The sequence below is a fragment of the Vibrio ichthyoenteri ATCC 700023 genome, assembly GCF_000222605.1.
Classification (GTDB): Bacteria; Pseudomonadota; Gammaproteobacteria; order Enterobacterales; family Vibrionaceae; genus Vibrio; species Vibrio ichthyoenteri.
The window spans coordinates 1-57671 of record NZ_AFWF01000007.1 but is presented as its reverse complement, the minus strand read 5'-3'; the positions used below and the strand labels follow the sequence as shown (position 1 = coordinate 57671).

General features: G+C 45.8%; 49 protein-coding genes, 1 other RNA gene, 1 pseudogene and 1 riboswitch. Of the genes and pseudogenes, 12 read left to right on the top strand and 39 right to left on the bottom strand.

Annotated elements, in window-relative coordinates:
- Positions 1–173: 173 nt before the first annotated feature.
- The 3 genes from RH85_RS01260 to nfo form a co-directional block, all read right to left on the bottom strand.
- The gene (locus RH85_RS01260; RefSeq protein WP_006710365.1) at positions 174–725 is read right to left on the bottom strand and encodes a hemerythrin domain-containing protein; all 552 of its coding nucleotides are present in this window, start codon (positions 723–725) and stop codon (positions 174–176) included.
- A 166-nt stretch (positions 726–891) separates the two neighbouring features.
- Positions 892–1575, bottom strand: a complete 684-nt coding sequence (gene ung / locus RH85_RS01255) for a uracil-DNA glycosylase (RefSeq protein ID WP_039948351.1) — start codon at positions 1573–1575, stop codon at positions 892–894.
- Positions 1576–1655: 80 nt separating this feature from the next.
- Positions 1656–2522 carry a deoxyribonuclease IV gene (gene nfo / locus RH85_RS01250; protein WP_006710363.1) on the bottom strand — a complete coding sequence of 289 codons (867 nt, stop codon included), beginning with the start codon at positions 2520–2522 and terminating at the stop codon, positions 1656–1658.
- Positions 2523–2858: 336 nt separating this feature from the next.
- Here nfo and grcA point away from each other — a divergent pair, with 336 nt between their 5' ends.
- The 3 genes from grcA (at position 2859) to RH85_RS01235 (ending at position 6113) form a co-directional block, all read left to right on the top strand.
- A complete protein-coding gene (gene grcA / locus RH85_RS01245) occupies positions 2859–3236 on the top strand; it encodes an autonomous glycyl radical cofactor GrcA (protein ID WP_005594091.1) in 378 nt (125 codons plus the stop codon).
- A gap of 243 nt (positions 3237–3479) precedes the next feature.
- Positions 3480–3567, top strand: a riboswitch (cyclic di-GMP riboswitch).
- 88 nt (positions 3568–3655) lie between these two features.
- Entirely contained in the window at positions 3656–5116 is a 1461-nt protein-coding gene (gene gbpA, locus RH85_RS01240; RefSeq protein ID WP_006710362.1) for an N-acetylglucosamine-binding protein GbpA, read from the top strand.
- Between the two features lie 136 nt (positions 5117–5252).
- Complete coding sequence (locus tag RH85_RS01235; protein WP_006710361.1) at positions 5253–6113, top strand: LysR family transcriptional regulator; 861 nt, start codon at positions 5253–5255, stop codon at positions 6111–6113.
- Here the strand turns inward: RH85_RS01235 and RH85_RS01230 are convergent.
- From RH85_RS01230 to secA, 6 genes are all read right to left on the bottom strand, one after another.
- Entirely contained in the window at positions 6049–6828 is a 780-nt protein-coding gene (locus RH85_RS01230; protein WP_006710360.1) for a TSUP family transporter, read from the bottom strand. The genes RH85_RS01235 and RH85_RS01230 overlap by 65 nt on opposite strands.
- A gap of 193 nt (positions 6829–7021) precedes the next feature.
- A complete protein-coding gene (carB, locus tag RH85_RS01225) occupies positions 7022–10252 on the bottom strand; it encodes a carbamoyl-phosphate synthase large subunit (protein ID WP_006710359.1) in 3231 nt (1076 codons plus the stop codon).
- A gap of 16 nt (positions 10253–10268) precedes the next feature.
- Complete coding sequence (carA, locus tag RH85_RS01220) at positions 10269–11423, bottom strand: glutamine-hydrolyzing carbamoyl-phosphate synthase small subunit (protein ID WP_006710358.1); 1155 nt, start codon at positions 11421–11423, stop codon at positions 10269–10271.
- 518 nt (positions 11424–11941) lie between these two features.
- A complete protein-coding gene (dapB, locus tag RH85_RS01215) occupies positions 11942–12751 on the bottom strand; it encodes a 4-hydroxy-tetrahydrodipicolinate reductase (RefSeq protein ID WP_039948345.1) in 810 nt (269 codons plus the stop codon).
- 116 nt (positions 12752–12867) lie between these two features.
- Complete coding sequence (gene mutT, locus RH85_RS01210) at positions 12868–13266, bottom strand: 8-oxo-dGTP diphosphatase MutT (protein ID WP_006710356.1); 399 nt, start codon at positions 13264–13266, stop codon at positions 12868–12870.
- 347 nt (positions 13267–13613) lie between these two features.
- Entirely contained in the window at positions 13614–16343 is a 2730-nt protein-coding gene (secA, locus tag RH85_RS01205; RefSeq protein WP_006710355.1) for a preprotein translocase subunit SecA, read from the bottom strand.
- Between the two features lie 320 nt (positions 16344–16663).
- Here secA and RH85_RS01200 point away from each other — a divergent pair, with 320 nt between their 5' ends.
- Complete coding sequence (locus RH85_RS01200) at positions 16664–17128, top strand: DUF721 domain-containing protein (RefSeq protein WP_006710354.1); 465 nt, start codon at positions 16664–16666, stop codon at positions 17126–17128.
- 78 nt (positions 17129–17206) lie between these two features.
- On the opposite strand, the gene lpxC is transcribed toward RH85_RS01200, so the two are convergent.
- The 16 genes from lpxC to rsmI form a co-directional block, all read right to left on the bottom strand.
- The gene (gene lpxC, locus RH85_RS01195) at positions 17207–18124 is read right to left on the bottom strand and encodes a UDP-3-O-acyl-N-acetylglucosamine deacetylase (RefSeq protein ID WP_006710353.1); all 918 of its coding nucleotides are present in this window, start codon (positions 18122–18124) and stop codon (positions 17207–17209) included.
- Positions 18125–18222: 98 nt separating this feature from the next.
- On the bottom strand, positions 18223–19446 hold the full coding sequence (gene ftsZ, locus RH85_RS01190) for a cell division protein FtsZ (protein ID WP_006710352.1): 1224 nt from the start codon (positions 19444–19446) through the stop codon (positions 18223–18225).
- A gap of 30 nt (positions 19447–19476) precedes the next feature.
- The gene (ftsA, locus tag RH85_RS01185; protein WP_006710351.1) at positions 19477–20739 is read right to left on the bottom strand and encodes a cell division protein FtsA; all 1263 of its coding nucleotides are present in this window, start codon (positions 20737–20739) and stop codon (positions 19477–19479) included.
- The gene (locus tag RH85_RS01180) at positions 20732–21514 is read right to left on the bottom strand and encodes a cell division protein FtsQ/DivIB (RefSeq protein WP_006710350.1); all 783 of its coding nucleotides are present in this window, start codon (positions 21512–21514) and stop codon (positions 20732–20734) included. Before RH85_RS01180 ends, ftsA begins: the two co-directional genes overlap by 8 nt.
- A gap of 170 nt (positions 21515–21684) precedes the next feature.
- Positions 21685–23145, bottom strand: a complete 1461-nt coding sequence (gene murC / locus RH85_RS01175; protein WP_006710349.1) for a UDP-N-acetylmuramate--L-alanine ligase — start codon at positions 23143–23145, stop codon at positions 21685–21687.
- Positions 23146–23156: 11 nt separating this feature from the next.
- Positions 23157–24218 (bottom strand): undecaprenyldiphospho-muramoylpentapeptide beta-N-acetylglucosaminyltransferase, encoded by a 1062-nt coding sequence (murG, locus tag RH85_RS01170; protein ID WP_006710348.1) that lies wholly within the window; start codon positions 24216–24218, stop codon positions 23157–23159.
- The gene (gene ftsW / locus RH85_RS01165) at positions 24211–25401 is read right to left on the bottom strand and encodes a cell division protein FtsW (RefSeq protein WP_006710347.1); all 1191 of its coding nucleotides are present in this window, start codon (positions 25399–25401) and stop codon (positions 24211–24213) included. The genes murG and ftsW overlap by 8 nt, the downstream gene beginning before the upstream one ends.
- Positions 25402–25439: 38 nt before the next feature.
- A complete protein-coding gene (murD, locus tag RH85_RS01160) occupies positions 25440–26756 on the bottom strand; it encodes a UDP-N-acetylmuramoyl-L-alanine--D-glutamate ligase (RefSeq protein ID WP_006710346.1) in 1317 nt (438 codons plus the stop codon).
- Positions 26757–26774: 18 nt separating this feature from the next.
- Entirely contained in the window at positions 26775–27857 is a 1083-nt protein-coding gene (gene mraY, locus RH85_RS01155; RefSeq protein WP_006710345.1) for a phospho-N-acetylmuramoyl-pentapeptide-transferase, read from the bottom strand.
- On the bottom strand, positions 27854–29212 hold the full coding sequence (locus RH85_RS01150) for a UDP-N-acetylmuramoyl-tripeptide--D-alanyl-D-alanine ligase (protein WP_006710344.1): 1359 nt from the start codon (positions 29210–29212) through the stop codon (positions 27854–27856). Before RH85_RS01150 ends, mraY begins: the two co-directional genes overlap by 4 nt.
- Entirely contained in the window at positions 29209–30699 is a 1491-nt protein-coding gene (murE, locus tag RH85_RS01145) for a UDP-N-acetylmuramoyl-L-alanyl-D-glutamate--2,6-diaminopimelate ligase (protein ID WP_006710343.1), read from the bottom strand. Before murE ends, RH85_RS01150 begins: the two co-directional genes overlap by 4 nt.
- Before the next feature lie 15 nt (positions 30700–30714).
- Positions 30715–32442, bottom strand: coding sequence for a peptidoglycan glycosyltransferase FtsI (locus RH85_RS01140; RefSeq protein WP_006710342.1), 1728 nt, complete (start codon positions 32440–32442; stop codon positions 30715–30717).
- A complete protein-coding gene (gene ftsL / locus RH85_RS01135; RefSeq protein WP_006710341.1) occupies positions 32439–32756 on the bottom strand; it encodes a cell division protein FtsL in 318 nt (105 codons plus the stop codon). The genes RH85_RS01140 and ftsL overlap by 4 nt, the downstream gene beginning before the upstream one ends.
- 7 nt (positions 32757–32763) lie before the next feature.
- Positions 32764–33714, bottom strand: a complete 951-nt coding sequence (rsmH, locus tag RH85_RS01130; protein WP_006710340.1) for a 16S rRNA (cytosine(1402)-N(4))-methyltransferase RsmH — start codon at positions 33712–33714, stop codon at positions 32764–32766.
- A 360-nt stretch (positions 33715–34074) separates the two neighbouring features.
- Positions 34075–34506, bottom strand: an RNA gene (gene rnpB / locus RH85_RS22010) — RNase P RNA component class A.
- 381 nt (positions 34507–34887) lie between these two features.
- On the bottom strand, positions 34888–35751 hold the full coding sequence (rsmI, locus tag RH85_RS01125; RefSeq protein ID WP_006710339.1) for a 16S rRNA (cytidine(1402)-2'-O)-methyltransferase: 864 nt from the start codon (positions 35749–35751) through the stop codon (positions 34888–34890).
- A gap of 63 nt (positions 35752–35814) precedes the next feature.
- Between rsmI and RH85_RS01120 the strand changes: the two genes are divergently transcribed.
- The 4 genes from RH85_RS01120 to RH85_RS01105 are packed head-to-tail and all read left to right on the top strand — an operon-like array spanning position 35815 to position 39221.
- Complete coding sequence (locus tag RH85_RS01120; protein ID WP_006710338.1) at positions 35815–37710, top strand: penicillin-binding protein activator; 1896 nt, start codon at positions 35815–35817, stop codon at positions 37708–37710.
- Entirely contained in the window at positions 37691–38053 is a 363-nt protein-coding gene (locus tag RH85_RS01115; protein ID WP_006710337.1) for a YraN family protein, read from the top strand. Before RH85_RS01120 ends, RH85_RS01115 begins: the two co-directional genes overlap by 20 nt.
- A gap of 3 nt (positions 38054–38056) precedes the next feature.
- A complete protein-coding gene (locus RH85_RS01110) occupies positions 38057–38647 on the top strand; it encodes a phosphoheptose isomerase (protein ID WP_005594056.1) in 591 nt (196 codons plus the stop codon).
- A 4-nt stretch (positions 38648–38651) separates the two neighbouring features.
- Complete coding sequence (locus tag RH85_RS01105) at positions 38652–39221, top strand: BON domain-containing protein (protein ID WP_006710336.1); 570 nt, start codon at positions 38652–38654, stop codon at positions 39219–39221.
- An 81-nt stretch (positions 39222–39302) separates the two neighbouring features.
- Here RH85_RS01105 and sspB read toward each other — a convergent pair whose 3' ends face one another.
- The 8 genes from sspB to zapE form a co-directional block, all read right to left on the bottom strand.
- Positions 39303–39791 (bottom strand): ClpXP protease specificity-enhancing factor, encoded by a 489-nt coding sequence (gene sspB / locus RH85_RS01100; protein WP_006710335.1) that lies wholly within the window; start codon positions 39789–39791, stop codon positions 39303–39305.
- Positions 39792–39801: 10 nt separating this feature from the next.
- A complete protein-coding gene (gene sspA, locus RH85_RS01095; RefSeq protein ID WP_005594053.1) occupies positions 39802–40437 on the bottom strand; it encodes a stringent starvation protein SspA in 636 nt (211 codons plus the stop codon).
- Between the two features lie 100 nt (positions 40438–40537).
- Positions 40538–41275: a cytochrome c1 gene (locus tag RH85_RS01090; RefSeq protein ID WP_006710334.1), complete on the bottom strand. Its 738-nt coding sequence runs from the start codon at positions 41273–41275 to the stop codon at positions 40538–40540.
- Complete coding sequence (locus RH85_RS01085; protein WP_006710333.1) at positions 41272–42537, bottom strand: cytochrome b; 1266 nt, start codon at positions 42535–42537, stop codon at positions 41272–41274. The genes RH85_RS01090 and RH85_RS01085 overlap by 4 nt, the downstream gene beginning before the upstream one ends.
- Positions 42537–43130 carry a ubiquinol-cytochrome c reductase iron-sulfur subunit gene (gene petA / locus RH85_RS01080; RefSeq protein WP_006710332.1) on the bottom strand — a complete coding sequence of 198 codons (594 nt, stop codon included), beginning with the start codon at positions 43128–43130 and terminating at the stop codon, positions 42537–42539. The genes RH85_RS01085 and petA overlap by 1 nt, the downstream gene beginning before the upstream one ends.
- 321 nt (positions 43131–43451) lie before the next feature.
- Complete coding sequence (gene rpsI / locus RH85_RS01075) at positions 43452–43844, bottom strand: 30S ribosomal protein S9 (RefSeq protein WP_005594049.1); 393 nt, start codon at positions 43842–43844, stop codon at positions 43452–43454.
- A gap of 14 nt (positions 43845–43858) precedes the next feature.
- Entirely contained in the window at positions 43859–44287 is a 429-nt protein-coding gene (rplM, locus tag RH85_RS01070) for a 50S ribosomal protein L13 (RefSeq protein ID WP_005594047.1), read from the bottom strand.
- 240 nt (positions 44288–44527) lie between these two features.
- Positions 44528–45631 (bottom strand): cell division protein ZapE, encoded by a 1104-nt coding sequence (gene zapE, locus RH85_RS01065; RefSeq protein ID WP_006710331.1) that lies wholly within the window; start codon positions 45629–45631, stop codon positions 44528–44530.
- A 187-nt stretch (positions 45632–45818) separates the two neighbouring features.
- Between zapE and zapG the strand changes: the two genes are divergently transcribed.
- The 3 genes from zapG (at position 45819) to degS (ending at position 49042) form a co-directional block, all read left to right on the top strand.
- Positions 45819–46268, top strand: a complete 450-nt coding sequence (zapG, locus tag RH85_RS01060; RefSeq protein WP_006710330.1) for a Z-ring associated protein ZapG — start codon at positions 45819–45821, stop codon at positions 46266–46268.
- Between the two features lie 150 nt (positions 46269–46418).
- Entirely contained in the window at positions 46419–47786 is a 1368-nt protein-coding gene (locus RH85_RS01055; protein ID WP_006710329.1) for a DegQ family serine endoprotease, read from the top strand.
- A gap of 191 nt (positions 47787–47977) precedes the next feature.
- Positions 47978–49042, top strand: a complete 1065-nt coding sequence (degS, locus tag RH85_RS01050; RefSeq protein ID WP_006710328.1) for an outer membrane-stress sensor serine endopeptidase DegS — start codon at positions 47978–47980, stop codon at positions 49040–49042.
- A gap of 118 nt (positions 49043–49160) precedes the next feature.
- Here degS and parC read toward each other — a convergent pair whose 3' ends face one another.
- From parC to nudF, 6 genes and pseudogenes are all read right to left on the bottom strand, one after another.
- A complete protein-coding gene (parC, locus tag RH85_RS01045) occupies positions 49161–51446 on the bottom strand; it encodes a DNA topoisomerase IV subunit A (protein WP_006710327.1) in 2286 nt (761 codons plus the stop codon).
- Positions 51447–51449: 3 nt separating this feature from the next.
- Positions 51450–53330 carry a DNA topoisomerase IV subunit B gene (gene parE / locus RH85_RS01040; protein ID WP_006710326.1) on the bottom strand — a complete coding sequence of 627 codons (1881 nt, stop codon included), beginning with the start codon at positions 53328–53330 and terminating at the stop codon, positions 51450–51452.
- 261 nt (positions 53331–53591) lie between these two features.
- Positions 53592–54173: an esterase YqiA gene (gene yqiA, locus RH85_RS01035; protein ID WP_006710325.1), complete on the bottom strand. Its 582-nt coding sequence runs from the start codon at positions 54171–54173 to the stop codon at positions 53592–53594.
- Between the two features lie 39 nt (positions 54174–54212).
- A pseudogene (cpdA, locus tag RH85_RS01030) lies at positions 54213–55034 on the bottom strand (3',5'-cyclic-AMP phosphodiesterase).
- A 9-nt stretch (positions 55035–55043) separates the two neighbouring features.
- The gene (locus RH85_RS01025) at positions 55044–55484 is read right to left on the bottom strand and encodes a DUF1249 family protein (RefSeq protein WP_006710323.1); all 441 of its coding nucleotides are present in this window, start codon (positions 55482–55484) and stop codon (positions 55044–55046) included.
- A complete protein-coding gene (gene nudF / locus RH85_RS01020; protein ID WP_006710322.1) occupies positions 55472–56101 on the bottom strand; it encodes an ADP-ribose diphosphatase in 630 nt (209 codons plus the stop codon). The genes RH85_RS01025 and nudF overlap by 13 nt, the downstream gene beginning before the upstream one ends.
- Positions 56102–56331: 230 nt before the next feature.
- On the opposite strand from nudF, the gene tolC reads away from it, so the two are divergent.
- A complete protein-coding gene (tolC, locus tag RH85_RS01015) occupies positions 56332–57639 on the top strand; it encodes an outer membrane channel protein TolC (protein ID WP_006710321.1) in 1308 nt (435 codons plus the stop codon).
- Positions 57640–57671: the final 32 nt, after the last annotated feature.

The following is a 57671-nucleotide window of genomic DNA, read 5'->3' as shown; positions in this document are numbered from 1 at the left end:
CGAGAATAACGGATCATTTTTCCATGCTATAGACGAGAATTATCGTTGCCTTTGCGTCGGCAAGGGCCATTTCTCAACAAACGATTTGAACTGACTAAACGATATAGAGGCACTAAAACGCCTCTATATTAATTCATACATGACTTTGCTGTTTATCGCTAAAGCGGCTCTAACTAGATGCATTCTTTATCCGTTGCCCGAACTCGCTGCGCAAGTTGTGCGTATTGCTCGGCAATGGTATCACCAAAAACAGGATCGTCATCTTTACCACTATAAAGCATCTCAACTTGCTGCCAATCTTCAACGCTAAAGTGATCGCAAATCATGGGTAAAATGCTTTGCTCTTCGAGCTCTAGATGTGATTTCTGCGCATTCATAAATGCTTCTAGCTGCTCTATAAACAAATGATGCGGAACAACAGCATCTTGCAAAATCATCTCCACAATATTATCGAACGCATGCGTTTTGCACTCGAGTAATTTGTGCTCAAAGGCTAAGTTATCCATATCATCATGAGCGCCATAGTGCTCACGGTAATAATGATAAAGAATATCCTCTTTCGGGTGATGATGTTTCTCTGAATATTCAGACAAGTAGTCAACCACCTCTTTGATCAAACTGTAATTAACTGGCTGTTCTTGCTTAAGTAACTCTACTTTATTCGCAAGAATGGCAAGCAAGCGCACCATGTAGCCATGTTCACGCCTGATCTGTTCAATCATCATAGCGTTTCTCCTTAAACACACAATCTTTGTAAGTGTATAAGAAAACGCCAATAAAGGTTTAGATGCTGTTCAAAAAAAGATCATGACACAGCGTGAAATCAATGCGACTGACTGAAAAATAAAGGGAAGCGTTGTTCGCTTCCCTCTAGGATCAATTGATGCGTCTTTAAATTTGCTCTGGAAGCGTCCAATCAATTGGCGTTAAGCCTTGCGTCATCAAATGCTGATTGGCGAGAGAGAAGTGCTGACAACCAAAAAAACCACGATGAGCAGAAAGTGGTGATGGATGCGGGGCTTCAAGTACATGATGCTTTGAACGATCAATAAAGCGCCCTTTCTTCTGCGCGTGCGCGCCCCACAAAAGAAATACAATGCCACTGCCATGCAGATTCAAGGCTTCTATTACTTTGTCAGTATAAGCTTCCCAGCCTGTGGTTTTGGCGTGTGAATGCGCTTTACCTTGTTCAACCGTCAACACAGTATTAAGCAATAACACCCCTTGCTCAGCCCAAGATTGTAAATAGCCATGTTGAGGAATAGTAAATCCATCCACATCTTGCGCGAGTTCTTTATACATATTAACCAGCGATGGCGGCGTTTTTATTCCCGGTAATACCGAGAAGCATAAACCATGCGCTTGGTTTGGGCCGTGATAAGGATCTTGGCCTAAAATCACCACTTTTACCTGATCAAATGGCGTTGCCTCAAAGGCATTGAAGACGGTATCTTCCGCAGGAAAAATTACCTTTCCTTCGGCACGCTGTGCGGCGATATAGCTCAGCGTTTGCTGAAAATAAGGTTGCTGCTGCTCGTCACCGATCACATCATCCCAAGTTGATAGCTGAGTCATCATGATTGTCCTCTATATAGATGCGCATTATTGTCGCAAAAAATAAGGTAAAAACGAATCAGCAAGATACACGTTTGCAATTACGCTTGATTATGCCATTCACGCAACTGCTTGATCTCTGCAGACCACAACTCAGGTTCAATCGTTTCGAGAATCAAAGGAATAGCGTCAAAGCGACTGTCTTTGGCAATGTACTCAAAACAAGCCCAACCGATCGCCCCTTTACCTAGCGCATGGTGCCTATCAACCTTACTGCCTAAGGTCGATTTAGAGTCGTTAATATGCATCGCTCGTAAATACTGCATACCGACCACTTGCTCAAACTCAGCAAACGTTGCTTCACACGCTTCATGACTCGAAAGATCATAGCCCGCGGCAAACGTGTGGCAAGTATCCAAACAAACACCAACGCGAGACTTATCTTCAACTTGCTCGATAATCGCTGCAAGATGTTCAAATTTCCAACCAAGATTAGAGCCTTGCCCTGCGGTGTTTTCGATTACGGCAATCACCTCAGGTACCGCTTGATGGGCTAAGTTGATCGATTCTGCAATCTTAGCCAAGCACTCGGCTTCAGAGATCTTATTAAGGTGGCTACCTGGATGGAAATTCAACAGCGTTAAACCGAGTTGATGGCAACGCTCCATTTCATCAATAAAAGCGGCACGCGATTTTTCTAACTTTTCTTGTTCCGGAGCCCCCAAATTAATCAGGTATGAGTCATGAGGCAGAATATGCTCAGCGTTAAAACCGAGCATTTTACAGTTCGCTTTGAAGGCGCTAATGGTTTTAGCTTCAAGTGGTTTTGCCACCCATTGACGTTGATTTTTGGTAAACAATGCAAACGCATTGGCACCAATTTCGCGCGCGCGCATCGGTGCTTGGTCAACACCACCGGCCGCAGACACATGCGCACCGATATACTTAGTTCCGAAGTTTTTGTTCATGTTATTTAATCACTTTGCTCTTTCAGTTTGGCTACCACCTAACAAGTAGTTAACCCGCATAGTTGACTTAAAAACAGTCATTTTGTAGTAAAATTACAACAAAATGACCATTGTAACTATTTTTTATATTATAAAATAAAATGTAATCTACTAGTTTTAAAGAGTTTTGTTGATTTAACTCAATAAAATCACCTTCAAAAAAATAAGGTTTTTAGTTGTTTTTTGACCTAAATCAATATTATTATAATGGATATTAGCTATATAATACTTAGCTCAACAAAAATATTGAAAATTAACACCAATAACACCACAGAAAATGTGGATTAGGAGACAGTAATGATTCAAGGTATTCAGATTACTAAAGCGGCTAACGACGATCTACTAAACTCTATCTGGCTACTAGACAGCGAAAAGAACGAAGCACGTTGTGTTGCGGCATCTGCTGGCTACCAAGCTGACCAAGTTATTGCTATTAACGATCTAGGTGAATACGAAAGCCGCGAAGTGGCAATCGAAACTGCACCACGCATTGAAGGTGGTCAACACCTAAACGTAAACGTTCTACGTCGCGAAACTCTTGAAGACGCAGTTGCTCACCCAGAGAACTACCCACAGCTAACTATCCGTGTATCGGGTTACGCTGTACGTTTCAACTCTCTAACAACAGAGCAGCAACGCGACGTTATCGCACGTACGTTCACTGAATCTCTATAATTTAGCTCGTCACTGACGAAGGTAAATCTTTAGACACACATTTGAAAAGCAGGCCTTGGCCTGCTTTTCTTTTCTGCGTACTCCAAACGCGGTGAGGCTACCGTAAATAGACCACAAAACAATCTATCCCGGAGTCATAAAATAAAGTGTAAAAAAAAGCATACCAAAGGAGATTTTCATTCCATCTTCTGCTGGATTTTATCGCTGTAAATCCACTTTGTAAGCTAAATTACCCGCGCTAAAACACACTGTCGGCAAACCATTTGAAAAAATGGGACGCAAAGCTTCCGGTCTAACGATAATTCTTATCTACGATAGCGGAGCCGCCACTTGATCGCTCAATCAAGTGTTGAGGGTATATCGCCCTTTTCACATGCCGAGGTGTGGCAATTTTTTGTCAACCTAAAAAGGAACATGTGATGAAATCACGTCCAAATAAAACCTTATTGGCACTCGCTCTTACCGCTCTAAGTGGGCAAGTAGCCGCACATGGCTACGTCTCTGCGTTTAATGATGGCATTGCGGCAGGCCGTGTTGCACTATGTAAATATCCAACTTCCGATACCAATGAGAAAAATAGCAACTGTGGTGCGATTCAATATGAACCACAAAGTGTTGAAGGACCAGAAGGTTTCCCAGAAGCTGGCCCAGCAGATGGCAAAATTGCCAGCGCACAATCAGTACTCGCAACTGCGTTAGACGAGCAGACAGCCGATCGTTGGGTTAAGCGCCCAATCACTGCTGGCCAGCAAAACTTTGAGTGGACCTTTACTGCCAACCACGTCACCCGCGATTGGAAATACTACATCACTAACGCAGACTGGAATCCAAATGCTCAACTATCCAGAGCATCATTCGATCTCAATCCATTCTGTGTCGTTGAAGGCAATATGGTGCAACCGCCAAAGCAAGTTAGCCACGCGTGTAACGTCCCTGAACGTAAGGGCTACCATGTCATTTTAGCGGTTTGGGATGTGGGTGATACTGCCGCTGCATTCTACAATGTGATTGACGTGCAATTCGATGGTCAAGGTCCTGTTCTTCCAGAATGGAATCAAGCAGGCCAGATCTCACCAACACTCGATCTAAATATTGGTGATCGCGTCTTTACCCGCGTATTTGATCACGCTGGAGAGAATAACAGCTACCGCACTGAACTCACGATTGACAGTGAAGCGCTGACACAAGCTAAAAACTGGTCTTATGCTCTCGCAAGCAAAATTAACCAAGAGCAAAGCAGCATTAAGGCAGGCCAGCACAAACAAGGCAGCTTTACACCAATCTATGGCACAAACCCAGTTTACTTACAGGCAGATAGCCAGCTAACTCGCGTAGAAATTGGTTACGACATCGAAACCGTCGTACCAGATTACGCACTCACTGTAGCTGGTTTGCAGTCTGAATACACGATTACAGAGCAACCAACTGAGCTGGCATTGACGCTAAGCGCAACTGGCGATCTACAAGCTGAATTAACCGTCTATAACCATGATCGTGAACCTCTTGCAAGCTGGAGTGGCGAACTAACAGATGGCCAATCTCAAGCGGTTGATCTCGCGCTAACCAAATCGCAAGCGGGCCACCACATGTTGATTAGCCGCATCAAAGATCAAGCCGGCAACTTAATCAATCAAGAAACATTGGATTTCCATCTTGTGGCTGAGGTAACACCACCACCAGCGGGCGACTATGATTTTGTCTTCCCTAACGGCCTTGATAACTACACTGCTGACACAAAAGTGTTAGCGAGCGATGGTCAAGTTTATCAATGTAAACCTTTCCCATACTCAGGCTACTGCTCACAGTGGACTGAAAACGCAACCCAATACCAACCAGCAACCGGTTCTCATTGGACAATGGCATGGGATAAAGTGAATTAAAGCTCACCACTGCCGAGCTTGAATTCCTATCCGATCACAGAAATACCACGGCACTCTTAGTAGTGCCGTTTTTTATGTGCGCTCTACGTAAACTTGCGTTACATTGCCATTCATTCCTCTTATTCATAAGTACCTCATGTTACTTGAAGGCATAGAAACACTGGTCACGCTCAGCAAAGCGAAAACCATGAGTCGCACGGGTAGTTTGCTCTACATTAGCCAGTCGGCGGTCAGTAAGCGCATTGCAAACTTGGAAAAAAAACTGGGTAAAAAGTTGATTGTGCCTGATGGAAGAAATGTGCGCTTAACTCGTGAAGCGATCAACCTAATTGAAAGCATCAGCCCAACCTTTAATGAATTACGAGGGTTGATTTATGAACAGCAAAACGTCATTGAAAACAGTACGCTCACGCTTGATTGCTCAGAAACGTTAGTGGCGGGTTACTTAGCGGCGGTTTTGGGTGAGTGTTTCAACCACGATCCTTACTTAACCATCACCACCAACCATACCCCTCGAATTGTTGAACACGTTCAATCGGGTAAAGCGCACATCGGTATTTGTGCAGGTAACCTACCCTCTCATCACCAATTGAAGGTATTTCATTTATTTGATGAGCCTTTTTACATTGTCTTTGATCGTCACTTGCCATCGCTACCAGCGACCATCATTACCAATGATCTCTCGAATCCGGCCAATTCATATCAGCAAGCCATTTTAAGCCAACTGAACATGCACCCAATCATGCAAATGGACTCTTACGCTGCCGCAGCCACACTTGCACTCTCGGGAATCGCACCCGCATTAGTGCCGTTATCAGTCATTCAATCACTCAAAATTGAACGCCATCATTGCCATCACTTTGCGCCGTTACAGTCACTCTCACGTTCAATCAATATCTGTCTTCGCCCTTCATCGTACCGCAACAAACGCATTAAAACATTGATAGCAACCATTGCTGATGCTGCTGCCAAAGTAACTTTGCAGCCATCAACATAGACATCACAATGACCAAGGGCCTGATCCATTTTTGACCTTTGGTTACCACCACTCGCGCGCCAAGTTGCGCCCCCATAAAACCACCGATCGCCATCACGAAGCCAAGCTCCCACACCGGCAAGCCAGCCAGAATAAAAAACAACAACGCGGCAATGTTCGAAGTAAAATTGAGCACCTTAGTTCGCGCGGTTGCATCCACTAAAGAGAAATGCCCCAGCGCGACGAAACAAACAGTAAAAATCGATCCCGTTCCTGGACCGAAGAACCCATCATAAAAACCGACTCCGCCGCCAACACAAAAGGCAAACATCGCTTCAGATATCTTGGCTTGGCCTTGTTGCTCACGAGTCTTGGGCATTAACAAGAAATAGAGTGAGATCACCACCAGCAAAATAGGGATCAAACTGGTTAACACCCCAGCATCGATATGCTGCACAGATTCAGCACCGACCGCAGAACCAATAAAGGTGCAGGCAATCGCCAATCTCATCTCTTTAATACTAACTATGCCATTGCGCACAAAGTACCAAGTGGCGGAAAAGCTACCAAACGAGCTTTGCAACTTATTAGTAGCTAAGGCTTGAGTGGGCGGAACACCCGCGGCAAGTAACGCTGGCAGGGTTAATAAACCGCCCCCACCAGCCATCGCATCGATGAAGCCAGCCAAAGTCGCAACCAAAAAAAGTAGAGAAAGTATTTCGAAAGAGAGTTCCATTTTATTCACACCAATAAATCCAATGGCGCTACGTTATCACTAGTAAAACAATTGAGTTAACGAAAGATTCGATTACAACCTATTCCCTATTTTCATCATTTCCTGTTCCAACTTTCTACACCAACCTGCGATAAACATTCGCCCAAAAAAAAGCCCGCTCAACTGAGCGGGCTTAATGTAGCTAATCGTACTGTTATGCTTGAGATGCTTTTACTTTCGCATGCAATTCTTGGACTGAAGTTACCGAACTCTTCGCGTCTGCAGTCTGTGCCATACAAGTAGCAAACGCTGCGTTTAGCGTAGTGGTGTAGTTCACCTTCTCAGCCAGAGCACCACGACGAAGAACTTTAGAGTCTTCAATCGCTTGACGGCCTGCAGCGGTATTGACGATGTAGGTGTATTCATTGTTCTTGATACGGTCAAGAATATGAGGACGACCTTCATGAACCTTGTTTACCAAGCGAGGGTTAATGCCCGCTTCACCAAGGATAACCGCCGTACCATGCGTTGCATCCAGTTGGTAACCAAGCTTAACCAGCTTAGAAGCTAAATCCACCACTCGTTGCTTATCGCCTTCACGAACTGACAGTAGCGCACGGCCACCTTCAGGGTAAACGCTGCCACAACCAAGTTCTGCTTTTGCATACGCTTCAGCAAACGTCGCGCCAACACCCATAACCTCACCCGTTGAGCGCATTTCTGGGCCTAACAATGGGTCAACACCTGGGAACTTGTTGAACGGCAACACCACTTCTTTTACTGAGTAGTACGGTGGGATGATCTCTTTAGTAAAGCCTTGCTTTTCAAGAGATTGACCCGCCATTACGCGCGCAGCAATTTTCGCTAGTGGTGCACCTGTCGCTTTCGAAACAAACGGTACGGTACGTGCCGCACGTGGGTTCACTTCGATAAGGTAAACTTCATTGTCTTTAACCGCAAACTGCGTATTCATCAGGCCACGAACACCCAATTCAAACGCTAGCTTTTCTACTTGCTCACGCATCACATCTTGGATTTCTTGGCTTAACGTGTAAGCAGGAAGAGAACATGCTGAGTCACCTGAGTGAACACCCGCTTGTTCGATATGCTCCATGATGCCGCCGATAACAACGCGCTCACCGTCACAAATCGCATCAACGTCAACTTCAACCGCGTCGTCTAAGAAGCTATCAAGTAATACTGGGGATTCGTTCGATACGCTCACCGCTTCGTTGAAGTAGCGACGTAGGTCTTGCTCATCGTAAACGATTTCCATCGCACGACCACCCAGAACATATGATGGGCGAACCACTAATGGGAAGCCAATTTCACGCGATTTTTCTACCGCTTGCTCCATGGTGGTTACCGTTACGTTTTGTGGCTGAAGTAAACCTAAACGGTCTACGGCAACTTGGAAGCGCTCACGGTCTTCTGCACGGTCAATCGCATCAGGGCTAGTACCAATGATTGGCACACCTGCCGCTTCTAACGCACGTGCCAGTTTCAGTGGCGTTTGACCGCCGTACTGAACGATAACGCCTTTTGGCTTTTCAACACGCGCAATCGCTAATACATCTTCCAGAGTTACTGGTTCGAAGTACAGACGGTCTGAAGTGTCGTAATCTGTCGACACAGTCTCAGGGTTACAGTTGACCATAATGGTTTCGTAACCATCTTCACGTAGCGCTAGTGATGCGTGTACACAACAGTAGTCAAATTCAATACCTTGGCCGATACGGTTAGGACCGCCACCCAAAATCATGATCTTGTCTTTGTCGGTTGGGTTCGCTTCACACTCGTCATCGTATGAAGAGTACATGTATGCGGTATCTGAAGAGAATTCCGCCGCACAAGTATCAACACGCTTGTAAACAGGATGAATATCGAACTGGTCACGCAAGCGACGAATTTCGCTTTCCGCTACACCAAGCAGTTTTGATAAACGCGTATCCGCGAAACCTTTACGTTTCAGCTTACGCAGTAGATCTTCGGTCAAACCAGCAAAGCCGCCCGCTTTAACCACTTCTTCCGTTTTCACTAGGTCTTCAATTTGAACTAGGAACCAACGGTCGATTTGCGTTAGGTTGAACACGCCATCAACGGATAGACCTGCACGGAATGCATCGGCGATATACCAAATACGCTCTGCGCCTGCTTCTTTTAGCTCATGACGGATTTTTGATAGTGCGTCAGGTGAATCTAAGTCCACCATCTCATCAAAACCGTTCGCGCCTACTTCTAGGCCGCGTAGTGCTTTTTGCAATGACTCTTGTTGGTTACGGCCGATAGCCATCACTTCACCAACTGACTTCATTTGCGTGGTCAGACGGTCATTTGCACCAGCAAATTTCTCGAAGTTAAAACGAGGAATCTTAGTCACAACGTAATCGATTGTCGGTTCAAATGATGCTGGCGTTGCGCCACCTGTGATGTCGTTCATCAACTCATCAAGCGTGAAGCCAACCGCCAATTTCGCTGCTACTTTTGCAATCGGGAAGCCAGTTGCTTTTGAAGCCAATGCAGAAGAGCGAGATACACGTGGGTTCATCTCGATGATAACCATACGGCCATCTTTCGGGTTAATACCAAACTGAACGTTCGAACCACCGGTTTCCACACCAATCTCACGCAGTACCGCTAGAGAAGCGTTACGCATCAGTTGGTATTCTTTATCGGTTAGTGTCTGTGCCGGAGCCACGGTGATTGAGTCACCAGTGTGGATACCCATTGGGTCGAAGTTTTCAATCGCACACACGATGATGCAGTTGTCGTTTTTGTCACGAACCACTTCCATCTCGTACTCTTTCCAACCAATCAATGATTCATCGATTAGTAGCTCGTTGGTTGGTGATAGATCCAGACCACGACGACAGATTTCTTCAAACTCTTCTTTGTTGTATGCAATACCGCCACCCGTGCCACCCATGGTGAACGAAGGACGAATGATACAAGGGAAGCCAACCATATCGAGAACTTTGTAAGCTTCTTCCATGGTCTTCGCTGTATCCGCCGTTGGACACTCAAGGCCAATCGACTTCATTGCTTTATCAAAGCGAGAACGGTCTTCTGCTTTATCAATTGCATCCGCCGTTGCACCGATCATCTCTACGCCAAACTCAGCAAGAACACCGTGTTTCTCTAAGTCTAGTGCACAGTTAAGCGCCGTTTGGCCGCCCATCGTAGGCAGTACCGCATCTGGACGCTCTTTTTCAATGATCTTGCGTACCACTTCCCACTGGATAGGTTCGATGTAAGTTGCATCGGCCATATCAGGGTCAGTCATGATGGTTGCAGGGTTTGAGTTTACTAGGATAACTCGGTAACCCTCTTCACGCAGTGCTTTACACGCTTGTGCGCCAGAGTAGTCAAACTCACATGCCTGACCGATTACAATCGGACCAGCACCAAGAATTAGAATACTTTGAATGTCAGTACGTTTTGGCATTATCTACTACTCCGAATTAAGCGCTGTGTTTTTTGATGAGTTCGATGAAATGGTCAAATAGTGGAGCCGCGTCTTCAGGACCTGGGCTCGCTTCTGGGTGACCTTGGAAGCTGAATGCTGGTTTATCAGTGCGGTGGATACCTTGCAAAGAACCGTCAAACAGAGAAACGTGAGTAGCACGTAGATTGTCTGGTAGCGTCGCTTCGTCCGCAGCAAAACCGTGGTTTTGCGAAGTAATCATCACCACACCGCGATCCAAATCTTTTACTGGGTGGTTCGCACCATGGTGACCAAATTTCATCTTCACCGTTTGTGCGCCAGACGCGAGTGCTAGGATTTGGTGGCCAAGACAGATACCAAATAGTGGTAGGTTTTTCTCTAGGAATACTTTGGTCGCTTCAATCGCGTAAGTACATGGTGCCGGGTCACCAGGGCCGTTAGAGAGGAACACACCATCAGGCTTAAGGGCCAACACTTCTTCTGCTGACGTTTCAGCCGGTACCACCGTTAAGCGGCAACCGCGGTCAACCAACATGCGCAAGATGTTTCGCTTGGCACCGAAGTCGTAAGCGACAACGTGGTATGGCAACTCACTGTCGTCTTTCGCTTCAGGAAGTCCACCCGTGAGCGTCCACGAACCTTGTTTCCATTGATACGCTTCTTTTGTTGTAACTTCTTTCGCAAGGTCCATACCTTTCAAGCCAGGGAATTCTTTAGCTTTCGCAAGCGCCAACGCTTCGTCAAGGTTTTCTCCATTTACAGAAGAGCCTGCGACGATACAGCCGTTTTGGGCACCTTTTTCACGAAGAATACGAGTAAGTTTGCGAGTATCAATATCTGCGATGCCGACAATGTTTTGCGACTTGAGATAATCAGAAAGGGATTGTTCGTTACGGAAATTAGAAGCGATAAGAGGGAGATCGCGAATCACAAGGCCTTGAGCATGAATTGAAGAAGATTCTTCGTCTTCGGAATTGGTTCCGGTATTGCCAATGTGAGGATAAGTAAGAGTGACGATTTGTTGTGAATAGGAAGGATCAGTGAGAATTTCTTGGTACCCCGTCATCGAGGTATTAAAAACGACTTCCCCAACGGAAATACCATCTGCGCCGATGGACACTCCGCTGAACACTGTCCCATCTTCCAGGACTAACAGTGCTAATTTACTCAAGGCAACCTCCAGAATAAAAATGCATAAAAAATAAATTAATTTGCAACATTGCCTTCCATTTTGCCATAAAAAATCATTTTTAGGTCTGACAGACAAATTGGCGTTATTCTAATAACGGTTGTGACCAGTGTCAACATTCATAGTAAAATAAAATGCATATTTACGACGCTTTATAATAAAAAGTTGTTAAAACAGACCAAAAAAACAAGTTAACTATCTCTTAATAGGAGGAATGATAGAAAGTCATCGTTATGACCTTCAATTTGGTGTGAGAACATCATGGTTATAAAAAAACAATCAAAGCAAACGTTACTCCAACCAGAAAAACCAGAGAAATAAAGCATCTAATACTTAAAAAGTAGTGAAACACCCATAATGACAACTATAACTAGCCTATATCAAACAATTTGATCGAGTTAACTTTTCTTCTCATATCGTACGGATACAAAAAGCGCCAGCCGAGGCTGACGCATAAATATGTTTAATGAGTTTTTATCTGATTTGCTATTACGAAGCTGCTAAAGATCGTTCAAACCCAGCACATCCGTCATGGTGTAGAAACCAGCTGGCTTACCATTTAGCCAAACCGCCGCTTTTACTGCACCATTGGCGAAGGTCATACGGTCTGTCGCTTTGTGAGTAATTTCAACACGCTCACCAATATCGGCAAACATGGCAGTATGTTCACCAACAATATCGCCGGCACGAATAGTGGCAAAACCAATCTCATCTTTAGTGCGCTCGCCGGTAATGCCTTCTCGCGCATATACCGCAACATCATTGAGCTTATTGCCCATTGCGCCTGCAATGGCTTCGCCCATACCAATCGCCGTACCTGATGGAGCATCGACTTTATGACGGTGGTGCGCTTCGACAATTTCAATATCGCAATAGTCACCCATGACTTTGGCGGCTTTTTCGAGCAATTTGAATACTAGGTTAACGCCCACCGAATAGTTGGGAGCCATGACAACCGGAATCTCCGTTGCTACCGCATCAATTTGTTCGCGTTCTTGATCGCTAAAACCAGTCGTACCGATAACGATACTCTTACCGTGGGCACGGCAAAGGTCTAGATTGGTTAATGTGCTGCTTGGTGCAGTAAAATCGATAATGACATCAAAGCTGTCAATTTGAGAGGCGAGATCATTGGTTAAGACAACTTCAAATTTGCCTTCACCACATAGTTCACCAACATCTACCCCAACCAATGAGGACTCAGGGCGCTCTGATGCAGCTCCAACTTGAGACTCAGGATTAAGATGCGTTGCTTTAACTAAGTTTCGGCCCATACGGCCTGCCGCTCCTGCGATTGCAATTCTGACCATTGCACTCATTCTCCATTTTGGTATTGCGAGATGAAAAGATCCTCACCTCGTGAAAACGATCTTGTGCACTAAAGTACCAATAAACGGCTGTACTGGCTAGCTTTTTGAGACATAGATCATGAAAACTCTTTGATCACGCGCTGTAAAATCGGCACGTTAGCCTCAGGAAAGGCATAGTTTTCCAACTGTTTGATCTTTACCCATTCACCTTGCTGGCCTTCGCGCCCATAAGGATCTCCGGCAAACTTGGTGACTAAGATAAAATCAAATTTAAGCGACTTATCCGGGTAATCATATTCAAGATGCTCAAATAGACTTTGCTCTGTCACTTGAATGCCGATCTCTTCATCTAGCTCACGGGTCATCGCTTGTTCTGTCGTTTCCCCTAGCTCAACTTTGCCACCGGGAAACTCCCAAAAGCCGCCCTTATGTTTATCATCTGGACGCTTAGTGATAAAAATCTGCGATTTGTCTTGGTTGAAGATCACCGCCGCAACGATATGGATTCTTTTCATATGATGGTATTCCTAACGAAAGCTCTTAACAGACCTCGCTTATATTGCGTCATCCTCAAGAGGGAGCAACGACCGAGTTGGGGATCTGATCCCACAACAAACCTAAGCTAAGCGGTCAAACTAGATTCCCTACTATGCTCATTCTTCGCTCTAGGGAATGACGTAAATAGACGGGCATACAAATTTTATTAAAAAAAAGAGCCGCCTAAGCGACTCTCTATTTATTTAGTAAGCTTTATGAATCAAAGCTGTAACTCGCGAGTGCGAGGCGGTGGCATGGCGCTTATGCTAGTAAGTGAGTACCACCGACACTGCAATCATCAATTACAACCACGATTCAAGCAACGTTAGCCAATTTGACCGTGGCATTGCTTGTATTTTTTGCCGCTACCACATGGGCAAGGCTCATTACGGCCAACTTTACGCTCATCGCGAACCACGGTTTGTGGCTGGGCTTCTGCCGCCTCTTCGCCATCCGCAAGTGGGTTTTCTGCGCTCGCGTGCTGTGCTTGAGCAAGACGAGCTGCCGCTTCAGCTTGTGCTTGGCGTTGCTCTTCCATGCGCTCAACTTCTTCTTGTTGCTGAACACGTACGCGTGACAACACCATGATAACGTCGGTTTTCAGTGAATCTAGCAAACCTTCAAACAGTTCAAACGATTCACGTTTGTACTCTTGTTTAGGGTTTTTCTGTGCATAACCACGTAGGTGGATACCCTGACGTAGGTGATCCATCGCTGCTAGGTGCTCTTTCCACAGTGTATCTAGTGTTTGTAGCATCACTGATTTTTCAAAGTTACGCAGCACTTGCTCGCCAACGACTTCTTCTTTCTTACGGTAAACTTCAACCGAAAGCTCGATGATTTTTTCACGTAACGCTTCTTCGTAAAGCTTATCATCAGATGCTAACCATTGTTGTACCGGTGCATCGATATCGAAATCATTTTTCAGGCGGTGTTCTAGACCTTCAACATCCCACATCTCTTCAAGAGATTGCGGTGGAATGTATTCGTCGATCATTGCAGTCAATACATCAGCGCGGTTTTGCTCAATCATCTCACTGATATCTTCAGCGATCATTAGCTCATCACGTAGTTCGTAAACCACTTTACGTTGATCGTTTGCCACGTCATCGTATTCTAGTAGCTGTTTACGAATATCGAAGTTACGACCTTCTACTTTACGTTGCGCTTTTTCAATTGAACGAGATAACAGCTTCGACTCAATCGCTTCACCTTCTTCCATACCGCTTTGGATCATGCTCGCCATGCGATCAGAAGTGAAAATGCGTAGCAGTGAATCTTCCATTGATAGGTAGAAACGAGAAGAACCTGCATCACCTTGACGACCTGAACGGCCACGTAGCTGGTTATCGATACGGCGTGATTCGTGACGCTCAGTACCAATAATGTGCAGACCACCAGCAGCAAGAACTTGATCGTGGATCACTTTCCATTCCGCTTTAATTGCGTCAATCTGCTCTTTGCTTGGGTTGTTTAGCTGCTCAACCTTAGACTGCCAGCTACCACCTAACACGATATCAGTACCACGACCTGCCATGTTGGTTGCAATCGTAACGGCACCAGGCGTACCCGCTTCAGCAACGATTTCCGCTTCGCGTTCGTGGAATTTAGCATTTAGAACGTTGTGCTTAATCTTAGCTTTTTGTAGTGCATTGGACAGTAGCTCCGATTTCTCAATAGAAACTGTACCCACCAATGATGGCTGACCTTTCGCTACGCGCTCTTTGATATCTTCAATGATTGCGTTGAACTTATCTGCTTCGGTACGGTAAACCATATCTGGCATATCGTTACGAATCATTGGCTTGTTGGTTGGAACAACTACAGTCTCCAAACCATAAATTGATTGGAATTCGAATGCTTCAGTATCTGCCGTACCCGTCATGCCTGACAGCTTGTCATACAAACGGAAGAAGTTCTGGAAGGTGATCGATGCGAGTGTTTGGTTCTCGTTTTGGATCTTAACGCCTTCTTTTGCTTCGACAGCTTGGTGTAGACCTTCAGACCAACGACGACCTGGCATTGTACGGCCAGTATGTTCGTCAACGATAACGACTTCACCATCTTCGTTAACGATGTAATCGACGTTCTTCTCAAACAATACATGAGCACGTAGCGCTGCGTTAACATGGTGCAATAGGCTGATGTTGGTTGGAGAGTAAAGCGTGTCTCCCTCTTCCATCATGCTATTTTTGACCATCAACTCTTCAACAAACTCTTGGCCTGTTTCTGTCAGATAAACCTGTTTGGTTTTCTCATCCACGGTGTAGTGGCCATCACCGCGGTACTCTTCTGAATCTTCTTGATCTTGCTTTTGCAGTTGAGGGATCAGCGTATTAATACGTGTGTATAGATCCGAGCTGTCTTCTGCAGGGCCAGAAATGATGAGAGGGGTACGTGCTTCATCGATTAAGATCGAGTCCACTTCATCGACAACGGCAAAGAAACGTGAGCGCTGAACGCGGTCTTCCGCACGGAAAGCCATGTTGTCACGTAGATAGTCGAAACCAAATTCGTTGTTTGTGCCGTAAAGGATATCGGCAAGGTAAGCTTCTTTTTTCGCTTGAGGAGGCATGTTTGGCACGTTAACGCCAACCGTCATACCTAAGAATTCGAATAGTGGGCGGTTTGTTTCCGCATCACGAGCTGCAAGGTAGTCGTTCACGGTTACGATGTGAACGCCATGGCCAGGAAGCGCGTTGAGGTAAGCTGGTAAGGTTGCCGTTAGCGTTTTACCTTCACCAGTACGCATCTCTGCAATTTGACCTGCGTTAAGCACCATGCCGCCAACCAGCTGCATATCGAAGTGACGCATGCCGTAAACACGTTTAGACGCTTCGCGTACCGTAGCAAATGCTTCAGGTAGTAATTTATCAAGTTCTTCACCTTGCTCTAAGCGTAGGCGGAACTCTACCGTTTTAGCCTTTAATTCTTCATCAGAGAGAGCTTCAAATGTTGGCTCGTAATTATTGATCTCTTTTACAATTTTCTTAAGGCGACGCAAGGTACGGTCATTGCGACTGCCAATTACCTTTGTCAGTAGCTTAGTTATCATCTTGTATGAATCTCTCTATCATTCGATCGGGCAGATCGTATCTTAATGCCTTCAGTCTCTACCAGTTTTAAACTAAGAATACTGAGTTAAATCATTAATCCCAAATATTGTGTCGAGAACTCAAATTTTCAAGGCTTAAGTGATTTTTAAGTGGGGAGTAGTTTAAGGAATTTTATCACGAACAACCAATCTGTTAGCGATTTGTTTGAAGCACTTGTGATTTTTTCCCATTGAACGGCGTAACTTTATCCGTTATTAGGGCTATTCGCTAGTGGCTTGGTTGGTTAAACTAGCACTATCACGTTTGATAAGGGCATCTAATGCGCGACCATCGTCCTACGCTCAGTAACGATATTATCTCCGACTCACGCTTTGCTGATCTGCAAAAGCACGCAAAAGAGATCATAACTATTAACGAGTTGCTTAAAGATATTTTACCCAAACAAACGGTTGAACATTGCCGCGCGGCAAACGTGCGTGATGGTCAACTGGTGATCGAAGTGGCCAGTGCTGCGATGAAAATGAAGCTGAGTTATGATCGGTTACATATTTTGAGCCAACTGCGCAGCCAAGGTTTTGCTCGTTTGATTGCGATTGATGTACAGATCAATCCTGAGTTGTATCGCAGCCGCAAAGACTATAAACCACAAGCGTTAAAACCTCGTGAGCCTATATCAGATACGGCGGCAGAATACCTTCAAGGTATTGCTGAAAATGCACCACCAAAAATCAAAGCACGATTAGAAAGCTTGGCTAAACTAGCCCAACGCAAACAAGAGCCATAATCGCTGTTCGCATACCATTAACTAAATTTAGACGTAAAAAAACCAGTCATTCGACTGGTTTTTTTTATTCTTTCGCGCTTACGCAAGAACCATGCTTGGGTCAGCAAAAGCAACCGGAGAGGTTTGCTCTTGTTCAAAGGTTACCCATTCCCAAGCTTCTTGATCAGCTAACACTGAACGTAAAAGTTGGTTGTTTAAGCCGTGGCCCGATTTGAATGCACGGAATTCACCGATGATTGGGTGGCCACACATGTAAAGGTCACCAATCGCATCTAACACTTTATGAGTTACGAATTCGTTCTCAAAGCGCAGACCTTCTTCATTCAGAATGCGGTATTCATCCAGTACGATAGCGTTATCAAAGCTGCCGCCTAAAACAAGGTTTTGTGATTGAAGGTATTCAATATCACGCATGAAACCAAAGGTACGAGCTCGTGAAATCTGCTTCACAAAATCTTGTGATGAGAAATCAAACACTAGGTGTTGCTCGTCAGCATCAATGGCTGGGTGGTTGAATTCAATCTCAAAGTCCATACGGAAACCATTGTAAGGCTTAAATTCAGCCCACTTGTCGCCATCTTCAAAGCGAACAGGTTTCTTAATACGGATGAAGCGTTTTGCTGCGTTTTGCTCTTCGATGCCTGCTTGTTGTAGCAAGAATACAAATGGGCTCGCACTGCCATCCATAATTGGAATTTCAGGTGCATCCACTTCAATAATGACGTTATCGATACCCATGCCAGCTAATGCCGCATTCAAGTGCTCAACCGTAGAGATACGAATACCTTGGTCGTTCACAAGTGCAGTACATAGCATGGTGTCACGAACTGATTCTGGGTCCGCTGGAAAATCAACAGGTGGATTTACATCAGTACGACGATAAATGATACCTGTGTTTGCAGCTGCTGGGCGAAGAGTTAAAGCGACTTTACGGCCGGAGTGTAAACCAACACCGATCGTTTTCACTATTTCTTTCAGAGTACGTTGTCTGATCATCTGCTTGCCTCAGGGTTTAGTGCTACAAATCACGGACGATGAAAATCATCGGCCGCGAATCATAACACATTTTAGAACCATGTCAAAAATTGACGCGATTAGTCAGCTTGACGACGTAGAAACGCTGGAATATCTAGATAACCATCTTTTTCTACTTTTGGTGCCGTGCTTTGGCCTGAGCCATTACTTGCTGACGCAGAAGTTGCCGGCTGTGAAGCGACTTGAGGTTTTTCCTGCAATGTCTGTGCCGGTTTCTCTTCTACTTTTACCGCTGCTGGTTGCTGAGTTGCTACTTGTGACTGAGGTTGTGCAACCGGAGCCACTTTTGCTTTGCCGCCTGCCACTAACGTGATATCAGGCTTTTTCTCGTTACCAATACCCGTTGCTACCACAGTAACGCGAATTTCATCCGCCATATCTGGGTCAAGCGAAGTACCAATAACAACTGTTGCGTTATCTGATGCAAAAGCTTTCACTGTGTTACCCACAGTTTCAAACTCGTCTAGACGCATGTCTAGGCCAGCCGTAATGTTAACAAGAACACCACGCGCACCAGCAAGATCGATATCTTCTAGAAGTGGACTTGAGATAGCCATCTCTGCCGCTTCTTCTGCACGATCTTCGCCTTTCGCTACGCCGCTACCCATCATGGCATGACCCATTTCTGACATCACGGTACGAACGTCCGCAAAGTCGACGTTGATCATACCTGGGCGAGTAATCAGCTCTGCAATACCTTGAACTGCATTTTTAAGTACGTCGTTCGCACTAGCAAAAGCTTCAAGAAGAGTGATTCCGCGACCTAGTACTTTCAGTAGTTTTTCGTTCGGGATAGTGATCAAAGAATCGACGTGCTTAGACAGCTCTTCGATACCTTGCTCAGCAAACGCCAAACGCTTCTTACCTTCAAAGCTAAAAGGCTTAGTGACTACAGCAACCGTTAGAATACCTAACTCTTTAGCAACCTCAGCAATAACAGGTGCAGCACCAGTACCGGTACCACCGCCCATTCCCGCTGCGATAAATACCATATCGGCACCGGTCAGCTCTTCTTTAATTCTATCTCGATCTTCGAGAGCAGCGTCACGTCCTACTTGAGGGTTCGCTCCAGCGCCAAGACCTTTCGTCATGTCACCGCCAATCTGAATGACGCTGTTTACGCTAGTTTTACGAAGTGCTTGTGCATCAGTATTAATACTGATGAATTCCACACCTTCAATGGATTCACGTACCATGTGCTCAACGGCGTTACCGCCACCGCCACCAACCCCAACGACTTTGATTACCGCATCGTCAGACATTTCCATCATCGGTTCAAACATGTGTTATCTCCGTTTTTCCTGCTGCTCAGGTTAAAACTCTTTTTGTATCCAGTTACGTAAGCGATCGAACATTGAAGTCACTGGTTGGCGTTTAGGTTCGCTGTATTCAGTGTCATCATTAATCTGACTGTCTCTTGCGTAATGAAGTAAACCAACTGCCGTAGAATGATACGGCTCTTTTACGTAATCTGTTAAGCCGCTCACCTCAATAGGTTTGCCGACTCGAACTTGGTTGCGGAACACGCGCTCCGCACATTCTACCAAACCTTCAATCTGCGCGGCACCACCCGTTAGCACCACACCGGCTGCTAAATGATGCTTAATGCCATCTTCGCGCAACTTATCTTGAACGGTATCGATAGTTTGATTAACCAATCCCATAAGTTCAGTATATCTCGGCTCAATCACTTCCGACAAAGTTTGTCGTTGTAAACTTCGTGATGGTCGCCCACCGACACTTGGAACGTTAACCGTGTCGTCTTTACTGACTAGCTCACTAAGAGCACAGCCATATTTTACTTTTATCTCTTCTGCATCACTCACAGGAGTGCCAAAGGCAAAAGCGATATCACTGGTCACCGCATTACCTGCGTATGAAAACACTTCAGTATGACGCAGTGCGCCGCCGGTCCAAATGGAAACATCCATTGTACCAGCGCCGATATCAACCACACACACACCAAGTTCGCGTTCATCTTCAGTAATCACAGCGTTACTTGCTGCAAGGCCTGAATAAACCAAGTGCTCAACTGTCAAACCACAACGCTCAACAGCTTTAATTATGTTTCTTGCCATATCATTGTGACAAGAAATTAAGTGCACGCTAACTTCCATACGTACACCTGATAAACCTAGTGGGTTTTTAATCCCTTCTTGGTAATCAATGGTAAATTCTTGTGGGATAACATGAAGAATGCGCTGTTCATCACCAATTTTTATTGATTTAGCAGTATGAATCGCACGATCCATATCTTCTTGTGAGACCTCTTCATCTGAAATAGTTCCCATCCCTTTTTCTATACGGCTCGCAATATGGCGACCTGATATAGAAATGAATACATTACGGATTTGGCATTCAGCCATCAGCTCCGCTTGATCAACTGCACGTTGAACGGACTTCACCACTGACTCAAGATCGTTAACGCCGCCTTTATCCATGCCACGAGATGGGCTGGTGCCTGCGCCAATGATATTGATTTGACCATCCGGTAAAATCTCGCCAACTAGAGCCGATACGGTCGCAGTGCCTATATCAAGACCAACAATAATGTTGTCATCAGCGGTCTTAGTCATCTGTACTCTCTTGTTCTAACTCTTGTTCAGGGAACCAACCTACTGCGGCTCCCGTATCATACCTAAGATCAATGTAGCTGACTCTCAGAGCATCACTACCTAGATTTTGGTATAGCGAAATAAAACGGTCTATACGTTCGTCCAGTGATTCTTTGCCTAATTCTAAACGGATGCCGTTATCGAGAATAATTTGCCATGCTCGACGATCATTAAGAACCAACGAGGTAATCGTTAGATTTAACGGCGCAAATTGTTGACTCAGTTTACGCCAAGTCGCCAACACGTCTTCACTTGTGCCCTCTGGGCCATACAGCTTAACGCGTTCTCCGTGAAGCTTACCAATATCACCGTCAAACACTTTACCAGCATCATTTAATAGCGCATTACCATTCCAGATAGCTTCTGCGTGATGCTCGGTAAGAAAAACTTTTACTGTGTCTGGCCACTGTTTACGAATAGAGGCATTTGCCACCCAAGGAAGTGATTCAATAGAGTCTTGTAATACATCCACATCTTGCGACATAAACGTACCGACATGATCCAGCTTGGAAAATGCGCGCTGCACATCCAATGCTGTGACGTATTCTAAATCACCTTGCAGAACCAGCTTAGATAGCGGAAGGCGTTGATCATCCCACATCCACGAAATAGTGGAATAAAGCAGAGAACCAATCAATACAACCACCACCAGCAAAAAACTTGCACCGACGGCATGTTTTTTTACCAGTGGAAAATCTATGAAACGACGTCCTTGGTTAAAAATATTCCTAATCAAAGTCCGTTGTCCTTAGCTAATGCTCGCAATTGTTATTCCTATCTCTTCGTATAGGCCAAAGCACTTACTTTAACCCTCGGATTATACTGGGGTTATTAAAAGTATCAAACCTTGAAAGTGAGAAATCATAGCTTTAACGCGAGAAATGCGCTAAATATTCAAAAAAAGGCTTAGATTGCCAGCATTTGATCTATGTTTAACTCCAATGAGGCTAGCTGTTTTGCCACTTTGCCCACATCGCCCGCACCTTGAGTTAGCACTAAGTCACCATCTTGTAAAACATTCGCCAAAATAGCAGGTAATGCTTCTGTTTCAGGAACAAAGATAGGATCGATCTTACCGCGGCTACGAATAGTACGACAAAGCGATCGACCGTCAGCGCCTGCAATGGCTTTTTCGCCCGCGGCATAAACATCCAGCATGATCAATACATCGACTTGTTCCAGCACATTAGCAAAGTCATCATACAAGTCACGAGTGCGGCTGTAACGGTGCGGTTGGAAGATCATCACCAAACGCTTATCTTCCCAGCCACTGCGTGCCGCTTGAATCGTTACATCTACTTCTGTTGGATGGTGGCCATAATCATCGACCAACATGGCAATACCATTACCAGTTTCAAATTCACCTAGGTGATCAAAGCGTCGACCTGTTCCTTGCGTCCCTAGCATGGCATTTAGGATTGCCTCATCACCAATATCATCTTCGGTGGCCACAGCAATCGCAGCCGAAGCATTAAGTGCATTGTGGCGACCTGGAATATTCAGCGTAATATCGAGATTTGCTCGGCCTTGGCGCACCACGGTAAATTTGCCTTGTTGGCCATTTTGACGGTAGTTCTCAATACGCACATCGGCATCGGCTGAGAAACCGTAAGTGATCACTTGACGGCTGATACGCGGAATCAATTCACGAACCACAGGATCGTCAATACAAACAATTGCCTGGCCATAGAACGGTAGGTTGTGCAGGAAATCGATAAAAGTCTGCTTCAGCGTTTCAAAATCACCACCGTAGGTATCCATATGATCCGCTTCGATGTTAGTCACGATGCTCACCATTGGTTGCAAGTGCAAGAATGACGCGTCACTCTCGTCCGCTTCTGCAATCAAGATGCGGCTTGAACCTAGACGAGCATTGGTACCTGCGCTTTTAACTAAACCACCGTTAACAAACGTTGGATCAAGACCCGCTTCTGAATAAATCTGGGTGACCAATGCGGTCGTGGTGGTTTTGCCATGCGTGCCTGCCACAGCAATACCATGACGGAAGCGCATCAGTTCTGCTAACATTTCTGCGCGACGAACCACAGGAATACGCGCTTCACGCGCAGCTTTAATTTCTGGGTTCTGTTCATTAATCGCAGTAGAGACAACCACCACACTCGCGTGAGCGACGTTTTCTGCCTGATGGCCGATATAAACGGTCGCCCCTTTTTGCGTTAATCGCTGTGTCACTGGGTTTTCAGCGATATCTGAACCGGTAATTTGATAGCCTTCGTTAAGCAGCACTTCTGCGATGCCGCTCATGCCTGCGCCACCAATACCAATAAAGTGAATCGACTTTACGCGGCGCATCTCTGGCACCATTGCTCTAATCTGAGCCAAATCTTGTGTATGTTTAATCGTCATTGTTTTTCTCGTTATTTGGTCAGGTCGATAATCGCTTGCGCCACAACATTGTCAGCGTCTAATTGAGCTGCACTTCTGGCCTTAACAGCCATTGTTTGTAATTGGCTACGATCGAGAGAGCGAATTTCGTCGACTAACTTATCTACTGTTAGATCAGGCTGTTCAATCATTTTGGCGGCGCCACACGCGACCAAATGATCGGCGTTGAGTGCCTGCTGGCGATCTTTGTGCATAAACGGAATGAAAATAGCACCGACACCTGCTGCCGATACTTCTGATACGGTCAACGCACCTGAACGGCAAACTAATAAGTCAGCTTGCGCATAGGCTGCCGCGACATCATCGATAAACTCGACCGTTTCGGCCTGTGTCACCTGCTCAGCTTGATAAGCGGCGCTGACTTCTTGTTGGCTATTCTTACCCGCCTGATGGACAACTTGATAGCCTTCACCCAATGCCGCCATCACTTTAGGCATAGTTTGATTCAAAATGCGCGCACCTTGACTGCCACCCATGACTAAAATTCGGATCGGCCCTGTACGGTTAGTAAAGCGTTGTTGTGGATCGGCTAACGCCACCACATCTTCACGTACTGGGTTACCCACAACTTGCGCCGTAGGAAAAGCGCCCGGAAACGCTTGAAATACTTTTTTAGCGATCTTGGATAGCCATTGGTTGGTTAAACCCGCCACCGCATTTTGCTCATGCAGAACAACCGGGATACCAAGTAACCACGCGGCGATACCGCCAGGGCCACTGACATAACCGCCCATTCCAAGCACCGCATCTGGTTGCCATGCTTTCATATGCGCTCTGGCTTGGATAATGGCATTGATAATTTGGAACGGCGCTTTGATTAATCGCGCCACGCCTTGACCGCGTAAGCCTTTCACTTTTATAAAATCAATCTCAATGCCATGTTTTGGCACCAATTCAGCTTCCATACGATCCGCGGTGCCAAGCCAGCGAATTTCCCAGCCTTGTTGCTGCAATTTTTTTGCCACCGCTAAACCTGGAAAAACGTGACCGCCAGTACCACCAGCCATCACCATTAAACGTTTATTTTTATTCATCTTCTGTATTCTGTGTCGTTTGTTGCTGCGCTTTGAAGCGGCATTCGTGGTCGATACGCAGCAAAATTGAAACGGCTACCGCCATCACAATCAAACTCGAACCACCATAACTGATCAGCGGCAAGGTCAAGCCCTTGGTTGGAACAATCCCGGCCGCAGCCCCCACATTTACCAAGGTTTGAAATGCAAACCAAATACCAATACCAAAAGCGAGATAGCCGCCAAAAAAATCATCACTTTCGAAAGCACGACGACCTATAAATATCGCTTTTAGCACCAAACTGAAGATCAGCATCAAAACCAATACAACGCCGACAAAACCCAATTCTTCGGCTAATACAGCAAAAACAAAGTCGGTGTGTGCCTCTGGTAAATAGGCTAATTTTTGAATTGAATTTCCAAGACCTTGACCAAACCACTCTCCACGGCCAAAAGCCATTAGTGATTGAGTTAACTGGTAACCACTACCAAATGGATTTTCCCACGGGTCAAGGAATGAAGTGACGCGTTTCATTCGGTAAGGCTCGGCTAAAATCAAGCCGATAATCGCTGCAATACCTACAACTACGAGCGCCAAAAACTGGGTGAGTTTCGCTCCGGCAATAAACAGCATGCCAAATAAGGTGACCAACATGACGATCACCGTACCAAGGTCTGGTTGGAACAGCAATAATCCGGCTAGCGTACCAAAGACGACAATGGGCTTAATAAAGCCACCGACGAATGTTGCTCGCACTTCATCTTGTTTACGAACCAGATAACCGGCCATAAAGATAAACAGAGACAACTTTGCCACTTCGGCAGGTTGCAGGTTAAATAGGCCGAGCGGAATCCAACGAGAGGCACCGTTGACCGACTTACCGCCAATCAACACCACAATCAAAAGGAAAATAGACAAACCCAATAGCAGTGAACTGTATTGCAACCAGCGCTTCATCGGCACTTGTACAATCACCGCTGCGGTTGATAACGCCAAGAATAAAAAGATCGCATGGCGAAACATAAAGTGGAAGGGCTGACCTGTTAAGCGGGTACTGATAGGAAAAGACGCCGATGTTACCATCACTAACCCGGTCAACATCAAGCCGAGCGAAATCCACACCAATTGGCGATCAAAAAGCGCATCGGGTGCTGAGTGAGTAAACCACTGTTTTACATTAGCGAACGTCTTTCGCAACGGCATCTTCTCGTTTATCTCATTTCAATTAAAACAACGGGCATCTAAGCATACTGCTGTGCTAAATGAGCAAAAGCATCACCACGCGCCATAAAATTACTAAATTGATCAAAGCTTGCGCACGCAGGGGACAACATGACCATATCGCCACTTTGCAGTTGTGGCGCAGCCCACTCAACAATGTCTTGCATGGTGTAAAAACGCTGCGCTGATGCATGCAAAGGCATAAATTGATCGCCATCGGCTCCAAAGCAGCACAGTTGTACATTCAAAGGCGCCAGCACTGGTGCTAAATCACTAAAATCAGCCCCTTTACCATTACCACCAACCAGCAAAAACAGTTTGCCTGATAAATTCAAACCAGACAGTGCCGCCAGTGTGCTTGCAACATTGGTTGCCTTAGAATCATTGACCCACTTAATACCACGATTATCGGCAACAACCTGGCATCGGTGTGTCAGGCCGTTGTAAGACTTCATGGCCTCAAGACCTGCACTAACATCTACACCTGCGGCATTAAGCAGCGCAATCACTACTAGACTGTTCGCCACGTTATGACGACCAACCAGACTGAGTTCATCAACGGCGAGAATTGCCTCTCCGTTATAGGCTAAGAACTCAACGCCATCTTGCTCAATTACGCTCGCGCTACTTGGCTGTTCCAACGAAAATTCAACCAAGTTTTTATCAGTGTCAGGATAGGTTTGCTTATCATCAGCATTAACCACGCACACCTTGGCATGATCAAAAATACGCAGTTTGGCTTGACGGTAATCGGCCATACCTTGGTAGCGATCCATATGATCTTCAGAAAGATTCAAAAAGGCGGCAGCCACCAGAGGTAAGCTTGAAGTCGTTTCGAGTTGGAAACTCGATAACTCAAGCACATAGAGATCGGCCGGTTGTTCAAACAGATCAAGCGCCGGTACACCAATATTGCCACCAACACCCACATTCCAGCCTGCCGCTTTCGCCACCACGCCAGTCATATCCGTTACCGTACTCTTACCGTTAGAACCGGTAATGGCAATCACAGGCTTATCGACGTGCCATGCAAATAGCTCGATATCACCGACAACCGGGATACCAGCGGCAATAATTTGTTGGATCTCAGGAGTCGCTAACGCAATCCCCGGATTAGTCACCACTAAATCGGCCTCTAATAGCCAATCGGTGCGCCAACCTCCGGTATGCAGCTCAACATCTTCAGGCAGTGATTCTTGACCGGGTGGCGTCACACGGGTATCAATCACCTTCACCTGCAGTTCAAGCGGTAAACGCTTAAGATGCTTAACGACAGAGAGCCCGGTAATACCGAGCCCTACAACCACAACTTTTTCGATACCTTGCCAATGCTGCATGGTCATGCTGTGTTTTCCTTAACGTACTTTCAGAGTCGCTAGACCGATAAGAACCAAAACAATTGAAATAATCCAGAAACGTACAATAACGCGAGGCTCTGGCCAGCCTTTTAGCTCATAGTGATGGTGAATCGGTGCCATACGGAAGATGCGTTGACCACGCAGTTTGTAAGACCCCACTTGCAAGATAACCGAGAGTGTTTCCATAACGAACACACCACCCATGATCACCAACACAAATTCTTGACGAACCAGAACGGCAATTGTACCCAGCGCGCCACCTAGAGCTAATGAACCTACATCGCCCATGAAGACTTGAGCTGGGTAAGTGTTAAACCACAAGAAGCCTAAGCCAGCCCCGACAATCGCGGTACACACTACAACGAGCTCTGAAGCGTAAGGCACGTGCGGAATGTGTAAATATTCAGAGAACTGCACATTACCCGTTGCCCATGCAATTGCTGCAAAACCTGCCGCCACCAGCACGGTTGGCATGATAGCCAAACCATCTAAACCGTCGGTTAAGTTCACCGCATTGCTGGTACCCACAATAACAAAATAGGTCAACACAATGTACATCAAGCCCAATTGCGGCATGATGTCTTTAAAGAAAGGAACCACCAATTGAGTCGCCGCAGTGTCTTTGCCGTGTGCATAAAGTGCAAAGGCAACCACTAAGGCTATCGCTGACTGCCAAAAATACTTCCAGCGAGCAATCAGGCCATCAGTGTTTTTACGTACCACTTTGCGATAATCATCGACAAAGCCGACAGCGCCGTAACCACCGAGCACAAAAATAACCGCCCAAACATATGGGTTACTGAGATCTGACCACAACAAGACCGTAATAATGATCGCAGCAAGGATCATTAGACCGCCCATGGTTGGCGTACCACGTTTACTAAAGTGAGATTCAGGACCTTCATTACGCACGACTTGGCCAATCTGCAACATTTGCAAACGACGGATCAAGCGTGGCCCCATCCACAATGAAAGACCTAAAGCCGTTAACACGCTCAAAATGGCGCGAAATGACAGGTATTCAAATAGACGGAAGAATGAGAAATATGGCTGTAGCAGCTCTGCAAGCCAAATAATCATGAATAAATCTCCTTCAACGCAGTTGCAACCTTACTCATTCCAGCGCTGTTTGCGCCTTTAACAAGTAATGTGTGGGGACCAGTATGATGCGGCAACTGCTGTTTTATAAACTCAATCATGCTGTCGTGTGATGCAAAATGTTGACCATGGCAGACGTCACTGATCGCTCGTGTATCAGCGCCAAAAGTCAGTACCTGTTCAAAATTAAACGGGGCTGCATGTTCCCCGACTTGTCGGTGAAGTGCAAGACTTTCATCGCCTAACTCTGCCATATTGCCCAAAATAAGCCAGCGAGTGCCGCTAAATCCAGCTAAAAGATCGGCGGCCGCTTTCATTGCTGGCACGCTGGCATTATAGCTGTCATCAATCAAGCGAATACCATTGCTCAGTTCAACCAACTCCACTCGCCCTTTAACTTTAGCAAGCTGAGATAAACCTGATGAAATTGCGGCTAAATCAGCTCCAAGCTCAATCGCAAGAGCCGTCGCAGCCAAAGCGTTAGAAACGTTATGTTGACCAATAATACCTAACTGAATCGCTTGGCTACCTAGTGAACAATGCAGTAAGAAGCTCGCTTCACCCATCGCATTTAAAGCAATATTGTCGGCATAGTAGTCCGCACTAGGGTTCGCAACAGAAATGGTTTTCACTTGTTTATCCGCCAACGCTTGTTGCCAGAAGTGATCGCCATGACTCTCCAAGTTTACAATCGCCACCCCACCTGACTTCAAGCCTTGGTAGATCTCGCCTTTGGCCTGTTTGACACCATCAATCGAGCCAAAACCCTCTAAATGCGCCGCGGCGACATTATTTACCAACGCGACATCTGGTTGCACTAATTGCGAAGTGTAAGCAATTTCACCGATGTGATTAGCACCTAGTTCAATCACCGCAAAATCATCTTCTGGGGTCGAACGCAACAAGGTCAATGGCACACCGATATCGTTGTTGAAGTTACCGGCGGTAAATAGCACCTGGCCCTTTTGCGCCATAATACTGGCGACCATCTCTTTCACTGTGGTTTTGCCACAGCTGCCCGTAATCGCCACGGTCGGTGTCGCACACAATTGATGAACATAAGCCCCCAACTGGCCTAAGGCTAGCTTAGTATCGTTCACGATCAACTGAGGTATTGCTAGATCAAGAGGACGCGAGACTAATAAGGCTGAAGCTCCCGCCTCAAGCGCTTGCTGAGCAAAATCATGCGCGTCGAAACGCTCACCAATTAAAGCGACAAACAATGCCCCTATTTGTAATTGACGAGTGTCAGTAGAGACGAGCGTGATGGTACAATCATCACCTATTATCTCGCCGTTTAGTACCTTGCTAATCTGGCTTAGACTCAAACTTATCATGATAGTAACCCTAACAACTGCTGAGCCGATTCACGGTCAGAGTAGTGCACCGTTTGGTCTGCCAAGACTTGGTAATCTTCATGGCCTTTGCCAGCAAGCAAAATAATGTCTTGCTCACCCGCTTCATTAAGCGCGCGTTGCAGAGCGGTAAAACGCTGATGCTCAACAATCGCCTGCTGAGGTTTATTCATCCCCGCCAGCATATCTTGTACAATTTCGGCGGGATTTTCACTGCGTGGGTTGTCGTCAGACAAAATAACTCTATCGGCCAAACGCTCACCAATTTCGGCCATCATTGGTCGCTTACCTTTGTCACGATCACCGCCGCAACCAAAGATAGCCCAAAGTTGACCTTCGCAATGCACACGTAACGCTAACAAAGCTTTTTCTAAGGCGTCGGGAGTATGAGCATAATCAACCACCACTTTTGCTTTACCTTGAGTTGCAAACAACTCCATGCGGCCAAGCACTGGCTCAAGTTTTTCCGCAGTGTTGATTAGCGCTTGCTTATCAATACCCAATGCCAACAAGGTCGTCATTGCTAACATCACATTTGACGCATTGAACTCACCAATTAATGGTGCTGAAATGTGGCCGGCACCAAAATGCCCATCAAATTCAATATCAATACCTTGCTCTGAATAGCAAACTTGATTCGCCCACACCATTGGCGCCCCATCTACCGCAACTTGAGGTAATAGAGAAACCGCGATCGCGTTATCAAGTCTAGCAACCCAACGCTTCCCTACTTCATCATCTGCATTAATAATTGCATGCTGGCATTGGTGCTGGCTGAAGAGCGCAAATTTAGCTTCTGCGTACTCTTCCATCGTACCGTGGTAATCAAGGTGATCACGACTTAAATTGGTAAACACGCCGGCAACAAAAGAGAGCGCCTTCACTCGTCCTTGTACTAAGCCGTGAGAAGAGACTTCAAGTGCAGTGTAATTGGCACCAAGTTGAGCAAGCTCTGCAATAGTGCGTTGCACTTCCACTGCATTACCCGTGGTATTGGCTGCGGGTTGTAGATTATCAAGAAAACCGTTTCCGGTTGTCCCCATTACCGCGGCACGTTGCTCAACCAACTCTAACCATTGCGCGATCAACTGAGTGATAGTGGTTTTCCCATTGGTGCCTGTCACTGCAATTAACTGATTGTCGTGATGTGCATACAAACGGCCAGCTAACAAAGAAAGATGCGAACTAAGATCAGCAATATAGACAATCGCGACCTTGCCTTGCCTCTCAATCAAACCGTGAGGTTTTTCATGGCAAGCTTCAGCAATGACGGAGGTTGCGCCATTATTTAATGCCGCATCGATAAATTGGCGACCATCAACGGCATGGCCTTTAATGGCAACAAACGTCGTTCCTTGAACAACTTTGCGACTATCAAGCTCAAGTTGCTTGATTGCAATACTAGCGGCAAAGTCAGCCAGTGGTAGCCAAGGTGCGACCAACTGCTGCAATGTGAGACTTAAAGACATACAAAAGGTCTCTCTTTATTCCTGATTTGATTTATTTTCGTCTGGTGCGACGTTCAAGATCTGTAGGCTGCCTTTCATGATTTCAGCGAAAACCGGACCCGCTACAGAACCACCATAATAATTGTCACCTTGTGGTTCATTCACAATCACCACCAAGGCTACGCGCGGATCACTGGCTGGAGCCACACCCGCGGTATAAGCAAAATATTCGTCACCATAACCACCAGCAATCGCTTTTCGTGATGTGCCGGTCTTTGCGGCAACACGATAGCCAGGCACCGCCGCTTTTGTCGCGGTACCGCCAGGTTGGGTAACGGTTTCCAGCATACCTAGCACCATGCGGGCATATTTCTCACTGATCACCTGACGTGATAAGTCTTGCTGGTTATTCTCTAGAATATGCACCGGTTGGTATTTGCCGTAATTCCCTAACGTGGCGTAAGCATGTGCCAACTGTAAAGGTGTTATGGTTAGGCCATAACCAAAAGAGAGCGTTGCGATTTCAAATTTCGACCAACGACGGCGGTCTGGGAAAATCCCCGTCGACTCACCAATCAAATTCAAGCCTGACGATTCACCAAAGCCGACGGAACTGTACATGCCCAATAATGCTTCAAGCGGCATTTCCAGCGCCAGTTTCGCCACACCGATGTTACTCGATTTTTTCAAAATGGTGGTTAAGTCAGCTTTACCCACCTTCGATGTATCACGGACACGGCTGCCACCCACTTGCATGATGCCGTTGCCAGTATCGATCACGGTATTTTCATCAGCCACACCATTTTCTAGTGCCGCTAACACCACAAACGGTTTTATGGTTGAACCCGGCTCAAAGGCATCGGTGATCACGCGGTTACGCATTTTTGCCGATTGTAAATCAGCGCGGTTATTTGGGTTGTATGATGGCGCATTAACCATCGCCAGTACCGCACCGGTTTTAACATCCAGTAATACCGCAGAACCTGATGTGGCACGAAAATCCGCCACGGCTTGTTTGATGGCACGGTACGCAATTGCCTGTAGGCGCTGATCGATTGTTAATGTGAGAGGCTTACCTTCCTCTCGCTCTTCTAGCGAAATATTCTCCACCACGCGGCCATAACGGTCTTTACGGATAATTCGTTTACCCGCTTCGCCGGTAAGCCACTTATCATAGCTGCGCTCAACGCCTTCTAACCCATGGCCATCAATGCCTGTCACACCGACTAAGTGAGCACTAACCTCACCAGCAGGGTAATAACGGCGAGATTCAGGTTTCAGACCAATACCAGCCAGCTTCAACTGACGAATGTAATTCGACATTGCAGGGCTAACTTGGCGCTGCAGGTAAATAAAGCGACGGGTTTTATTGCTATTGATTTTGTCGAGTAAGCCTTGACGATCCAAGCCCAGAACATCGGCAAGTGCATGCCAACGATCAACGTCAACCAAGCCACCCTCTTTGAAAATCGTTGCCGGATCGGCCCAAACCGCTTCAACAGGAACACTGACCGCTAATGGTTCACCATTGCGATCGGAGATAATACCACGAGCTGAATGTAAGGTTTTGGCGCGAATAGAACGCAAATCACCTTGCTTGATCAGGTTGTCTGGCTCAATGATCTGGATATAACCAATACGAGCAACCAACGCAGCAAAAATGGCAAAAACAAAGAAAATGACGAGATAGAAACGCCAGCGAATCAGTTGAGGAGGCTCAACTTCGGCTTTCTTAGGGGTAGGTTTGGTTTTCGGAGAACTCATGGTAAATCAATCACCACTTCTTTATCAGAGTCGGGACGTTTCATTTCTAACTCATGCTTGGCGACAGACTGAACGCGGCTGTGTTCCGCCAATGCAGTCTCTTCTAACAGTAAGTTGCGCCATTCATTATCCAACCGTTCACGCTCAACCAAAGCCTGATCTTTCTCAGTAACCGCTTCTCGAGTGTGATGAGTCATAAAAACCACACCCATTGCACTGGCAAAAATCAATAACAACATACCTAGGGGAAAACGCCCGGTGGTAATTAAGTCTCGACCGATAAGCTTTGCAAGATTAGGCGTGGTTTTACTCATGATGGGATTACAGTTTCTCTGCGATACGTAATACGGAACTGCGTGAACGAGTGTTAATTTCCACTTCTTGCACGCTAGGTTTAATCGCTTTGCCGATCGCTTTTAAGTTGGCACTGCCAAGCTCACGGATTTGCGCTTCCGTTAATGGGAGACCATGTGGCACTTGTGGGCCTTGGCTTTCTTTACGGATAAAACGTTTCACCATGCGATCTTCCAGTGAGTGGAAGCTAATTACTGATAAGCGACCTTCTGGCGCTAGAATGCTCGCCGCGCCTTTTAGCGCTGTATCGATCTCTTCTAGCTCACTGTTGATATAAATACGGAACGCCTGGAATGAGCGAGTCGCTGGGTGTTTTTTCTCTTTGAAGCTTTTTGGTGCAGCATCAGAGATAAGCTTTGCTAGCTGACCCGTGCGAGTTAGCGGTTCATTCTCTTCGTTTTCACGGTAAGCGACGATCGCTTTAGCGATGCGGCGAGCGTGTTTGTCTTCGCCAAATTCACGGATAACCCAAGTGATATCGTCAAGATCGGCTTCCAGCAACCACTGCGATACCGAAATACCTGAGGTTGGGTCCATGCGCATATCTAACGGGCCATCTTTCATAAAGCTAAAGCCACGCTCAGCGTCATCTAACTGCGGCGAAGATACGCCAAGGTCAAACAACACACCATCAACTTGACCAACCAAATTGTAGCGTTCAGCGTATTCAGCAATACCAGAGAATGGACCATGAACAATAGTAAAACGCGGATCATCGATCTTTTGTGCTTCGGCAATCGCTTGTGGGTCACGGTCGATACTGAATAGACGACCATTCTCACCCAGTTTCGATAAGATTGTGCGGCTGTGGCCACCACGACCAAATGTACCATCTATGTATGTGCCATCGGGTTTGATTGCCAATCCATCGATCGATTCATTCAGTAATACAGATATGTGTTTAAATGCTTCTGTCATAGTTATCTCATCGGCTAGCGTATTGATGCGCTCTAACTTCTTCAGTGTACTGATTTCGCCACGCAGTGCCACCTTTGGCAGCTTGTATCACGTGACATTGCGCTAAGTTTAAACTCAAGCGCCTTCAATATGTACTTTGAGAGCCTAGACGCGGCTTTCTGTGCAAGGAAAATAGTGCTAATTAACCAGCTCTTTTCCAAGGCCATCAGATAATAAAATCCAAGCGGCAATAGGTAAACCGATTTTAAGCTTACTCGAAAGTTCGCTAAATGGTGCCTGAGTATATTGCTTTGGAGAATATTTTCGTCAGTAAAATGCAAAAAACCCATCATAACGCAAGCGTTACGATGGGTCTCGAATAGGTGGAGTCGACGTATAAGCCGGGTTCTGTATCCGCTTGCGCGGTGATAGCCATTCGTCTAGGCCAGCAATCGCTCACTGGCTCAAGCAACCTACCCGCCTCCTTACGCGAGCAACGCAATGTGGAGGCCTATTTGGTCTTGCTCCGGGTGGAGTTTACCTTGCTACGAACTGTTGCCAGTCGCACGGTGCGCTCTTACCGCACCCTTTCGCCCTTACCTGTGCCCTTGCGGGCCATCGGCGGTCTTCTTTCTGTTGCACTTGTCGTAGGCTTGCGCCTCCCAGGCGTTACCTGGCACCCTGCTCTATGGAGCCCGGACTTTCCTCCCCTTTGTCAGTCTCCCGAAGGACGTCAACGCCAGTCTCCCGAAGGGACTTCAGCGTCAGTCTCCCGAAGGACATCAACAAAGCAGCGACTATCCAGTCAACTCCGAGGCGGATTGTATAGAGTTCAAGGTACAGTGTCTAGCGAGATCACAAATATGATGAGATAAGGATGTTAAACGCCTAAAAAGCGAGCATTTCGCAGCGCTGAGAGCAAAAAGAATCGAGAAGATAAGAACAGAGAACGCTGCGCTTCGAGAGGCAAGGGCGAAAAGACAAGAGCAGAGTACGCTGCGCTTCGAGAGGCAAGGGCGAAAAGACAAGAGCAGAGTACGCTGCGCTTCGAGAAACGAGAAAAGCCCAGCCATGTGACCTAGCCCCTCGCTTCTAAATTTTCGCTTCTAAATTTTCGCTTCTAAATTTTCGCTTCTAAACTCTCGCTTCTAAATTCCCGCTTCTAAATTCTCGCCTCTCGCTCCTAAAACCCGCTTAACCTAAATTCTCTAAACCCCATTTGTAGAGGGCATTTTTCTTTAGGTTGTAAATCTCAGCAGCTAAGGCTGCAGCTTTTTTTAGAGGCAGCTCTTTAGTCAAAATAGAGAGGGTGCGAGTCACTTCGTCTGGCAGAGTTTCTTCTGCGACTTCACGATGACCATGAACTAGCAAGACCATTTCACCACGTTGCTGGTTGCTGTCTGATTTAACCCATTCAATTAACTCACCTAACGGTAATCCTTGGAAAGTTTCAAATGTTTTGGTTAACTCACGGGCTAGCACAACTTCACGTTGTGGACCAAGAATGTCTAACATGTCTTCTAAAGAGTCTAAAATGCGATGTGGTGACTCATAAAAGATACAAGTGCGCTCAACTTTGGCAATTTCCAGTAACTTATCTTTTCTCGCCTTGCTCTTTGGTGGTAAAAAGCCCTCAAAGCTAAAGCGATCAGAAGGTAAGCCCGACGCACTCAAGGCAGTAATAACCGCACAAGCCCCAGGTAGAGGAACAACTTTAACCCCGGCTTGACGACATTGATTGACGAGATGGTATCCTGGATCACTGATAAGTGGTGTACCGGCGTCCGATACAAGAGCAATGGATTGACCTGATAATAATTTTTCGACTAAAACTTGCGCTTTTTGTTGTTCATTATGATCATGCAAAGGAAAGGTTTTTGTCGGAATATTAAAGTGCGCTAACAGCTTGCCTGTATGACGAGTATCTTCCGCCGCAATCAGATCAACACTAGAAAGCACCTCAATGGCACGTTGAGTAATATCACCTAAATTGCCAATGGGAGTGGGTACAATAAAGAGAGTTGGGATCTGTGCTGGTAAGGTTTTATTATCTGTCATTTGTTTAGCATCACTTCAACGATTAATATAGACACAATTTTATACGGAATTAACGAATAACTCATGGCCATAAATAACCAAAAGCGACTAAGTGTAACACGCTTACTGACTCCTGTAGCCCTTGCGGTCGTATTAGCAGCGTGTTCGTCTACTTCATCAACACCAAACTACGTTGATATTACGCTCGACCCAACCCAATCAGCGACAAACTATTTAATGCGCGCTGATAGCAGTGAGGGGAGTTTACAAAACGACTGGTTAATTATGGCACTCAAAGCCGCCGTAGAATCCAATGACACCGCCCAAGCGGATCTGCTGATCAAACGCCTAGCTCGTCAGCCTCTCTCTGACATGCAGCAAGCTGAATGGCAACTTTCACGCGCCACGTTGCTGTACAACAACGAACAGTTTGCACAAGCGTCACAACAGCTTAACTTCCTTCCGTCTTGGCGCCTTGCCAATGAGCAGTGGAAAGATTACCACCAGCTACGCGCGGACATTTTTGCCAAACAACAAAATTTCTTTGATGCGGCACGTGAACTTTCACTCCTTGCTGAGTTTGAAGATCAATCGCAACAAAGCTATCTAGCAGAAGGCGTTTGGCAAAATTTAACCCACTCTCCAGCACAGCAGATTAGCCAGTTTAATGCTGCAACAAGCAATAATGCTTTTGATGGTTGGGTGCAATTAGCTCAGTACAATTCGACCTTAGCGAGCAACATTCCGCAATTAAAAAGTAAATTAGAGCAATGGCTGGCTGAAAATCCGTCCCATCCAGCGGCACTTTATACGCCTCAGGGCATTATTGATATCTTGTCGTTAGACGTAACAAAACCCGTCAATACGGCTTTGTTATTGCCACTGTCGGGTAAATTTGCCAAGCAAGCACAACTGATTCGTGATGGTTTTATCTTGCAAATGATGAGTGACGAGCAGCGTGACCCAAATGCAACCTTAACGGTTATCGACACCAACAGCACTGATGCCGATGTGTTGCAACAAACCTTGATTGAAAAGAATATCGATTTTGTTGTCGGCCCATTGGTGAAAGGTAACATTGTTAAACTGCAACAAGCTCAAACAGCATCAGGTAGCCCACTACCAATGTTGGCGCTTAATATCCCAGATGAAGTGATGCCAGGAAGCAATATTTGTTACCTCGCACTCTCACCAGAGCAAGAAGTGGCCCAAGCAGCAAAACACCTCTTTGCTCAAGGCTACCGCTACCCGTTAGTGCTTGCGCCGCAAGGAAAACTAGGCAAACGTGTCGTTGAAGCATTTGAAGAGGAATGGAAGACTTTCAGTGACAATAAAGTCGCAGTGAACCTATTCACGGATAAACGCCAACTTCAGCTCAACATTAATAACGCGTTTGGCCTGCAAGAAAGCCAACAACACATCGCGCAAATGGAATCCCTACTAGGTATGCAGCTTGAAAGTCAGCCACGTAGCCGTCGTGACATCGACGCGGTATACATCGTCGCCGGCAGTGCTGAACTAACGTTGATTAAACCATTTATTGAAGTGGCGATTAACCCAGACACCAACCCACCAAAACTGTTCTCAAACTCAAGCAGTAACAGTGGCCGTCAGCAATACGAAGACCTCACCGGTGTGATGTACAGCGACATCCCACTACTGATTCAACCAAATAGTGCCATTGAAGCGCAAATGAATCAGATGTGGCCAAAAGGTTCAAATGCAGAGAAGCGTTTGCAAGCCCTCGGTATGGATGCGTACTTACTGATGGAACAACTACCACAAATGAAAGTCGTTCATGGCTACAGCATCGATGGCAATACCGGTGTTCTCTCCATCGATGATAACTGCGTAGTGCAGCGTGAAATCAGTTGGGCTGAGCATGGTAACACCAGCAGCAGTGTCGTAACTCAAGATGCAACCGCAACTGATGACACCACTGAAATCAATATCGATGCCGATGCTGAGCAAGTTAACTAAAGGGCTTTTTTTCGAGTCCGCCGCTGAACAACATCTTGTTAGTTGCGGACTCAGCAAAATTGCGAGAAACTTTCGCATCAAAGGTGGTGAGATCGATTTGATCATGCGCGACCAAGACGCCATCGTCTTTGTTGAAGTACGCTACCGCCAAAATCAAAACTATGGGCATGCTGCAGAAACGGTCACCTACAGCAAACAACAGCGTTTAATTAAAACGGCCAATGTTTGGTTAATTAAACAAGGATTGTCCGTTCATTCGACTAATTTTCGTTTCGATTTAATCGCTATCCATCAAGATGGCAAACAGATTGATTGGATCAAAAACGCCATAACTCAAGGGTAACCAATGCTAGAGAGCATTAAAGAAAGCTTTACCGAAAGTATTCAAATCCAAATTGCAGCAGCAGAGGCGCTGCCAGATGCCATCACCCATGCTGCGCAAGCTTTAGTGTATAGCCTACTTAATGGCAATAAAGTGCTTTGCTGCGGTAACGGCGGCTCTTTATCTAATGCTCAGCAATTCGTCTCCTGCTTGCTAAACCGTTTTGAAACTGAACGTCCTAGCCTGCCTGCGATGGCGTTGACTGCTGATAACACCACCTTAACGGCCGTCGCGAATGACTACCACTATGAGCATATTTTTTCTAAGCAAGTACGCGCATTCGGCCAACCGGGCGATATCCTACTCGCGATCTCTACCAGTGGTAACAGTAAGAACATCATCAAAGCAATGGAAGCTGCGGTAACGCGCGATATGACCATCATTGCCTTAACCGGTAAAGACGGCGGCGAAATGGCTGGTCTACTGGGCGAAAATGATGTTGAAATTCGTATTCCATCTCACAGAACCGCACGAATCCACGAGGTTCATATGGTGACCTTGCACTGTTTATGTGATTTGATAGATCAGGTTTTATTCCCCACTCACGAAGAGTAACGAAATGAACTTAATCAAAGTTTTATTGATTGCCAGCCTTGCAGTGTCGACCAGCGGATGTGTCGGCTTGTTTGTGGCTGGTGCTGCAACAACGGTCAGTGTTGTCACCGACAATCGTTCCACCAAAGAGATTTGGAACGACAATAATATCGAGTTTGAAATCGCAGGCATGACTAACAAAGCTCCTTATCGTGGCAACGTAAGAGCGACAGCCAGTGCTTACAATGGCATTGTGGTATTGATGGGCCAAGCGAGCACTCAACAGCTATTGAATGAGTTTGAAGACCAAGCGCGCAAAGCTCCTGGGGTGACGCAAATTCATAACCAAATCCGAGTACAACAGCCGCTTTCCCTTGGTGAAATCAGTCACGACAGCTGGATTACGACAAAAGTAAAATCGGCGTTACTGACCAATGAAGAACTAAGCACAGTGAAGATTAAAGTTATCACAGAAGGTGGCGAGGTCTTTTTACTCGGCTACGTCTCACGTGCACATGCTGATCTTGCGGCAGAAATTACCCGCAATGTCTCTGGCGTAAAACAAGTCATCAAAGCTTTCCAGTACGGTGACTAGTGAGTTAGAGATTCAACCAACCGGGATCGAGTGATCATTAGGTATAAAAAAAGCAGCTTACGCTGCTTTTTTTGTACTTATCTACTTAACGACACGAAGACTAGGACGGCCTTTTGGTCTTGGCGGTTCATCATCTGAATCGTCAGAAGCAGTCTCAACACTTTCTGTTGCTAATGATAGATTGCTGATCTCATCCATCTCTTCGATGAACTCTTCTTCAATCTCATCAAATGAATCCATGTACGCATCTTCTGGTTCAAACATAGTGCCTGCACCATTTTCACGAGCGTAAATAGCTTGTACAGCATAGAGCGGTACAACCACCACATGAGGACGGCCGCTAAAGCGAGCATTAAAAGTGACTTCATCATCACCTAATTGCAAGTTGCCGACTGCACGTGGTGCAACATTAAGAATAATCTGACCGTCTTGGACAAACTCTTGCGGTACACGAACACCTGGCAGTGTAGCTGCAACCACTAGATGCGGTGTCAAGTCGTTGTCCACTAGCCACTCATAAAATGCGCGCAGCATGTATGGGCGGCGTGGTGTCATGTTCGAAATATCCATTAAACGCCTATTAACGCAATAGACGCATTTCGCGCTCAGCTTCAGTCAATGAAGCTAAGAATGAATCACGTTCAAATACGCGGTTCATGTAGATTTTCAATTCTTTAGAGCCAGGGCCTACCAACTCGATACCTAGTTGAGGGAGACGCCATAGTAGTGGCGCTAGGTAACAATCGATAAGGCTGAATTCTTCGCTCATAAAGTATTCATATTCTGCAAAGACTGGGCCTAGAGTCAGAAGGTCGTTACGAAGTTTGTTACGTGCAGCTTCAGATTCTTCAGCAGTACCGTTAACCACTTTCTCTGCTAGTGAGTACCAGTTCTTTTCGATACGGTAGATCATTAGACGGCTGTTACCACGAGCAACAGGGTAAACAGGCATTAGTGGTGGATGAGGGAAACGCTCATCTAGGTATTCCATGATGATTTTTGAATCGTAAAGAGCAAGCTCACGATCAACCAAAGTAGGAACCGTTTTGTATGGGTTCAGCTCGATCAATTCCGCAGGTAGGTTAGCTTCGTCAACTAACTCAACCTCAACGCTTACGCCTTTTTCAGCAAGAACAATACGTACCTGATGGCTATACATATCAGATGCACTTGAAAATAGAGTCATCACGGAACGTTTATTGGCAGCTACAGCCATGGAGCCCTCCAGCACACTTACAGGAATAAAAACAACAATGGAGGCTAAGCCTCCATTGTTAAATGTTAAATATGGTATTTAGCGCTGTATGATAGCATATTTAATGCACATCACGCCAATACTCTTTCTTGAGCAGCACGACAACTATAGTGAAGATCACTAAGAAGGCCATTACCCACCAGCCTAAAGCGTGGCGTTCAAGTTTGACTGGGTCACCGGAGTACTCCAAGAAATTGACCAAATCACGCACCGCTTGATCGTACTCTTCTTGGTTTAACTCACCAGTTCCGTCAGATTCAACGCCAACAACCGTTTCAACCGTTTCGCCATCAACCATCTTAGTTTCAATGATTGGTAGAGGGATACCTTGTAGCTCTTCAAGTACATGTGGCATACCTACACTTGGGAAAACAATATTGTTCACCCCAAATGGACGAGCAGGATCGGCATAGAAAGAACGTAAATAAGTGTATAACCAATCTGTACCGCGCACGCGCGCTACCAAGGTTAAATCTGGTGGCGGAGCACCAAACCATTTCGCGGCAGACTCATCTGGAATGGCATTTTCCATCAAGTCACCAATTTTGGCATTGGGATCAAAGACCAAATTTTCTTTCATTAGATCGAGCGGAATACCGATATCCGTTGCGACACGCTCATAACGTTGGTATTGAGCGGAGTGACAAGCAAAACAATAGTTCATGAACAATTTTGCACCATTTTGCAGTGATGCTTGGTCGGTCAAATCATTGTTGGCTTTATCTAATGGTACATTCGCACCGGCTGCCATAGCCAAAGATGGCAACATTGCAAATAAAATTACAATCCACTTTTTCATTTGAATGTCACCCTCTCTGGTAGTGGTTTCGTGGCTTCATTCTTACTGTAGAAATACAGCAATACGAAGAACATGAAGTAACCTAAGCTAAAGATTTGCGCAAGTAATGTGTACAGCGCCGTTGCAGGCAACGCACCCAAAACACCCAATGCAACAAAACAGATGGTGAACTGAATAATATTGAATAAGTGGAACTTACTGCGGTAGCGGTATGAACGTACTTTACAACGATCCAACCAAGGCAGAACAAACAACACTGCGATAGAAGCCCCCATCGCGATAACACCTAACAGCTTGTCAGGAACCGCACGCAAGATGGCATAGAATGGTGTGAAGTACCAAACTGGCGCAATGTGCTCTGGCGTTTTCAGTGGGTTTGCAGCTTCAAAGTTAGGTGGCTCAAGGAAGTAACCGCCCATCTCTGGGTTGAAGAACAACACGTAGCAGAATAAGAATAAGAAACCAGCTACACCAACCAAGTCCTTAACCGTTCCGTATGGGTGGAACGGGATGGAATCAATGACATCATACTTCTTGGTATAGTAGTCATGGAATTTGAATTGTGTTTGGTAGTCATCACCCATGCTGCCTTTAGGCAATTTGGTTTCAATACCGTCAGGGTTATTCGAGCCTACTTCATGCAATGCCAATACGTGCAGCACAATAAGCAGCAGTAACACTATTGGTAGCGCAATAACGTGTAGAGCAAAGAAACGGTTTAGCGTTGCGCCAGAGATCACGTAGTCACCACGAATCCACAGTGTCAGATCATCACCAATCACCGGAATCGCACCAAACAACGAAATAATTACCTGAGCACCCCAGTACGACATTTGTCCCCAAGGTAGTAGGTAACCCATAAAGGCTTCAGCCATCAGCACTAAGAAGATCAACATACCAAACACCCACAATAACTCACGTGGCTTTTGATAAGAGCCGTAGATCAAACCACGGAACATGTGCAGATAGATCACAACGAAAAACGCGGAAGCGCCAGTTGAGTGCATGTAACGCAGCAACCAACCATACTCAACGTCTCGCATGATGTATTCAATCGATGCAAAAGCACCATCGCCCGATGGTACGTAGTTCATCGTTAACCAAATACCCGTCAGGATTTGGTTAACCAGCACTAACATCGCAAGTGAACCAAATAAATACCAGAAGTTAAAGTTCTTCGGCATCGGATATTCAGAAAGGTGTTTCTTATACGCGTTCATTGCGGGTAAGCGTTTTTCTACCCAATCAAGTAGAGCTTGCATTATGCCTCCCCTTCTTCATCAACACCGATCATGATCTTGGTATCGCTCAGATACATGTGCTTAGGTACGACTAGGTTTAGCGGTGCCGGTACCCCTTGGAATACTCGACCAGCCATATCAAATTTAGAGCCGTGACATGGGCAGAAGAAACCAGATTTAACCCCCTGAACTTGTTCACTAAAACTGTCAGGCAAATAGGTAGGAGAACAACCAAGGTGGGTACAGATGCCAACGGCAACAAAGTATTCAGGTTTGATAGAACGGTAAGCATTTTGCGCATACAGCGGTTGCTGCTCTTCCCCAGAGGAAGGATCGCGTAACTGCCCATCCAGTTCTTTTAATGTATCAACGACAGTTTGAGCGCGGCGTACAACCCATACAGGTTTGCCTCGCCACTCGACACGCACCATTTGCCCTTCTTCTAGCTTGCCGATATCAACGGAAACTGGGGCTCCTGCTGCTTTTGCTTTTTCACTTGGGTTCCAAGATTTAATAAAAGGAACGGCAACCGCAGCGGCCCCTAACCCACCCACAACAGCTGTTGTGGCGGTTAGAAAACGTCTACGACCGTTATTTAAAGGCGCATTGCTCATCCAAACATTCTCCCATTTGCTCCTTTTGGATTCTTGTTATTCCTTACCAAAGAGCATGGCTAACAAATTAAGTTTGTTGTATTTATTTGATGGCAAATGATAAATAAAACCCCACTTTCTGACAAGGTAAAGCTACTTATTTGTAACATTTAAGGATACAAACGCCAATGTCGTCACAAAAGAAGAACACAGAAAACAACTAATTTGGAAGGGAAGATTGGGAAAAGAGATTTTAGAACGCAGAAAAACAAAAAGCCTGGCATAAGCCAGGCTTTGAAACCACATTCCAGTAATACTGGAAGCGAAATCTTTGTAAAAAGATTAACGCTTAGAGAACTGTGGTTTACGACGTGCTTTACGTAGACCAACTTTCTTACGTTCAACGCAACGAGCGTCACGAGTAACGTAGCCAGCTGCACGTAGAGCAGGACGGAAAGACTCATCGTATTCCATTAGAGCGCGTGTGATACCGTGACGGATCGCACCAGCTTGACCAGAAATACCGCCACCTTTAACAGTAACGTATAGGTCTAGTTTCTCAGTTAGTTCAACTAGCTCAAGAGGTTGTTTAACAACCATGCGAGAAGTTGGACGACCGAAGTATTCATCAAGGCTACGCTTGTTGATTACGATGTTGCCAGTACCCGGTTTGATAAAAACACGAGCAGCTGAGCTTTTGCGACGGCCAGTGCCGTAGTATTGATTCTCTGCCATTTCGAAATCCCCGATTAGATGTCTAGAACTTGTGGTTGTTGAGCAACATGGTTGTGCTCAGCACCAGCGTAAACTTTAAGCTTACGGTACATAGCGCGGCCTAGAGGACCACGTGGCAACATACCTTTAACAGCAAGTTCAAGAACCATCTCTGGTTTCTTAACAATCAGCTTTTCAAAAGTGATTGATTTAAGACCACCAGGGAACTCAGTGTGACGGTAATACACTTTACCTTTAGCTTTGTTACCAGTTACAGTAACTTTCTCAGCGTTGATAACGATGATGTAATCACCAGTGTCAACGTGAGGAGTGTATTCAGCTTTGTGTTTGCCACGTAGGCGAGATGCAATTTCACTTGCTAGACGGCCAAGAGTTTTACCTTCAGCGTCTACAACATACCAGTCGCGTTTTACAGTTTCTGGTTTAGCAACGAAAGTTTTCATGCTAATAATAACCCGTTAAATTAAATTTAAACTTAAAGGAGCAGTTATGCTCCCACTGTCTAAGAGCCCAGTCATCACCCCTTCGAGTGGGTGGCACTCTTGGTCAAAACCTTGGAAATTCATCCAAAAATGACCTGCAGTAACGGTGGGTCGCAAGATTATAGAGAAGTGAGTTGAAAAAATCACCTCTTTTTTAAATAAAAATATGACTTTTTCTTTACTGCAAATTTCATCCAGCCTTTATGCCAAGTGCTCTCTAGCAAGATACTCGTGGCTTTGCATTTCCGTTAGGCGTGATAAACAACGTTTAAACTCAAATTCCAACGTTCCCGCAGTATAAAGCTGCTCTAATGGCACTTGCGACGAAATAATCAATTTCACGTTTCGCTCATAGAACTCATCCACTAAAGCAATAAAGCGTCTTGCTGCATCATCGACTAATTGATGCATCTGGATAACATCCGCCAACAATACACTATGGTAAATCTTAGAAATTTCGATGTAATCATTTTGGCTACGCGCGGTTTGGCACAACTGAGCGAAAGTCGCGTGCAGAACACCATCTGCTGCTTTTAGTACCGTCACTTGGCGATGATTAATCTCAATAGCCGAAACCGATGCTTTCCCTTCCCCAATCAACTGCTGGTAATAAAGGTCAAGATTTTCACGCGCTTTAGCGTCCAACGGGTAATGGTATATCTCCGCCTGTTCTAATGTTCTCAGACGGTAATCCACCCCACTATCGACATTGAGCACATCACAGTGAGTTTGAATTAACTGAATCGCAGGCATGAAACGCGCGCGCTGCAACCCATTGCGATAGAGATCATGAGGTGGGATATTTGAGGTCGCCACCAATACGACTCCTCGTTGAAATAGCGCTTGGAACAAGGTGCCTAAGATCATGGCGTCAGTAATATCAGACACAAAGAACTCATCGAAACAAATGATCTCCGCTTCTTGTTTTAAAATATCGGCGACAGATTCAAGCGGGTCACTCACATCATTTAGGCCGCGCAATTCATCATGCACACGCAACATAAATCGGTGGAAGTGGACGCGCATTTTTTTTTCAATCGGCAGCGCATCAAAGAAGGTGTCCATTAAATAGGTTTTACCGCGCCCAACGCCCCCCCAAAAATAAAGCCCATTAGGCGCTTCTGGTGGCGCCGGTGTTTTACCTAACCATGATTTCCATTTAGGTGTCACGACGACGGGTGTCTCTATATAAGTGACCATTTGATGGTATAGCGAATCAAGCGCCTGAACCGCTTGGAGTTGGGCATCATCTTTTTGAAAACCATTGTTCTCAACATCTTGTTGATAGCGTTGTAATGGTGTCATGGCTAGACCTTATATCACTGCAGCACTTAACTATCCTGAAACCGGCTGTTGATATTTACTGCAGAATCATTGGATAGAGTCACACGCATTTTTCTTTATTGGTTTAAGGTCTCATAGTAACATGGTCAACGAGCATCTGTAATCAACTAGTAAACAGCATGTTAAACTAAAATAATAAGGAGTAACTATGCCTTGGATTTATGCCCTTGTTGGCCTGCTTGCAGGAACAGCTCTTGGTTTTATCATCTCGCGCTTCACTACCCCGGGATACAAGAAACAAAAAAATCTCCACAAAGATCTAGAAACTGCGAAATTCCAGTTAGAACAACAAAAACAAGAATTGTCAGATCACTTTGCGCAAAGCGCAGAAATGCTCGACTCACTTGGTAAAGAGTACACTCGTCTCTACCAGCACATGGCAAAAACGTCAGCAGAATTGCTGCCAAACATGCCGGAACAAGACAATCCTTTCGCGCAAAAAATTGCTTCTCAAAACAGCACCCAAAGTGAAAGTAAAACCGCAGAGTCTAATGACGAAGCACCAAAAGATTATGCCTCTGGTGCCACAGGCCTGCTGCGCGAACAGAAAAAAGACATTCTTCACTCACCAGAAGATACCACTGCTAAAGCGTCATAATAATCCCCAACTCCAACAAGGTTCCCAGTGAACTTTGTTGGAGTTTCTCAGTCATACTTCCATACATAGCAATTGATTTACTGTAAACAAATCAAGATCAAGCCGAATCGTTATCACTGAAATCGGTCTTCACTGTATAGGAGTTATTTGATGAACAAACCTTTACTTGCTTTAACTGTCCTCTCTTTAAGCATCAGTGCCATCATCACACCTCTACCCGCGACAGCCGCGCTGCCTTTAGCCGTTGGTGGAGAGCAGTTACCAAGTTTGGCTCCAATGCTAGAGCGGGTGACCCCGGCAGTTGTTAGTATTGATGTTGAAGGCACTCATGTCGCCAAACAACGAATTCCTGATCAATTCCGTTTTTTCTTCGGTCCAGACTTCCCCGCGGAGCAGCAGCAAGAGCAACCATTTAGAGGCCTTGGCTCTGGCGTTATTGTTGATGCTAAGCAAGGCCACATTGTCACCAACTACCATGTCATCAAAGGGGCGGAAAAAATTCGCGTCAAATTACATGATGGCCGCGAGTACGATGCGGAATTAATTGGTGGCGATGAAATGTCTGATGTCGCGCTACTCAAATTAGAACAAGCTAAAAACCTGACTCAAATTGAACTGGCTGACTCAGATAAACTTCGTGTCGGTGATTTCACTGTGGCCATTGGTAACCCTTTTGGTCTCGGACAAACCGTCACATCCGGTATTGTTTCTGCTCTCGGTCGTAGTGGCCTCAACTTAGAAAACTTTGAAAACTTCATTCAAACCGATGCGGCGATCAACAGCGGTAACTCTGGCGGCGCACTGATCAACCTCAATGGTGAATTGATTGGTATTAATACCGCAATTTTTGGTCCTAATGGCGGTAACGTCGGAATAGGTTTTGCCATTCCTTCCAACATGATGAAGAACTTAACCGAGCAAATTTTGGAGTTTGGTGAAGTAAAACGCGGCATGCTCGGTGTGCAAGGTGGCGAAGTAACTTCTGAACTGGCCGAAGCGCTGGGGTATGAATCAAGTAAAGGGGCATTTGTCAGCCAAGTAGTGGTCGATAGCGCCGCCGATAAAGCTGGCATTCAAGCCGGTGATATTATCGTCTCTATCAATGGCAAAACCATTAGCTCATTCCATGAATTAAGAGCAAAAATAGGCACACTTGGCGCAGGTAAGAAAGTCACCTTAGGCATCATTCGCGATGGCAAAGAAAAATCTATGAATGTCACTCTCGGTGAACAACAAAATGCTAAGGCGAGCGCCGAAAAACTGCATCAAGGCTTAACAGGCGCCAACCTAACTAACACCAACGCCAGTGATAGCGTGCAAGGTGTCAAAGTTTCTTCAGTTGAAACTGGCTCACCTGCCGAAGCTTATCAACTGCTCGCTGGGGATATCATTGTTGGCGTCAATCGCCAACGAGTGAAAAATCTCGGCGAGTTACGTAAAGTGGTAGAAAAGCAATCGGGGGTCTTAGCTCTGAACATCCAACGTGACAATCGCACCATCTATCTGGTGGTACGTTAATTCCCACAACTTGCGCTTCCATGAAGAGCTTTCATGAGAAAACACGAGGACAACTCACATCAGGCGTTGTCCTCGCGAAGCAGTAAAACGCGATATTGATTTAAAAGGACAACGGAGAAATTCGCTGTCCTTTTTATATAATGCTATCCTTGATTGTTTGTTGCCTGTATGACATTGATTTTAGGGATAGTATGCTCGGTTTTATTTTACGTTCTGTAGGGCTAGGTTTAGCCACCGCGGCGTTGCTATTGATAGCCGTGCCTTCTCTTCGCACCAATATATTGCCTGAGAACATCACCAATCCAGTCAGCAATATTGCTTCAATGCAGCTATCGTTCAATGAAGCGGTCCATAGAGCGGCACCGGCTGTCGTCAATATCTATAGCCGCAAATACACCGAAGATGATCGCTCTAAGCTGCTGACTCAAGGACTTGGTTCTGGAGTCATTGTTAGTGAGAAAGGCTACATCATCACTAACTACCATGTGGTCGCTCAAGCAGACCAGATCATTGTAGCACTGCAAGATGGACGCGCTGCCGCCGCACAGTTGGTTGGAAAAGACCGCCGCACAGACATTGCGATCTTGCGAGTGGAAGGTTCAAATCTACCGGTAATTCCACTCAACCCAGATTACAAAGCCAAAGTGGGCGATGTGGTATTGGCGATTGGTAACCCATACAATCTCGGTCAAACAACCACTTTTGGCATTATCTCCGCCACAGGCCGATCTTCTATCAGCGCCGATGGTCGCCAAGCGTTTATCCAAACCGATGCTGCGATTAACGAAGGTAACTCTGGTGGTGCGTTAGTCAACACTCGAGGCGAGCTTGTAGGTATCAACACCGCCTCATTCCAACAAGCGACTGAGCTTGAAACCTATGGTATCTCATTTGCGATTCCCTACTCGTTAGCTAACGTCATCATGAACAAGATTATCGCTGATGGTCGAGTCATTCGTGGTTATATCGGTATCGATGGACAAGATATCACTCCGGTCACGGCTCGGTTGTTAGGTAATGAACATATCGGCGGTATCGTGGTGTTGGGTGTAGACCCCAATGGCCCAGCGGCAAATTCAGGTTTCCAAGCACAAGACGTGATCCTAAAAATCGACGGGCAAAAAATCAACGGCCGCCAAAGCGTGATGGAAATGGTCACGGATTTAAGACCCGGTACCACTGTTGATTTATTGGTTTTACGTAAAGGCAAAGAGTTGACTATCCCCGTCACCATAATGGAAGACACGCGCGAATAGCGGCCAGTGATCACCATAAGCGCGATGACTCTTCCAAGCGCTTTTTCCAATAAAAACTTAATCAAAGCACAAAACAAAAATCCCAGCCAATGGCTGGGATTTTGATTATCTGGGTTGGTTATTCACCATCAGCAGGCATTTCATTGCTGGTGTCCGTTGCCACCTCAACTTCAATACTGGTGACTCGCTGTAGTCCTCTTGGTAATAAACCACCACGACGACCACGTTCTCCGCGGAAGTTTTCCAAATCTGACGGCTTCAAGCCCAGCTTGCGCTTACCAGCATACAGGGTAACCGTGCTATTTTGCGGAATAGAAATTAGGTGAGAAACAATTTCCTCACGCTCTTTCGCTTTCGCCGCTGGTATATTGATGATCTTATTACCCTTACCTTTACCTAATTGTGGCAGTTCCTTAATTGGGAACAACAACATACGGCCTTGGTTAGTGATCGCTAAGATTTCATCATTTTCTAAGTCATTAATGGTTTGTGGCACAATCACTTGTGAATTCTGCGGTAAACTCACCAACGCCTTACCGCTGCGGTTCTTCGACAGTAACTCTGCGCCTTTACACACAAAACCATAACCCGCATCAGAGCCAATCAGCCATAGCTGATCATCTTCGCCCATCACCACTTGACGAATCGATGTACCTGGCGCCACATTTAAGCGTCCGGTAATGGGTTCACCTTGGCTACGAGCGGATGGTAATGAATGCGATTCTAATGAATAGCTACGACCATCACTGCCTAAGAACACCGCTTGCTGGTTACTCTTACCACGCGCATGCGCAAGGTATTGGTCACCAGACTTGTAGCTCAAGCTCTCGCCATCAACTTCATGGCCTTTGGCATGACGAATCCAGCCTTTTTCAGACAGTACAACAGTAATCGGCTCACTTGGAACCAAATCACGTTCAGTCATCGCTTTTGCTTCAGCTCGCTCAATTAATGGAGAGCGGCGATCATCACCATACTTCTCAGCATCGGCTTTGATCTCTTTCTTCAGCAAAGTATTTAAACGACGCTCAGAACCTAACAACTGCTCTAATTTTTCGCGCTCTTTCTCGAGTTCGTCTTGTTCACCGCGAATCTTCATCTCTTCTAACTTCGCTAAGTTACGAAGTTTGATATCTAAAATCGCATCCGCTTGAATGTCAGAAACCCCAAAGCGTGCCATTAACACCGCTTTCGGATCATCTTCAGTACGGATAATCTCAATCACTTCATCAAGGTTGAGATACGCAACCAGCAAACCTTCTAAGATGTGCAGACGAGCCATCACTTTATCAAGACGATATTGTAGACGACGTGTTACGGTATCACGGCGGAATTCAATCCACTCAGATAGGATTTGTACTAAGCCTTTAACTTGAGGACGATTATCAAGACCAATCATGTTCAAGTTAACGCGGAAGCTCTTTTCAAGATCCGTTGAAGCAAACAGGTGATTCATCAACTGATCGCAATCAATACGGTTTGAGCGTGGCACAATCACGATACGAGTTGGGTTCTCATGATCCGACTCATCACGCAGATCGTCGACCATTGGCAGCTTCTTCGCACGCATTTGGTTGGCAATTTGCTCAAGCAGCTTCGCACCAGAAGTTTGGTGCGGCAGCGCCGTGATGACAATGTCTGAACCTTCTTTATGCCATACCGCGCGCATCTTAATGCTGCCACGGCCGGTGCGGTAAATTTTTTCAATTTCCGCTTTTGGCGAGGTAATTTCGGCTTCAGTCGGGTAGTCAGGGCCTTTAACAAATTGCATCACATCGGATAATTCCGCTTTTGGATTATCGATCATGTGAATTGTCGCATCGACCACTTCGCGCACGTTGTGTGGCGGAATGTCGGTCGCCATACCAACTGCGATACCGGTAACACCATTTAGCAGGATATGTGGCAAACGTGCTGGCAACATTTGCGGCTCTTTCATCGTGCCGTCAAAGTTTGGTTGCCACTCCACCGTGCCTTGGCCTAATTCGCCAAGCAAAACTTCCGCAAACTTTGACAGTTTTGCTTCGGTATAACGCATTGCCGCGAATGATTTTGGATCGTCAGGCGCACCCCAGTTACCTTGACCGTCAACCAATGGGTAACGGTAGGAGAATGGCTGAGCCATCAATACCATCGCCTCATAACACGCAGAGTCGCCGTGAGGATGGTATTTACCCAACACGTCACCAACGGTACGTGCTGATTTCTTATACTTTGCCGATGCCGAAAGACCAAGCTCCGACATGGCATAGATAATACGTCGTTGAACCGGTTTCAAACCGTCGCCAATATACGGCAACGCACGGTCCATAATTACGTACATCGAATAGTTTAGATAAGCGTCTTCAGTGAACTTGCGCATTGGCAACTGTTCAACGCCATCAAAGGTAATTTCTGTAGACATTCGTTAAACCTCTGCCAAATCGCCGTTGCGTTGCAGCCATGCGCGACGATCGTCGGCACGCTTTTTACCTAGCAACATATCCATCATTTCCATGGTCGCTTCATTGTCATCAATGGTTAACTGAACAAGACGACGCGTATTCGGGTCCATGGTGGTTTCGCGCAACTGAAGTGGGTTCATCTCACCCAGACCTTTAAATCGCTGCACGTTGATTTTGGCTTTTTTCTTCGATAGACGTTCAAGTACACCTTCTTTCTCGTCATCATCAAGGGCATAGAATACTTCTTTGCCACAGTCGATGCGGTAAAGTGGCGGCATCGCTACGTAAATATGACCCGCTTCAGTCAGCGTTCGGAAATGGCGGGTAAATAGCGCACACAATAGTGTTGCGATATGCAGCCCATCCGAGTCCGCATCGGCAAGGATACAGATTTTACCGTAACGCAATCCGCTTAAATCATCACTATCAGGGTCAATACCCAAAGCCACAGAAATGTCATGCACTTCTTGTGATGCAAGCACTTGATCAGCAGCCACTTCCCACGTATTCAAAATCTTACCGCGCAATGGCATGACCGCCTGGAATTCACGATCACGGGCTTGTTTAGCCGAGCCGCCTGCCGAGTCCCCTTCCACAAAGAAGATTTCAGTGCGGTTAAGATCTTGTACCGAACAGTCGGTTAATTTTCCTGGCAACGCAGGACCTGAGGCAATTTTCTTACGTACGACTTTCTTACTTGCACGCATACGGCGGTGGGCATTGGCAATACACACTTCCGCCAATTGCTCAGCCAACTGAGGCTTCTCGTTTAACCATAAGCTAAACACGTCTTTCACCACGCCAGAGACAAATGCTGCCGTTTGACGAGAAGAAAGGCGTTCTTTGGTTTGGCCTGCAAACTGAGGATCTTGCATTTTAACCGAGAGAACATAAGAACAACGGTCAAATACATCATCACCGGTTAACTTCACTCCACGTGGGAGCAAATTGCGGAATTCACAGAACTCACGCATGGCATCAAGCAAACCTTGGCGCAGACCATTAACGTGAGTACCACCTTGAGCGGTAGGGATCAGGTTAACGTAGCTTTCGGTGATCATCTCACCGCCTTCAGGTTGCCAAATGACCGCCCAGTGTGCCGCTTCCGTTTCTGCAGAGAACTCGCCAGTAAATGGCACTTCAGGCAAGACTGTATAGCCTTTTACGCCTTCAGCTAAATAATCGGTTAGACCATCTTCGTAGAACCAGCGATGCTCTTGATTGTTTACTTTGTCAGAAAAGGTAATTTCTAAGCCTGGGCACAAAACCGCTTTGGCACGTAGGTTGTTCACCAAGCGCGTCACAGAGAAGTTCGGTGAATCGAAATAACTGGTATCTGGCCAGAAATGTACACTGGTGCCTTTATTACGGCGACCACATGTGCCTGTTACGGTCAGCTCTTCAACTTTATTACCGTGTTCAAACGCCATTTCATAGATCTGGCCGTCACGTTTTACCGCAACTTCAACACGTTTAGATAGGGCGTTTACTACTGAGATACCCACCCCGTGAAGACCACCAGAGAACTGGTAATTTTTATTCGAGAACTTACCACCAGCATGCAGCTTACAGAAAATCAGCTCCACACCTGAGATTTTTTCTTCTGGGTGTATATCTACAGGCATGCCGCGGCCATCATCAATAACTTCTAATGATTGATCGGCATGAAGAATAACTTGTACCTTAGAGGCATGTCCGGCGAGCGCTTCATCGACACTGTTGTCGATAACTTCTTGGCCTAAATGGTTTGGACGCGCTGTATCCGTATACATCCCTGGTCGGCGACGTACTGGCTCCAAGCCATTAAGAACCTCAATGGCTCCAGCATTATATTGTTCAGTCATAATACGGAATTATCGTTATAGAGATTTAATGGTTACCATGCAGAGCGCTTAGTCAGCCTAGGTGACATTGGTTAAAAAACGTCACAAACGCTGAATCTCTCAGCGTTTTTCAACTGCAATAGTACAAGGGGAACATAGTCTGGAAGAGACCAGTTTATGTCAAGTGAGATACGTAAGTAACAAGCAAATTTATGACTCTTCCCTCAATGAATGGCAAAAAAAACCACAATTCAATCGTAGAAGAAAACCATTAACTTCGGGCTACAACTTTAAGAATTCGATGATTTGTTGTGGGTAACGTTCGAACTCAACAAAGCTATGATCACCACCCTGTTCGACGGTCTGTTTTGCTAACGCGTACTTGGCGACCGCTTGGCGATAATCCAATACTTCATCTTCTGTTTGTTGCAAAAGCCAAAAATCACTAGGGTTACTTAATTGAACAGCATCGAGAGCTTTTAGCTCATCAATGTGGTGTTCGTGTAAAACATAATGTTCGTGTGTGTAGGGATTTTCTTGTTCACCAAGATAATCCATCAATAATTCATAAGGTTTAACCGCAGGGTTAACCAGTACCGCTTTAAAACCAAATTGAGCGTTGAGCCAAGTTGACATGTAGCCACCAAGCGAACTCCCAACCAAGCCAATGTGATAATCCGGTTGATATTGTTCAATCAGGCTGATGAGGTGCTCTGCCGCCTGCTGAGGAAAACAAGGAAGTTGAGGGATAACCACTTTGATATCGGGTCTATGCTGCGCACAATATTGCTTCATCACATTGGCTTTATGTGACAAGGGAGAACTGTTAAAGCCGTGAATATAAAGCAATAGTGAAGGTTTCATCGCAGAACTCTCAAAGTAAGATAAGCTCAAGCGGCGAAATTAGTAACCGCTTGAATCAAAATTGGGCAAGAATAAACCGCCAGCAAGACGCTGGACTTGTGTTTCAAATCGACCATCGGGGTACAAGGTTAGCTCTCACCAGCCCGGAGAACAAGTATCTAAAGCAAAGTCATCGCTATTAGGCTTGAACTGCACACAGGTCGATGGCGTCGCGATCACAGTCGCGCCACTGAATTCTTTCTGCATATCTTGGTGTACATGACCACACAAAATAGCACGCACATTATTATGCTTTGCCACCACTTGCCAAAATTCATCGGCATCTTTTAAGGTGTGCTGATCTAACCAAGCACTGCCAACTAACACCGGGTGATGGTGCAGTAAAACCAAACTATGACGTTCAGGATGCAAACTCAATTGATGATCAAGTAAATCTAACTGTTGCTGACTCAAGCGGCCATGAGGCACCCCTTCAACTTGAGAGTCGAGCAAAATCATCTGCCAATGGTCACCCAACAACGAATGTTCTGCTTGTACGATCTGATTTGAGGGTAATACCGTTCCCATACTTGGCTTGTAATCATGGTTGCCCGGAAGCCAAAAGCACGGTTTTTCCAACGGCTCAATGCCTTGCGCAAAACGTTGGTACGACACATCGGTATGATCTTGAGAGATATCGCCCGTGGCGAGAATAGCATCAAAGTCAAAACCTTGCTGACGCACGGCTTCGACAACGGCTAAAAAGCTGTCATTAGTATTCACGCTAAGCAAACTCCCGTCCTCTGCGGCAAACAGATGGGTATCGGTAATCTGCACTAACTTGATAGTGTCTGTAACTGATGAGCTTGACGAAACTTTCAAAACTAAAACCTAGATATTTAGTGGCGAACGGCTAATGCCATGCTTTAAACAAAACGATAACCAATCCCCTAAAAAACGATTCAATTGAGCTTTCTCATCTTTTTGAACCATTTTATCATTCGGGTAATCGTATCGAGCCTTAACTCGATTTAAATAATCACTACTACACACTTCTGCCACACGAGCATCGTGGTAGAGCCTGACAGACATTTTCGGCAATGGAAATACTGGAACGTCATCACTTTGACAAATATCAACCAAAGTTGTGTACTTTGTGACTTCTCCCACGAGTATTTGATAAGACATGCTCGCCGCTTGATAGCAACGTACATCACCGACACTCGGTTGCGTCGGCAACAGTGCATTCAATTTTGCATAGTTGGTTTCATACACACGCATCAACTCTGCTAAATCAACATGATACGGTTTTCTATTGGCTAGTTGTCCCATTCGCTCTTCAAACGCTGATAATTGAGCTGTAACCATTGCAAGGCAATAATCGACGCACCATTTTCAAATCGGCCATCAACTACCCATTGATAAGCCTGCTCACGACTTACCACATGCACACGAATATCTTCACCTTCATAGTCTAAACCATGAACGCCGTACGCGGTGCTTGCATCGACTTCACCAACAAAGACATCCAATTTTTCAGAGCAGCCACCAGAAGAAGGATAATAAGAGGTCACTTTGGCCAACTTTGCCACCTCAATTCCGGCCTCTTCCTGTGCTTCTCTGCGCACGACATCTTGGGCGCTTTCATTGGGATCAATAATCCCAGCGACAATTTCTAGCTGCCAAGGTTGCGCATGTTCAAGTGCACCCACTCGAATTTGCTCGACCAAAACCACTTGATCGGTTTTGGCATCATAAGGCAACAATGCCGCTGCATGGCCACGTTCAAACATCTCACGATCAATCTCTTGGCTCCAACCGCCTTCAAACAGTTTATGCTTGAATCGGTACTTAACCATTTTGAAAAAGCCTTGATAAAGCGTCTCTTTTGAGATTATTTCGACATCTTCGCTTGTAAACTGTGGAGATTGATCGTCAGCCTGTTGCATTTTGCACCTCTGTCAGTGAATCTAATAGTTTACTCAGAGAACAGCGCTTGTTCCATCGACACACTTCAACTTTTTGTATAATTTTTCTAGATTTTTTTAGGTTGAGCCTGATTTTATTGCACAGCTGGACAATTATTTGTAAAAGAATGCAAAGTTTAGAGTGAATTAGCGTCAATTTGAGTTAAACTCTTGAACAATTGACCTCTTTTTATTTGGCAGGGATCGAACCCATGAAAAAACTGCTTCCACTTTTTATCAGTGCAGCACTCGGTAGTCTTAGCACTTCTGCTTGGGCAGATACGCTGACAGAAATTTACAACCAAGCAAAGGACAACGATCCTACGCTACTTAGCGCAGCAGCAACGCGTGACCAAGCTTTTGAAGCGATTACGTCTTCTCGTGCAACGCTATTACCTCAGATATCTTTGACGGCGGGCTATGAGATTAATCGTGGTGAAAACCATAACCTATCGACAGATAGCGACGGCTGGAAAGCCAGTGTAGGTTTTACCCAAGAGCTATTCGACCGCTCTAGCTGGATTACGCTTGATATTGCAGAAATGTCTGCACGCCAAGCTGATGCAGCCTACGCGGCTACTCAACAGGCGCTAATTTTGCGCGTTGCACAAGCTTACTTTGACGTTCTAAGCGCTCAAGATAACCTAGTGTTCGTTCAAGCAGAAAAAGCCGCGGTTGCTCGCCAACTAGAACAAACCAAACAACGTTTTGAAGTGGGCCTATCGGCAATTACTGACGTTCATGACGCACAAGCACAATACGACTCAGTACTGGCAGACGAAGTTCTAGCACAAAATGATTTAGTTAACAGCTATGAAGGTCTACGTGAGATCACTGGCCAAGAACATACTAATCTAGAAGTGTTAGACACCAAGCGCTTCTCTGCAAGCAAAACATCTGTTGCAATTAACCAGTTAGTTGAAGACGCTCAGAAAACTAACCTTAGCCTATTATCTAGCCGTATTAAGCAAGATATTGCCAAAGAAAACATTGCTAATGCTAGCTCTGGGCACTTGCCAACACTAGGACTTAGCGGAGGCTACACGCTTACTGATATCGATAGCGATATGAACAGCACAGACTCCGATAACTTAAATTTAGGCCTACAACTTGACGTTCCGCTATACACTGGTGGCGCAGTAACATCAGCCACTAAACAAGCTGAATTTGGTTACGTCGCGGCAAGCCAAGATCTAGAAGCCACTTACCGTAGTGTAGTTAAAGATGTTCGTGCCTTTAACAACAACATCAGCGCTTCAATTGGTGCATTGCGCGCTTACGAGCAAACTGTTATCTCTGCAGAATCAGCACTAGAAGCAACCGAAGCGGGTTTTGATGTAGGTACGCGTACTATCGTTGACGTATTAGACTCAACACGTCGCCTATATGACGCGAACAAGAGCCTATCAAACGCACGTTACGACTACATCCTAAGCGTACTGCAACTGCGCCAAGCAGTAGGTACTCTGAGCGAGCAAGATATCTTAGATGTGAACGCAGGCCTTAAACCAGCCAAGTAAATCATACTAAGAAATACGTAACATCAAAAAAG

Coding starts and splice junctions, on each gene's coding strand:
- zapE (WP_006710331.1), bottom strand. CDS start 45,631: ATGACACCATTACAACGCTATCAACAAGATGTTGAGAACAATGGTTTT.
- dapB (WP_039948345.1), bottom strand. CDS start 12,751: ATGGTCAGAATTGCAATCGCAGGAGCGGCAGGCCGTATGGGCCGAAAC.
- RH85_RS01260 (WP_006710365.1), bottom strand. CDS start 725: ATGATGATTGAACAGATCAGGCGTGAACATGGCTACATGGTGCGCTTG.
- petA (WP_006710332.1), bottom strand. CDS start 43,130: ATGAGCAATGCGCCTTTAAATAACGGTCGTAGACGTTTTCTAACCGCC.
- murE (WP_006710343.1), bottom strand. CDS start 30,699: ATGTCTTTAAGTCTCACATTGCAGCAGTTGGTCGCACCTTGGCTACCA.
- ftsA (WP_006710351.1), bottom strand. CDS start 20,739: ATGACTAAGACCGCTGATGACAACATTATTGTTGGTCTTGATATAGGC.
- zapG (WP_006710330.1), top strand. CDS start 45,819: ATGCCTTGGATTTATGCCCTTGTTGGCCTGCTTGCAGGAACAGCTCTT.
- ftsL (WP_006710341.1), bottom strand. CDS start 32,756: ATGAGTAAAACCACGCCTAATCTTGCAAAGCTTATCGGTCGAGACTTA.
- nudF (WP_006710322.1), bottom strand. CDS start 56,101: ATGCAACAGGCTGACGATCAATCTCCACAGTTTACAAGCGAAGATGTC.
- sspB (WP_006710335.1), bottom strand. CDS start 39,791: ATGGATATTTCGAACATGACACCACGCCGCCCATACATGCTGCGCGCA.
- ftsW (WP_006710347.1), bottom strand. CDS start 25,401: ATGCCGTTGCGAAAGACGTTCGCTAATGTAAAACAGTGGTTTACTCAC.
- rplM (WP_005594047.1), bottom strand. CDS start 44,287: ATGAAAACTTTCGTTGCTAAACCAGAAACTGTAAAACGCGACTGGTAT.
- nfo (WP_006710363.1), bottom strand. CDS start 2,522: ATGAACAAAAACTTCGGAACTAAGTATATCGGTGCGCATGTGTCTGCG.
- lpxC (WP_006710353.1), bottom strand. CDS start 18,124: ATGATCAGACAACGTACTCTGAAAGAAATAGTGAAAACGATCGGTGTT.
- grcA (WP_005594091.1), top strand. CDS start 2,859: ATGATTCAAGGTATTCAGATTACTAAAGCGGCTAACGACGATCTACTA.
- secA (WP_006710355.1), bottom strand. CDS start 16,343: ATGATAACTAAGCTACTGACAAAGGTAATTGGCAGTCGCAATGACCGT.
- sspA (WP_005594053.1), bottom strand. CDS start 40,437: ATGGCTGTAGCTGCCAATAAACGTTCCGTGATGACTCTATTTTCAAGT.
- murD (WP_006710346.1), bottom strand. CDS start 26,756: ATGCAGCATTGGCAAGGTATCGAAAAAGTTGTGGTTGTAGGGCTCGGT.
- ftsZ (WP_006710352.1), bottom strand. CDS start 19,446: ATGTTTGAACCGATGATGGAAATGTCTGACGATGCGGTAATCAAAGTC.
- RH85_RS01115 (WP_006710337.1), top strand. CDS start 37,691: ATGCTGAGCAAGTTAACTAAAGGGCTTTTTTTCGAGTCCGCCGCTGAA.
- rsmI (WP_006710339.1), bottom strand. CDS start 35,751: ATGACAGATAATAAAACCTTACCAGCACAGATCCCAACTCTCTTTATT.
- parC (WP_006710327.1), bottom strand. CDS start 51,446: ATGTCTACAGAAATTACCTTTGATGGCGTTGAACAGTTGCCAATGCGC.
- parE (WP_006710326.1), bottom strand. CDS start 53,330: ATGACTGAACAATATAATGCTGGAGCCATTGAGGTTCTTAATGGCTTG.
- yqiA (WP_006710325.1), bottom strand. CDS start 54,173: ATGAAACCTTCACTATTGCTTTATATTCACGGCTTTAACAGTTCTCCC.
- mraY (WP_006710345.1), bottom strand. CDS start 27,857: ATGATTATTTGGCTTGCAGAGCTGCTACAGCCATATTTCTCATTCTTC.
- degS (WP_006710328.1), top strand. CDS start 47,978: ATGCTCGGTTTTATTTTACGTTCTGTAGGGCTAGGTTTAGCCACCGCG.
- mutT (WP_006710356.1), bottom strand. CDS start 13,266: ATGAAAAGAATCCATATCGTTGCGGCGGTGATCTTCAACCAAGACAAA.
- RH85_RS01025 (WP_006710323.1), bottom strand. CDS start 55,484: ATGGGACAACTAGCCAATAGAAAACCGTATCATGTTGATTTAGCAGAG.
- RH85_RS01200 (WP_006710354.1), top strand. CDS start 16,664: ATGCGCGACCATCGTCCTACGCTCAGTAACGATATTATCTCCGACTCA.
- gbpA (WP_006710362.1), top strand. CDS start 3,656: ATGAAATCACGTCCAAATAAAACCTTATTGGCACTCGCTCTTACCGCT.
- RH85_RS01090 (WP_006710334.1), bottom strand. CDS start 41,275: ATGAAAAAGTGGATTGTAATTTTATTTGCAATGTTGCCATCTTTGGCT.
- RH85_RS01085 (WP_006710333.1), bottom strand. CDS start 42,537: ATGCAAGCTCTACTTGATTGGGTAGAAAAACGCTTACCCGCAATGAAC.
- RH85_RS01235 (WP_006710361.1), top strand. CDS start 5,253: ATGTTACTTGAAGGCATAGAAACACTGGTCACGCTCAGCAAAGCGAAA.
- RH85_RS01150 (WP_006710344.1), bottom strand. CDS start 29,212: ATGATAAGTTTGAGTCTAAGCCAGATTAGCAAGGTACTAAACGGCGAG.
- RH85_RS01105 (WP_006710336.1), top strand. CDS start 38,652: ATGAACTTAATCAAAGTTTTATTGATTGCCAGCCTTGCAGTGTCGACC.
- RH85_RS01120 (WP_006710338.1), top strand. CDS start 35,815: ATGGCCATAAATAACCAAAAGCGACTAAGTGTAACACGCTTACTGACT.
- rpsI (WP_005594049.1), bottom strand. CDS start 43,844: ATGGCAGAGAATCAATACTACGGCACTGGCCGTCGCAAAAGCTCAGCT.
- carB (WP_006710359.1), bottom strand. CDS start 10,252: ATGCCAAAACGTACTGACATTCAAAGTATTCTAATTCTTGGTGCTGGT.
- RH85_RS01110 (WP_005594056.1), top strand. CDS start 38,057: ATGCTAGAGAGCATTAAAGAAAGCTTTACCGAAAGTATTCAAATCCAA.
- ung (WP_039948351.1), bottom strand. CDS start 1,575: ATGACTCAGCTATCAACTTGGGATGATGTGATCGGTGACGAGCAGCAG.
- murC (WP_006710349.1), bottom strand. CDS start 23,145: ATGACGATTAAACATACACAAGATTTGGCTCAGATTAGAGCAATGGTG.
- RH85_RS01230 (WP_006710360.1), bottom strand. CDS start 6,828: ATGGAACTCTCTTTCGAAATACTTTCTCTACTTTTTTTGGTTGCGACT.
- rsmH (WP_006710340.1), bottom strand. CDS start 33,714: ATGACAGAAGCATTTAAACACATATCTGTATTACTGAATGAATCGATC.
- RH85_RS01140 (WP_006710342.1), bottom strand. CDS start 32,442: ATGAGTTCTCCGAAAACCAAACCTACCCCTAAGAAAGCCGAAGTTGAG.
- murG (WP_006710348.1), bottom strand. CDS start 24,218: ATGAATAAAAATAAACGTTTAATGGTGATGGCTGGTGGTACTGGCGGT.
- RH85_RS01055 (WP_006710329.1), top strand. CDS start 46,419: ATGAACAAACCTTTACTTGCTTTAACTGTCCTCTCTTTAAGCATCAGT.
- tolC (WP_006710321.1), top strand. CDS start 56,332: ATGAAAAAACTGCTTCCACTTTTTATCAGTGCAGCACTCGGTAGTCTT.